The 55,068-nt window shown below is 72.5% G+C and carries 52 protein-coding genes and 1 pseudogene (2 of these 53 cut by a window edge); 23 read left to right on the top strand and 30 right to left on the bottom strand.

The annotated features are described in order from the left end of the window. A protein-coding gene (locus VMR06_RS14280; protein WP_325377439.1) for a S41 family peptidase crosses the window boundary here: on the bottom strand, window positions 1–834 show its 5' portion. 2,466 nt of this gene lie to the left of the window's left edge; 834 of the gene's 3,300 nt are visible here — the first part of the coding sequence; the start codon lies at window positions 832–834; its stop codon lies off the left edge, out of view. Between the two features lie 112 nt (window positions 835–946). On the opposite strand from VMR06_RS14280, the gene nudE reads away from it, so the two are divergent. From nudE to VMR06_RS14255, 5 genes are all read left to right on the top strand, one after another. Next, window positions 947–1,507 (top strand): ADP compounds hydrolase NudE, encoded by a 561-nt coding sequence (nudE, locus tag VMR06_RS14275; RefSeq protein WP_325377436.1) that lies wholly within the window; start codon window positions 947–949, stop codon window positions 1,505–1,507. Continuing rightward, window positions 1,504–2,310, top strand: a complete 807-nt coding sequence (cysQ, locus tag VMR06_RS14270; protein ID WP_325377434.1) for a 3'(2'),5'-bisphosphate nucleotidase CysQ — start codon at window positions 1,504–1,506, stop codon at window positions 2,308–2,310. Before nudE ends, cysQ begins: the two co-directional genes overlap by 4 nt. Then, window positions 2,307–3,119 carry a nucleoside triphosphate pyrophosphohydrolase gene (gene mazG, locus VMR06_RS14265; protein WP_325377432.1) on the top strand — a complete coding sequence of 271 codons (813 nt, stop codon included), beginning with the start codon at window positions 2,307–2,309 and terminating at the stop codon, window positions 3,117–3,119. Before cysQ ends, mazG begins: the two co-directional genes overlap by 4 nt. 4 nt (window positions 3,120–3,123) lie before the next feature. Further along, the gene (locus VMR06_RS14260; RefSeq protein WP_325377430.1) at window positions 3,124–4,758 is read left to right on the top strand and encodes a Na+/H+ antiporter; all 1,635 of its coding nucleotides are present in this window, start codon (window positions 3,124–3,126) and stop codon (window positions 4,756–4,758) included. A gap of 254 nt (window positions 4,759–5,012) precedes the next feature. Further along, window positions 5,013–5,834, top strand: coding sequence for a GIN domain-containing protein (locus VMR06_RS14255; protein ID WP_325377428.1), 822 nt, complete (start codon window positions 5,013–5,015; stop codon window positions 5,832–5,834). Window positions 5,835–5,915: 81 nt separating this feature from the next. Here the strand turns inward: VMR06_RS14255 and nth are convergent, their stop codons facing one another. The 3 genes from nth to metG all read right to left on the bottom strand — a co-directional run bounded on the left by nth (window position 5,916) and on the right by metG (window position 9,480). Next, window positions 5,916–6,551: an endonuclease III gene (gene nth / locus VMR06_RS14250; protein ID WP_325377426.1), complete on the bottom strand. Its 636-nt coding sequence runs from the start codon at window positions 6,549–6,551 to the stop codon at window positions 5,916–5,918. Then, window positions 6,548–7,216 (bottom strand): RnfABCDGE type electron transport complex subunit B, encoded by a 669-nt coding sequence (locus VMR06_RS14245; RefSeq protein ID WP_325377421.1) that lies wholly within the window; start codon window positions 7,214–7,216, stop codon window positions 6,548–6,550. The genes nth and VMR06_RS14245 overlap by 4 nt, the downstream gene beginning before the upstream one ends. Window positions 7,217–7,323: 107 nt before the next feature. Beyond that, window positions 7,324–9,480 (bottom strand): methionine--tRNA ligase, encoded by a 2,157-nt coding sequence (gene metG, locus VMR06_RS14240; protein WP_325377419.1) that lies wholly within the window; start codon window positions 9,478–9,480, stop codon window positions 7,324–7,326. A gap of 110 nt (window positions 9,481–9,590) precedes the next feature. Here metG and apbC point away from each other — a divergent pair, with 110 nt between their 5' ends. Next, window positions 9,591–10,682, top strand: coding sequence for an iron-sulfur cluster carrier protein ApbC (gene apbC / locus VMR06_RS14235; protein ID WP_325377417.1), 1,092 nt, complete (start codon window positions 9,591–9,593; stop codon window positions 10,680–10,682). Between the two features lie 9 nt (window positions 10,683–10,691). Here apbC and VMR06_RS14230 read toward each other — a convergent pair whose 3' ends face one another. From VMR06_RS14230 to VMR06_RS14220, 3 genes and pseudogenes are all read right to left on the bottom strand, one after another. Continuing rightward, window positions 10,692–11,543 (bottom strand): sulfurtransferase, encoded by an 852-nt coding sequence (locus tag VMR06_RS14230; RefSeq protein WP_325377415.1) that lies wholly within the window; start codon window positions 11,541–11,543, stop codon window positions 10,692–10,694. Beyond that, window positions 11,540–12,354 (bottom strand): annotated as a pseudogene (locus VMR06_RS14225) (CoA pyrophosphatase). The gene VMR06_RS14230 and the pseudogene VMR06_RS14225 overlap by 4 nt, the downstream one beginning before the upstream one ends. 107 nt (window positions 12,355–12,461) lie before the next feature. Beyond that, complete coding sequence (locus tag VMR06_RS14220; RefSeq protein ID WP_325377413.1) at window positions 12,462–13,115, bottom strand: FKBP-type peptidyl-prolyl cis-trans isomerase N-terminal domain-containing protein; 654 nt, start codon at window positions 13,113–13,115, stop codon at window positions 12,462–12,464. Window positions 13,116–13,298: 183 nt separating this feature from the next. On the opposite strand from VMR06_RS14220, the gene VMR06_RS14215 reads away from it, so the two are divergent. Next, window positions 13,299–14,081 carry an enoyl-CoA hydratase-related protein gene (locus VMR06_RS14215; RefSeq protein WP_325377411.1) on the top strand — a complete coding sequence of 261 codons (783 nt, stop codon included), beginning with the start codon at window positions 13,299–13,301 and terminating at the stop codon, window positions 14,079–14,081. Here VMR06_RS14215 and VMR06_RS14210 read toward each other — a convergent pair. The 3 genes from VMR06_RS14210 to VMR06_RS14200 are packed head-to-tail and all read right to left on the bottom strand — an operon-like array spanning window position 14,068 to window position 17,914. Continuing rightward, window positions 14,068–15,408: a HAMP domain-containing sensor histidine kinase gene (locus tag VMR06_RS14210; protein WP_325377409.1), complete on the bottom strand. Its 1,341-nt coding sequence runs from the start codon at window positions 15,406–15,408 to the stop codon at window positions 14,068–14,070. The two genes, VMR06_RS14215 and VMR06_RS14210, sit on opposite strands and share 14 nt — an antisense overlap. A gap of 59 nt (window positions 15,409–15,467) precedes the next feature. Further along, window positions 15,468–17,147, bottom strand: a complete 1,680-nt coding sequence (locus VMR06_RS14205) for a phosphoethanolamine--lipid A transferase (RefSeq protein ID WP_325377407.1) — start codon at window positions 17,145–17,147, stop codon at window positions 15,468–15,470. Beyond that, on the bottom strand, window positions 17,144–17,914 hold the full coding sequence (locus tag VMR06_RS14200) for a phosphatase PAP2 family protein (protein WP_414648146.1): 771 nt from the start codon (window positions 17,912–17,914) through the stop codon (window positions 17,144–17,146). The genes VMR06_RS14205 and VMR06_RS14200 overlap by 4 nt, the downstream gene beginning before the upstream one ends. Before the next feature lie 207 nt (window positions 17,915–18,121). Between VMR06_RS14200 and VMR06_RS14195 the strand changes: the two genes are divergently transcribed. Then, on the top strand, window positions 18,122–18,832 hold the full coding sequence (locus VMR06_RS14195; protein WP_325377403.1) for a response regulator transcription factor: 711 nt from the start codon (window positions 18,122–18,124) through the stop codon (window positions 18,830–18,832). A 15-nt stretch (window positions 18,833–18,847) separates the two neighbouring features. On the opposite strand, the gene gspK is transcribed toward VMR06_RS14195, so the two are convergent. The 5 genes from gspK to gspG are packed head-to-tail and all read right to left on the bottom strand — an operon-like array spanning window position 18,848 to window position 21,849. Next, window positions 18,848–19,837 (bottom strand): type II secretion system minor pseudopilin GspK, encoded by a 990-nt coding sequence (gene gspK / locus VMR06_RS14190; protein WP_325377401.1) that lies wholly within the window; start codon window positions 19,835–19,837, stop codon window positions 18,848–18,850. After that, on the bottom strand, window positions 19,834–20,481 hold the full coding sequence (gene gspJ / locus VMR06_RS14185) for a type II secretion system minor pseudopilin GspJ (RefSeq protein WP_325377399.1): 648 nt from the start codon (window positions 20,479–20,481) through the stop codon (window positions 19,834–19,836). The genes gspK and gspJ overlap by 4 nt, the downstream gene beginning before the upstream one ends. Continuing rightward, entirely contained in the window at window positions 20,478–20,870 is a 393-nt protein-coding gene (gspI, locus tag VMR06_RS14180; RefSeq protein ID WP_325377397.1) for a type II secretion system minor pseudopilin GspI, read from the bottom strand. The genes gspJ and gspI overlap by 4 nt, the downstream gene beginning before the upstream one ends. Continuing rightward, window positions 20,867–21,397 (bottom strand): type II secretion system minor pseudopilin GspH, encoded by a 531-nt coding sequence (gene gspH / locus VMR06_RS14175; RefSeq protein WP_325377395.1) that lies wholly within the window; start codon window positions 21,395–21,397, stop codon window positions 20,867–20,869. The genes gspI and gspH overlap by 4 nt, the downstream gene beginning before the upstream one ends. A gap of 8 nt (window positions 21,398–21,405) precedes the next feature. After that, window positions 21,406–21,849 carry a type II secretion system major pseudopilin GspG gene (gene gspG, locus VMR06_RS14170; protein WP_325377393.1) on the bottom strand — a complete coding sequence of 148 codons (444 nt, stop codon included), beginning with the start codon at window positions 21,847–21,849 and terminating at the stop codon, window positions 21,406–21,408. Window positions 21,850–21,896: 47 nt separating this feature from the next. Between gspG and VMR06_RS14165 the strand changes: the two genes are divergently transcribed. Further along, a complete protein-coding gene (locus VMR06_RS14165) occupies window positions 21,897–23,249 on the top strand; it encodes an adenosylmethionine--8-amino-7-oxononanoate transaminase (protein WP_325377391.1) in 1,353 nt (450 codons plus the stop codon). Window positions 23,250–23,514: 265 nt separating this feature from the next. Here the strand turns inward: VMR06_RS14165 and VMR06_RS14160 are convergent, their stop codons facing one another. Next, entirely contained in the window at window positions 23,515–24,072 is a 558-nt protein-coding gene (locus tag VMR06_RS14160) for a GNAT family N-acetyltransferase (protein WP_325377389.1), read from the bottom strand. 171 nt (window positions 24,073–24,243) lie between these two features. Here VMR06_RS14160 and VMR06_RS14155 point away from each other — a divergent pair, with 171 nt between their 5' ends. The 5 genes from VMR06_RS14155 (at window position 24,244) to VMR06_RS14135 (ending at window position 29,218) form a co-directional block, all read left to right on the top strand. After that, window positions 24,244–24,783 carry a sigma-70 family RNA polymerase sigma factor gene (locus tag VMR06_RS14155; protein ID WP_325377387.1) on the top strand — a complete coding sequence of 180 codons (540 nt, stop codon included), beginning with the start codon at window positions 24,244–24,246 and terminating at the stop codon, window positions 24,781–24,783. Next, window positions 24,780–25,406, top strand: a complete 627-nt coding sequence (locus tag VMR06_RS14150; protein WP_325377386.1) for a hypothetical protein — start codon at window positions 24,780–24,782, stop codon at window positions 25,404–25,406. The genes VMR06_RS14155 and VMR06_RS14150 overlap by 4 nt, the downstream gene beginning before the upstream one ends. A gap of 46 nt (window positions 25,407–25,452) precedes the next feature. Beyond that, window positions 25,453–26,187, top strand: a complete 735-nt coding sequence (locus VMR06_RS14145) for a 16S rRNA (uracil(1498)-N(3))-methyltransferase (RefSeq protein ID WP_325377384.1) — start codon at window positions 25,453–25,455, stop codon at window positions 26,185–26,187. A gap of 236 nt (window positions 26,188–26,423) precedes the next feature. After that, complete coding sequence (locus VMR06_RS14140) at window positions 26,424–26,960, top strand: (2Fe-2S)-binding protein (protein ID WP_325377382.1); 537 nt, start codon at window positions 26,424–26,426, stop codon at window positions 26,958–26,960. After that, window positions 26,957–29,218, top strand: coding sequence for a xanthine dehydrogenase family protein molybdopterin-binding subunit (locus VMR06_RS14135; protein ID WP_325377380.1), 2,262 nt, complete (start codon window positions 26,957–26,959; stop codon window positions 29,216–29,218). Before VMR06_RS14140 ends, VMR06_RS14135 begins: the two co-directional genes overlap by 4 nt. Before the next feature lie 52 nt (window positions 29,219–29,270). Here the strand turns inward: VMR06_RS14135 and VMR06_RS14130 are convergent, their stop codons facing one another. The 4 genes from VMR06_RS14130 to VMR06_RS14115 form a co-directional block, all read right to left on the bottom strand. Then, entirely contained in the window at window positions 29,271–30,152 is an 882-nt protein-coding gene (locus tag VMR06_RS14130) for a DUF2167 domain-containing protein (protein WP_325377378.1), read from the bottom strand. A 91-nt stretch (window positions 30,153–30,243) separates the two neighbouring features. Continuing rightward, window positions 30,244–31,086: a hypothetical protein gene (locus tag VMR06_RS14125; protein ID WP_325377376.1), complete on the bottom strand. Its 843-nt coding sequence runs from the start codon at window positions 31,084–31,086 to the stop codon at window positions 30,244–30,246. Between the two features lie 70 nt (window positions 31,087–31,156). After that, window positions 31,157–31,825 carry a hypothetical protein gene (locus VMR06_RS14120; protein ID WP_325377374.1) on the bottom strand — a complete coding sequence of 223 codons (669 nt, stop codon included), beginning with the start codon at window positions 31,823–31,825 and terminating at the stop codon, window positions 31,157–31,159. A 180-nt stretch (window positions 31,826–32,005) separates the two neighbouring features. Beyond that, a complete protein-coding gene (locus VMR06_RS14115) occupies window positions 32,006–32,383 on the bottom strand; it encodes a helix-turn-helix transcriptional regulator (RefSeq protein WP_325377372.1) in 378 nt (125 codons plus the stop codon). 154 nt (window positions 32,384–32,537) lie between these two features. Between VMR06_RS14115 and VMR06_RS14110 the strand changes: the two genes are divergently transcribed. Beyond that, window positions 32,538–33,410 carry a GGDEF domain-containing protein gene (locus VMR06_RS14110; protein WP_325377370.1) on the top strand — a complete coding sequence of 291 codons (873 nt, stop codon included), beginning with the start codon at window positions 32,538–32,540 and terminating at the stop codon, window positions 33,408–33,410. Between the two features lie 30 nt (window positions 33,411–33,440). Here the strand turns inward: VMR06_RS14110 and VMR06_RS14105 are convergent, their stop codons facing one another. After that, the gene (locus VMR06_RS14105; RefSeq protein ID WP_325377368.1) at window positions 33,441–34,181 is read right to left on the bottom strand and encodes an alpha/beta fold hydrolase; all 741 of its coding nucleotides are present in this window, start codon (window positions 34,179–34,181) and stop codon (window positions 33,441–33,443) included. 353 nt (window positions 34,182–34,534) lie between these two features. On the opposite strand from VMR06_RS14105, the gene fusA reads away from it, so the two are divergent. The 3 genes from fusA (at window position 34,535) to VMR06_RS14090 (ending at window position 38,598) form a co-directional block, all read left to right on the top strand. Beyond that, entirely contained in the window at window positions 34,535–36,586 is a 2,052-nt protein-coding gene (gene fusA, locus VMR06_RS14100; protein ID WP_325377366.1) for an elongation factor G, read from the top strand. Between the two features lie 112 nt (window positions 36,587–36,698). Then, window positions 36,699–37,607: an endonuclease/exonuclease/phosphatase family protein gene (locus VMR06_RS14095; protein WP_325377364.1), complete on the top strand. Its 909-nt coding sequence runs from the start codon at window positions 36,699–36,701 to the stop codon at window positions 37,605–37,607. A 271-nt stretch (window positions 37,608–37,878) separates the two neighbouring features. After that, the gene (locus VMR06_RS14090; protein WP_325377360.1) at window positions 37,879–38,598 is read left to right on the top strand and encodes a YebC/PmpR family DNA-binding transcriptional regulator; all 720 of its coding nucleotides are present in this window, start codon (window positions 37,879–37,881) and stop codon (window positions 38,596–38,598) included. Window positions 38,599–38,616: 18 nt separating this feature from the next. On the opposite strand, the gene VMR06_RS14085 is transcribed toward VMR06_RS14090, so the two are convergent. The 3 genes from VMR06_RS14085 to VMR06_RS14075 are packed head-to-tail and all read right to left on the bottom strand — an operon-like array spanning window position 38,617 to window position 40,955. Beyond that, on the bottom strand, window positions 38,617–39,795 hold the full coding sequence (locus tag VMR06_RS14085) for a PDZ domain-containing protein (protein ID WP_325377358.1): 1,179 nt from the start codon (window positions 39,793–39,795) through the stop codon (window positions 38,617–38,619). 30 nt (window positions 39,796–39,825) lie between these two features. After that, a complete protein-coding gene (locus tag VMR06_RS14080) occupies window positions 39,826–40,398 on the bottom strand; it encodes a hypothetical protein (protein WP_325377356.1) in 573 nt (190 codons plus the stop codon). Next, the gene (locus VMR06_RS14075) at window positions 40,377–40,955 is read right to left on the bottom strand and encodes a sigma-70 family RNA polymerase sigma factor (RefSeq protein WP_325377354.1); all 579 of its coding nucleotides are present in this window, start codon (window positions 40,953–40,955) and stop codon (window positions 40,377–40,379) included. The genes VMR06_RS14080 and VMR06_RS14075 overlap by 22 nt, the downstream gene beginning before the upstream one ends. Window positions 40,956–41,190: 235 nt before the next feature. Here VMR06_RS14075 and VMR06_RS14070 point away from each other — a divergent pair, with 235 nt between their 5' ends. The 5 genes from VMR06_RS14070 to VMR06_RS14050 all read left to right on the top strand — a co-directional run bounded on the left by VMR06_RS14070 (window position 41,191) and on the right by VMR06_RS14050 (window position 47,264). Beyond that, window positions 41,191–42,462 (top strand): efflux RND transporter periplasmic adaptor subunit, encoded by a 1,272-nt coding sequence (locus VMR06_RS14070; protein WP_325377352.1) that lies wholly within the window; start codon window positions 41,191–41,193, stop codon window positions 42,460–42,462. 100 nt (window positions 42,463–42,562) lie between these two features. Beyond that, window positions 42,563–43,288 carry an ABC transporter ATP-binding protein gene (locus VMR06_RS14065; RefSeq protein WP_325377350.1) on the top strand — a complete coding sequence of 242 codons (726 nt, stop codon included), beginning with the start codon at window positions 42,563–42,565 and terminating at the stop codon, window positions 43,286–43,288. Between the two features lie 13 nt (window positions 43,289–43,301). Then, the gene (locus tag VMR06_RS14060; RefSeq protein WP_325377348.1) at window positions 43,302–44,606 is read left to right on the top strand and encodes an ABC transporter permease; all 1,305 of its coding nucleotides are present in this window, start codon (window positions 43,302–43,304) and stop codon (window positions 44,604–44,606) included. A gap of 11 nt (window positions 44,607–44,617) precedes the next feature. Beyond that, window positions 44,618–45,838: an ABC transporter permease gene (locus VMR06_RS14055; protein ID WP_325377346.1), complete on the top strand. Its 1,221-nt coding sequence runs from the start codon at window positions 44,618–44,620 to the stop codon at window positions 45,836–45,838. Window positions 45,839–45,908: 70 nt separating this feature from the next. After that, a complete protein-coding gene (locus tag VMR06_RS14050; protein ID WP_325377344.1) occupies window positions 45,909–47,264 on the top strand; it encodes a sigma-54 dependent transcriptional regulator in 1,356 nt (451 codons plus the stop codon). A gap of 6 nt (window positions 47,265–47,270) precedes the next feature. Here the strand turns inward: VMR06_RS14050 and ppx are convergent, their stop codons facing one another. From ppx to VMR06_RS14020, 6 genes are all read right to left on the bottom strand, one after another. Next, window positions 47,271–48,782 carry an exopolyphosphatase gene (gene ppx / locus VMR06_RS14045; protein ID WP_325377342.1) on the bottom strand — a complete coding sequence of 504 codons (1,512 nt, stop codon included), beginning with the start codon at window positions 48,780–48,782 and terminating at the stop codon, window positions 47,271–47,273. A 109-nt stretch (window positions 48,783–48,891) separates the two neighbouring features. Then, on the bottom strand, window positions 48,892–50,970 hold the full coding sequence (gene ppk1, locus VMR06_RS14040) for a polyphosphate kinase 1 (protein ID WP_414648144.1): 2,079 nt from the start codon (window positions 50,968–50,970) through the stop codon (window positions 48,892–48,894). Window positions 50,971–50,972: 2 nt separating this feature from the next. After that, window positions 50,973–51,884 carry a phosphate ABC transporter substrate-binding protein gene (locus tag VMR06_RS14035; RefSeq protein WP_325377339.1) on the bottom strand — a complete coding sequence of 304 codons (912 nt, stop codon included), beginning with the start codon at window positions 51,882–51,884 and terminating at the stop codon, window positions 50,973–50,975. Beyond that, complete coding sequence (phoR, locus tag VMR06_RS14030) at window positions 51,884–53,185, bottom strand: phosphate regulon sensor histidine kinase PhoR (RefSeq protein ID WP_325377338.1); 1,302 nt, start codon at window positions 53,183–53,185, stop codon at window positions 51,884–51,886. The genes VMR06_RS14035 and phoR overlap by 1 nt, the downstream gene beginning before the upstream one ends. 121 nt (window positions 53,186–53,306) lie before the next feature. Beyond that, entirely contained in the window at window positions 53,307–53,996 is a 690-nt protein-coding gene (gene phoB, locus VMR06_RS14025; RefSeq protein WP_325377337.1) for a phosphate regulon transcriptional regulator PhoB, read from the bottom strand. A gap of 42 nt (window positions 53,997–54,038) precedes the next feature. Then, window positions 54,039–55,068, bottom strand: partial view of a M48 family metalloprotease gene (locus VMR06_RS14020; protein ID WP_325377335.1) — the 3' portion only. It continues 728 nt past the right edge of the window; 1,030 of the gene's 1,758 nt are visible here — the last part of the coding sequence; its start codon lies beyond the right edge, outside the window — the gene reads right to left on this strand; the stop codon is at window positions 54,039–54,041.

The following is a 55,068-nucleotide window of genomic DNA, read 5'->3' as shown; positions in this document are numbered from 1 at the left end:
CTCGTAGGCGATCAGGCCGCCGCTGCCGCCGCTGGCCCAGCGCGCGTCGACGCCCTGGTACCGGGTCAGCTGGCGCGTCTCCCGGCTCGGCACGTCGTAGCGGTAGAGATTCATGTAGCCGCTGCGGTCGGCCAGGAAATAGATCGCCTCGCCGATCCAGACCGGATCGCGGTCGGTGTTGGTGTCTTCGGTGATGTTGACCGCGGTCTTGCCGGCGAAGTCGTAGACGAACAGGTCCTGCGCCCAGCCGCCGACGTAGCGGTTCCAGGTGCGGAAGTCGCGGAACTTCGGCGAGTAGACGATGCGCGTGCCGTCCGGTGAATAGCGGCCGACGCCGGCGCTCGGCATCGGCAGCGCGGTCGGCAGGCCGCCGCCGGCCGGCACCGTGTAGAGCTGCGGGTGCGAGGTGTTGATCGAGTCGCGCCAGGAGCGGAACAGCACCGACTGGCCGTCCGGCGTCCAGCCGTAGACCTGGTGGTCGAAGCCCCAGCGCTGCGGCAGCGGGCCGATCGTCGGGTAGTAGGTCAGCTGGACCGGCTCGCCGCCGGCCGCGTCGACCACGTAGACCTGGTCGTCGCCGCCGTACTGGCCGGTGAAGGCGATGCGCGAGCAGTCCGGCGAGTAGCGCGCGGACTGCTCGAGTCCGGGCGATGCGGTCAGGCGCACCGCGCTGCCGCCCTGCGTCGAGACCGTCCACAGATCGCCGGCGTAGGTGAACACCACGCGCTCGCCGCAGACGTCCGGGAAGCGCAGCAGCCGGGTCGGTTCGGCCGCGTAGGAAGGGCTGGCGGCGAGGCCGGCGAGGATCAGCGACAGCAGGCGAAGCGATGACATGGCCGTTCCGGTGCTTGGGGAACGTCATCGATACCCCTGCCGCCGTGCCGCGGCCAGCCCCGGAAGTCATGGCGCCGGTGCCGCGCCGGCGCACGATGCGTACAATGCGGCCATGCGAAAACCGCCCGTCGTCCTCGCCCGCCGTCCCGTCGAGAGCAGCCGCTTCCTGCGCGCCGAACAGCTCGATCTGGAGTTCTCCAACGGCGAGCGGCGCACCTTCGAGCGTCTGCGCGGCGGCGGCCTCGGCGCCGTGATCATCGTGCCGATGCAGGACGCGGACACCGTGCTGCTGGTGCGCGAATACGCCGCCGGCCTGGACCGCTACGAGATCGGCGTGCCCAAGGGCCGGCTCGATCAGGACGAGACCGTCGAGCAGGGCGCCGACCGCGAGCTCAAGGAGGAGATCGGCTTCGGTGCGCGCGACCTGCACATCCTGACCACGCTGTCGCTGTCGCCCTCGTACATGACCGCGATGACCCACGTCGTCCTCGCGCGCGACCTCTACCCCGAGCGTCTGCCCGGCGACGAGCCCGAGCCGCTCGACGTCGTGCCGTGGAAGCTCTCCGAGCTGCACGAGCTGATCGCGCATCCGGAGGTCAGCGACGGCCGCTCGATCGCCGCGCTGTTCATCGCGCGCGAGTACCTGGCCGGGCGCTATCGGCCGTGTCCGTGAATCTGGAGGCACTGACCGGCGCGGTCCGCGCGCTGGCCGACCGTGCGGCGGCGGCGATCCTCGAGGTCTACCGCGGCGATTTCGCGGTCCGCCACAAGGACGACCACACGCCGCTGACCGCGGCCGACCTGGCTGCGCATCGCATCATCGTGGCCGGCCTGCAGGCGCTGACGCCGGACTGGCCGGTGCTGTCGGAGGAGGCCGCCGAGATTCCGTGGCAGCAGCGCCGCGACTGGGGCTGCTACTGGCTGGTCGACCCGCTCGACGGCACGCGCGAGTTCGTCAAGCGCAATGACGAGTTCACCGTCAACATCGCGCTGATCGAGGCCGGCCGGCCGATCCTCGGCGTGATCCAGGTGCCGGTCGGCGGCGAAACCGGTTATGCCTGGCGCGGCGGCGGTGCCTGGCTTGCGACCGGCGCCGGCACGCCGCGGCGGATCGCGACGCGCCGGCCGGCATCGCCGCTGATCGTCGCCGGCAGCCGCTCGCACGCCAGCGAGCGCATGGCGGCGATGCTGGCGCGGCTCGGCGAGGTCGACCTGATCCCGCTCGGCTCGTCGCTGAAGTTCCTGCGCGTGGCCGACGGCAGCGCCGATCTGTACGTGCGGCTCGGCCCCACGTCCGAATGGGATACCGCGGCCGGCCAGATCCTGCTCGAGGAGGCCGGCGGCGCGCTGACCGCGTTCGATGGCCGGCCCTTCACCTACAACGCGCGGCCGACCCTGCTCAACGGCGACTTCATCGCCTGCGGCGATCGTTCGGTCGACTGGCCGCGCCGCCTGCTCGAGGATGCCGCCCGATGACGTTCCGCCCGCGCCCGATGCGATCGACCGACGACCTGCTCGCGATCATGGCGCGCCTGCGCGATCCGGACGGCGGCTGTCCCTGGGATCTGCAACAGGACTTCGCGACGATCGCGCCGTACACGATCGAGGAGGCCTACGAGGTCGCCGACGCGATCGACCGCGCCGACTTCGACGACCTGCGCGGCGAGCTCGGCGACCTGCTGCTGCAGGTGGTGTTCCATGCGCGCATGGCCGAGGAGGCCGGGCACTTCGCGTTCGGCGACGTCGTCGAGGCGATCTGCGAGAAGATGATCAGCCGCCATCCGCACGTCTTCGCGGCCGCCGAGGCCGACGACGCGCAAGCCGTCGCCGACAGCTGGGAGGCGATCAAGCGCCGCGAGCGCGCGGCCGCCGGCGATGCCGACACCAGCGCGCTGGCCGGCATCGCGCGCGGCCTTCCGGAGTGGCAGCGCGCCGCCAAGCTGCAGAAGCGCGCCGCGGCCACCGGCTTCGAATGGCCCGGACTCGCGCCGGTGCTCGACAAGCTCGCCGAGGAACTGGCCGAGGTCCGCGCCGAGGTCGATGCGCAGTCCGGCCCGGAGCGGCTGACCGACGAGATCGGCGACGTGCTGTTCGTCTGCGTCAACCTCGCGCGCCACGCCGGCGTCGACGTCTCCACCGCGCTGCGCCGCGCCAACGCCAAGTTCGAGCGGCGCTTCCGCCGCATGGAGGCGCTCGCCGCCGAAGCCGGCGGCAGCCTGGCGGGCCTGCCGCTGGACGCGCAGGAGCGGCTCTGGGACCGCGCCAAGGCCGAAGAGCGCGGGTAGCGCGATGGAATCGATCGCGGTCGTGCTGGCGATGCTGCTGGCGGTGGTCGCCAGCGGCCTGCTGGTGCGCATGGTGCCGGTGCCGATCCCGCTGCCGCTGCTGCAGATCGCGCTCGGTGCGGCGATCGCCCTGGTCGCCCACCGCGGCGTGACGCTGGACCCGGAGATCTTCTTCCTGCTGTTCCTGCCGCCGCTGCTGTTCCTGGACGGCTGGCGGATCCCGAAGGAGGGCCTGTTCCGCGACAAGGGCACGATCCTCGAGCTTGCGCTCGGCCTGGTCGTGTTCACGGTCGTCGGCATGGGCCTGCTGATCCACGCGATGATCCCGGCGATGCCGTTGGCGGTCGCGTTCGCGCTGGCCGCGATCGTCTCGCCGACCGATCCGGTCGCGGTCTCGGCGATCGCCGCGCGCGTGCCGATCCCCAAGCGCATCATGCACGTGCTCGAAGGCGAGTCGCTGCTCAACGACGCCTCGGGCCTGGTCTGCTTCCGCTTCGCGGTCGCCGCGGCGCTGACCGGCAGCTTCTCGCTGCCGGCGGCGGCGCTGACGTTCCTGTGGCTGGCGATCGGCGGCATCGCGATCGGCGTCGGCGTCACGCTGGCGGTGACCCATGCCAAGAACGCGCTGAGCCGCCGCTACGGCGAGGAGGCCGGCTCGCAGATCCTGGTCAGCCTGCTGATCCCGTTCGGCGCGTACCTGCTGGCCGAACACGCCGGCTGCTCGGGCATCCTCGCGGCGGTCGCGGCCGGCGTGACGATGAGCTACGCCGAGCTGAGCGGCCGCGCGCTCGCGGCCACGCGCATGCAGCGCACCGCGGTCTGGGACACCGTGCAGTTCGCGCTGAACGGCGTGATCTTCGTGCTGCTCGGCGAGCAGCTGCCGCGGATCTTCTCCGGCGCGGTCGCCTCGGTGCAGGAAGCCGGACACCACTCGCCGTGGTGGCTGGTCGTCTACGTGCTGGCGATCAACGTCGGCCTGGCGCTGCTGCGCTTCTTCTGGGTCTGGCTGTCGCTGAAGTTCACGCTGTTCCGCGCGACGCGGCGTGGCGAGGCCGTGCGCCGGCCGGGCTGGCGCCTGATCCTGGCGATGTCGCTGGCCGGCGTGCGCGGCGCGATCACGCTGGCCGGTGTGCTGACGCTGCCGCTGGCGCTCGACGACGGCTCGCCGTTTCCGGCGCGGGATCTGGCGATCTTCCTGGCGACTGCGGTGATCATCCTGTCGCTGCTGGTCGCCAGCATCGGCCTGCCGTGGCTGTTGCGCGACCTGGAGCTGCCGGCCGAGCCCGAGCACGAGGCCGACGAGGACCGTGCGCGCGTCGTCGCTTCGCAGGCGGCGATCCACGCGGTCGAGGAGACCGGCCACCGGCTCGCGCAGGGCCAGGCCGATGCCGACCTGCACGCCGACGCCTCGGCGCGCGTGATGGACCTGTACCGCCGCCGCATCGACGGCCAGGCGCCGACCGGCGAGGCGGCCGGGCGGATCCGCAAGAGCGACGCGATCGAGCGCGAGCTGCGCCTGGCCGGCCTGCGTGCCGAGCGCGATGCGGTCTACCGGCTCGCGCGCGAGCGTGCCTTGTCCGACGAGAGTGCGCGCAAGCTGGTGCGCGAGATCGACCTGCTCGAGGAGCGCTATCGCTGAGCGAGCGTGACCGCGTGCGCGCGGCGCGCTCGCCGGAGCGCCTGTGCCGCATCGCGGTGCGCCCAACCGCCCGGCGCCCGGATGCGGAAGGTCCGGCCTGCATCGGCGCCCGAACCCAGGGCGCACGACCCATGGCCGCAGCCCCGCCGCCGCGGTGCCGCCGGCGAGGCAGCCGGCGATTCTCGCGGCCGCTGTAAACCCTGGCGCGCCCCGCGGTATCCAAGGCCGTATTGTCCCCGTCGAGGAGTGATCCGATGCGTCTCCTGCTTCCGCTGCTGCTGGCTGCCGCCTCGTCGAGTGCGCTGGCCGATTCGTGCGCGTTCAGCGCCACGCGCAACGTCGAGGTCGACGCCGCCGGCCTCAAGACCGCGCTGTTCCGGCTCGGGTCCAACGATCTGGAGCTCGAGGGCGTGCCGGGGCTGGCCCGCATCGAAGTGCGCGGCCGCGCCTGCGCGTCCGATCAGGCCTCGCTCGATGGCCTCAGCGTGTCGCAGGCGCGCGCCGGCGACCGCCTGACGATCGGCGTCGAGGATGCCGCGCGGCCGGGCGGCTGGTTCGGCTCGCGCTACGCCTATATCGACCTGACCGCGCGCGTGCCGGCCGAGCTGCTGGCCGAGATCGTCGCCGGCTCCGGCGACGCCGACGTGCGCCGCGTCGCCGCGCTGACGTTCACGTCCGGCTCGGGCGATCTCGAAGCGCACGAGGTGGCTGGCCAGGTCGGCGTCGAAGTCGGCTCCGGCGACGTCGAGCTCGACACGATCGGCGCGCTGACGCTGCACTCGGCCGGTTCCGGCGACGTGCGCGCCAAGCGCGTGCGCGGCGGCGTCGAGGTCGGCCGCGTCGGTTCGGGCGATCTGACGTTCGAGGACGTGACCGGCGACGTGCGCATCGAGCGCGTCGGTTCCGGCGACGTCGAGGTGCGCGGCATCGGCGGCAGCGTCTCGGTCGGCGCGATCGGTTCGGGCGACGTGATCGCGCGCGGCGTCCGCGGCGATCTGACGGTAGAGTCGCAGCGCAGCGGATCGGTCCAGCACAGCGACGTCTCCGGCCGCGTCAGCATTCCCGAGAGCCGCTGACCGGTCCGCCGTCCGGCGTCGGCCACCTCCGCGGACGCATGAAGCCGGCGGCCACGTGCCGTCGGCTTTCGTCGCCTCGTCTCAGTCCTCGGTCTTGTGCGGCCAGCGGCACAGGTCGCGGATCACGCAGCGCGGGCAGTCGGGCTTGCGCGCCTTGCAGACGTAGCGGCCGTGCAGGATCAGCCAGTGATGCGCGTCCTGACGGAACTCGGCCGGCACCACCTTGATCAGCTTGTCCTCGACGGCGCGCACGTCCTTGCCGGGCGCCAGGCCGGTACGGTTGGCGACGCGGAAGATGTGGGTGTCGACCGCGATCGTCGGCTCGCCGAACGCCGTGTTGAGCACCACGTTGGCGGTCTTGCGGCCGACGCCCGGCAGCGCCTCGAGCGCTTCGCGCGAGCGCGGCACCTCGCCGCCGTAGCGGTCGACCAGAATCGCGCAGGTCGCGATGATGTTCTTGGCCTTGGCGTTGTAGAGCCCGATCGTCGCGATGTAGCGCTTGAGGCCGTCCTCGCCGAGATCGAGGATCGCCTGCGGCGTGGCGGCGACCGGGTAGAGCCGCCGCGTCGCCTTGTTGACGCCGACGTCGGTGGCCTGCGCCGAGAGGATCACCGCGATCAGCAGTTCGAACGGCGTGCGGTATTCCAGCTCGGTGGTCGGATGCGGATCGAGTTCGCGCAGGCGGCTGAACAGCTCGACGACGTCGGCGCGCTTCACGTGCCGCCTCCGTTGCGCCGCGCGCGGCCGCGCGCGATCGCATCGAGCACCGCGCTGCGCGTGATCGGCGGCAAAGTCGGTGCGGTGGGTGCGGATGCCGCTTCGGCCGGCGCCTCGGCCTGCGCCGGTCCGCGGCGGCGCCGCTCGGCGGCGTCACGCTCGCGCGCGAGCCGCGCATTGCGCGCCTCGTAGCGCATCCGCGCGTGCGCGGCTCGCGCCAGCACCTCGCCGCGCGTCAGCGGCTGTGGCACGGCCGCGACCAGATCGATGCAGTCGACCGGACACGGCGGCAGGCACAGCTCGCAGCCGGTGCATTCGGCCGTGATGACCGTGTGCATGCGTTTTGACGCACCGACGATCGCATCGACCGGACAGGCCTGGATGCACTTGGTGCAGCCGATGCAGACCGCCTCGTCGATCAGCGCCAGCAGCGGCGGCGCTTCGCGGCCGTAGTGCGGATCGAGCGGCAGCACCGGCCGTCCGGTCAGCGCAGCGAGTGCATGTACGCCGTCCTCGCCGCCGGGCGGACATTGATTGATCGCCGCTTCGCCGCGCGCGACGGCCTCGGCATACGGCCGGCAGGCCGGATAGCCGCAACGCGTGCACTGCGTCTGTGGCAGGGCGGCGTCGATGCGCTCGGCGAGCGATGGGTCGAGGGCGGTCATCGCTCAGGCGCCGGCCGCTTCGGCGGCTTCGCGCAGGCGCGCGAAGACGATCCTTCCGCGCCGATACTCCGCCGTCCAGTCGACGCAGCGCATCGCCGGCGCGGCGCTCAGCGCACCGTGGCGCCGGGGACGGCGCCGCTGTCGACGTCGAGCAGGAACAGGTCACTGCCGCCGCTGCCGGCCGACAGGATCATGCCCTCGGACACGCCGAAGCGCATCTTGCGCGGCGCCAGGTTGGCGACGAAGACGACATGACGGCCGACCAGGGCTTCCGGATCGCCGTAGGCGGCGCGGATGCCCGAGAAGATCTGGCGCTCGCCGAGCTCGCCGGCGTCGAGGCGGAAGCGCAGCAGCTTGTCGGACCCTTCCACGAAGCCGCACTCGAGCACCTTGCCGATGCGCAGATCGACGCGCGCGAAATCCTCGATGCCGATCGTCGCCGGTGCGGCGGCGTCGCTGGCGGCTGCGGTGGACGAGGCCGCGGGCGACGCCTGCGGCTCGGTCTTCGCTTTGGCCGGTGCGGCGGCGCCCTGCGTCGGTGCCAGCGATTCGGTCGACGCGGCGACCATCGCCTGCACCTGCTTGGGATCGACGCGCGTCAGCAGCGGCGCGTACGGCTGCAGCAGATGGTCGCCGAGGTGGGCGGCGAGGTCGCCGAAGCCGGTGAATCCATCGGGCAGTCCCAGGAAGCGCTCGGCGTCGGCCGCGATGCGCGGCAGCACCGGCTTGAGCGCGCAGGCCAGCGCGCGGAACAGGTTCAGGCCGGCCGACAGCACGACGTGCAGCTCGTGCCGGCGCGCCGGATCCTTGGCCAGCGCCCACGGCGCGGCTTCGGCGATGTACTCGTTGGCGCGGTCGGCCACCTGCATGATCGCGGCGAGCGCCTTGTTGAACTCGTCGCGGTCGTACAGCGCGACCGCACGGCGCAGCTGGTCGGTCGCCCAGGCCAGGGCCTCGATCGCTTTCAGCTCGTGGCTTTGCGGCGGCTGCGGTGCACCGGGCGCGGCGTTCCAGAACGGCGCGATCAGCCGGTTCTCGAAATGCGTCTCGAGCAGCTTCGCGCAGCGGCTGGCGATGTTGACGAACTTGCCGACCAGGTCGGCGTTGACGCGCTGCACGAAGTCCTCGAGGTTGAGGTCGATGTCGACCACGCCGCCGGAGGACTTGACCGCCAGGTAGTAGCGCAACGCATCCGGATCCAGCCCGCTGTCCAGATAGGTGCGCGCCTGGATGAAGGTACCGCGCGACTTGGACATCTTCGCGCCGTTGACGGTCAGGTAGCCGTTGACGTGCAGCGCGGTCGGCACGCGCAGCGAGGCGCCGTGCAGCATCGCCGGCCAGAACAGGCCGTGGAAGTTGACGATGTCCTTGCCGATGAAATGATGCAGCTCGGTCGCGCCGTCGGGCTGCAGCCAGTCCTCGAACGACAGCCCGGCGCGCGCGCAGTAGGCCTTGAAGCTGGCCAGATAGCCGATCGGCGCGTCGAGCCAGACGTAGAAGTACTTGCCGGGCGCGTCGGGAATCGGAAAGCCGAAGTACGGCTCGTCGCGCGAGATGTCCCAGTCGCGCAGGCCGCCGTCGGCGTCGAGCCACTCGCGCAGCTTGGCGATCACGCCCGGGTGCGCGACCGGCGTGCCGCCGCTCAGCGCGCCGCCGAGCCATTCGCGCAGGAAGGTCTCGAACTTCGGCAGCTCGAAGAAATAGTGCTCGGACTCGCGCAGCACCGGCGTCGCGCCGGACATCACCGAGCGCGGATGGCGCAGGTCGGTCGGCGCGTAGGTGGCGCCGCAATGCTCGCAGTTGTCGCCGTACTGGTCGGGCGTGCCGCAATTGGGGCATTCGCCCTGGATGTAGCGGTCCGGCAGGAACATGCCCTTGACCGGATCGTACAGCTGCTCGATCGCGCGGCTGGCGATGTAGCCGCCGTTGCGCAGACGGCCGTAGATCGCCTCGGCCAGCTCGCGGTTCTCGGCGCTGTGCGTGGAGTGGTAGTGGTCGAACGCGACGCCGAAATCGGCGAAGTCGCGCTCGTGCGAGGCCTGGATCGGCCGGATGAAGTCCTCCGGCGCCAGGCCCGCCTTCTCGGCGGCCAGCATGATCGGCGTGCCGTGCGCGTCGTCGGCGCAGACGTAGTGGGCGACGTGCCCGGCCATGCGCTGCGCGCGCACCCAGATGTCGCCCTGGACGTAGCCGACCAGGTGACCGAGGTGCAGGTGGCCGTTGGCGTAGGGCAGGGCGGCGGTGACGAGGAGCTGACGACTCATGCGGATGCGATGCCGGGCGGGCCGTCGATTATGTCACGGCGGGCCCGCCGCTCCGGCGCCGCGCGGGGCGCTTCGCTACAATCGGCGTTTCCGCTTCGAGCCGCCGCCCGATGAACGCCGCCACTGCCGATACCGTCAAGACGCTGCTGTCCACGATCGTCGATCCGCACGATGGGCGCGATCTGATCGCCTCGGGTGCGCTGCGCGGCGTCGGCGTCGACGGCGATCGCGTCTCGGTCGACCTGCAGCTGGCCTATCCGGCGGCGAGCTGGCATGCCGAGCTGGCCGACCGCGTGCGCGCGCGCCTGCTCGCCGATCCGGCGATCGCCGCGGCGACGGTCGGCATCGGCACGCGCGTGCACGCGCATCAGGTGCAGGAAGGCCTCAAGCCGCTGTCCGGCGTCAAGAACGTCATCGCGGTCGCGTCCGGCAAGGGCGGCGTCGGCAAGTCGACCGTGGCGGCCAATCTCGCGCTCGCGCTGAAGGCCGAGGGCGCCGCGGTCGGCATCCTCGATGCGGACATCTACGGCCCGAGCCAGCCGCGCATGATGGGCGTCTCCGGCCGCCCCGACTCGCCCGACGGCAAGACGATCGAGCCGCCGCTCGGACACGGCGTGCCGACGATGTCGATCGGCCTGCTGGTCGACGAGGAGACGCCGATGATCTGGCGCGGACCGATGGTGACCCAGGCCCTGCAGCAGCTGCTCGGCGATACGCGCTGGGGCGAGCTGGACTACCTGATCGTCGACCTGCCGCCCGGCACCGGCGACATCCAGCTGACCTTGAGCCAGCGCGTGCCGGTGGCCGGCGTGGTGATCGTGACCACGCCGCAGGACATCGCCCTGCTCGACGCGCGCAAGGCGCTGAAGATGTTCGACAAGGTCAAGGTGCCGGTGCTCGGCATCGTCGAGAACATGGCCACCCACGTGTGCTCGGCCTGCGGCCACGAGGAGCACGTGTTCGGCGACGGCGGCGGCGCGCGCATGGCCGAGCAGTACGGCATACCGCTGCTCGGCAGCCTGCCGCTGGACATCCGCATCCGCGAGCAGGCCGACGGCGGCACGCCGACGGTCGCGGCGATGCCGGACTCGGACCTCGCCGCGCGCTATCGCGCGATCGCGCGCAACGCCGCCGCGCAGCTGTCGCTGCGGCCGCGCAACAAGTCGATCGCGTTCCCGAAGATCGTCGTGCAGAACGGCTGAGGCGGCCGCTCAGGCACCGGTCGCGACCGGCCGCGAGCGGTCGGCGATCCAGCCGCTCCACGACGGCGCGAACAGGCGCGAGCCGGGCAGGCCGGCATGCGTCATCGCCAGCACGTTGTGGCAGGCGGTCACGCCCGATCCGCACATGTGGACCACCTCGTGCGGCGCACGGCCGCCGGTCAGCGCGGCGAACTCGGCCGCCAGCACGGACGGCGGCTTGAAACGGCCGGCCGCGTCGAGATTCTCGGTGTACGGGCGATTGCGCGCGCCGGGCACGTGGCCGGCGACCGGGTCGATCGGCTCGACCTCGCCGCGGTAGCGCGGCGCCGCGCGCGCGTCGAGCAGCACGACCGCGCCAGCGCCGAGCGCCGCGGCCAGTGCATCGGCATCCAGGTGCAGCGCGGGATCGAAGTCGACCTCGACCGAGCTCGGGCTGCGCGGCGGCGCGGCGCCCGATTCGAGCGGCAGGCCGGCCGCGCGCCAGGCGCCGAAGCCGCCGTCGAGCACGGCGACGTCGGCACTGCCGGCCGCGCGCAGCAGCCACCAGGCGCGGGCGGCCGCGAGTGCGCCGGCGGCATCGTCGTAGACCACGACCGGCAGGTCCGGCCGCCAGCCCCAGCGCGACAGCAGCGCCGAGAACGCCGCCCGCGTCGGCAGCGGATGGCGGCCGAGGTTCGCGCGCGACAGGTCCGACAGGTCGCGCTCCAGATCGGCATGGACCGCGCTCGGGACGTGCGCGGCGGCATGCGCGGCCGGGCCTTTGGCCGGATCGGCCAGATCGGCGCGGGCGTCGACCACCAGCACCGGTCCTGCGGCGAGGCGTTCGGCGAGCGTAGGCGGATCGACGATCACGGCGGTCATGGCGCAGCCTCCAGGCGGCGGATCAGGTTCAGGATGATCGCGGCGGTCGCGCCCCAGACGCGATGGCCCTCGTAGTGGAACTCGTGGATATGGCGGCGCTCGCCGCGCCACTGGATCTCGGTCGCCTGCAGCCGGCCCGGTGCGCGCACGTAGTCGAACGGCACCTCGAACACCGCGCTGACCTCGGCCGGATCGGGCGCCAGCTCGAAGCCGGGCTCGACCCAGCCGACGACCGGCGAGACGCAGAAGCCCGAGACCGTGTCGAAGGCGTCGAGATAGCCGAGCGGATCGACGAAGCGCGCGTCGATGCCGGTTTCCTCGAAGGTCTCGCGCAGCGCCGCGCCGACTGCGTCGGCATCGGCGCGCTCGACGCGCCCGCCCGGGAAGCTGACCTGGCCGGCATGCGTACGCAGCGTGTCGGTGCGCCGCGTCAGCAGCAGCGTGAGGCCGTCGTGGCGGTGGACCAGCGGCACCAGCACCGCGGCCGCGCTGGTCGGCGCGGCATCGTCGCCGAGGCGGCGTGCCGGCAGGCACGGCGGCGTGTCGAGCGGATGCAGCACGCGGCGCAGCCGGTCGGCGTCGAGCAGCGTCGAAACGCGCGGTGCCGCGCTCACGGGGCAGCCTTGCGGCGCGCGGGCAGCACCACGTCGATCAGCCGGCGGCGTTCCTCCGGCGACATCGACAGCCAGCCGGCGATCTCGGCGCCGGTACGCAGGCAGCCCAGGCAGCGCCCGGCGGCGTCGAGCCGGCATACGCCGGTGCACGGGCTGGGGATCGTTGCGACAGGTCGGATCGGCGGCGCGGAGGACATCGGGGCGAACGGGGAGCGATGCGTCATTCTAGTCCGGCATTCGCGTCCGCCGGAAACGCGAACGCCGCGGCAGGGCCGCGGCGTCCGGACAGGCGCGTGACGATGCCTTACTTGACGTCGACGATCTTGATTTCCCAGATCACGACGAGGTTGTTGGTGTTCTGGTCCGGCGGCAGGAACACGCGCCAGTAGTCGCCGACCTTCATGCGCTGCACGACCTCGGCGAGGTTGCCGTTGCCCGAGACCTGGGTCAGCTCGGCGGTCTTCAGCGACGGCGGCGGGCCGGCGAACGTGCTGCGCAGCTCCTGGCCGTCGGTCTTGGAGATGCGGAAGTGCATCGTGACCTCGGCATTGGCGGTGACCTGCTTGCCCGAGCCCTCGTCGATGACCTGGTACTGCACGCCCGACGGCAGCGCGAGGATGCCCTTCTTGCTGCGGTTGGAGGCCATGAACGCGTCGCTGGTGCGCTTGTTGGCGGCCAGCTCCTGCTCGGCCTCGCCCTTCTTCTTCTCGGCGTACTTCTCCATCGCGGTGCGCAGCTGGTCTTCCGGCACGGCCGTGGCGCGGCCGGCGAAGCCGTCCTGCAGCGCCTTGACGACGGTGTTGATGTCCAGATCCGTGCCCGACTGCGCCTTCATCTTGGCGCCGAGGTCGTAGCCGACCGCGTACGAGACCTTGCCCTTGTCGGTCGAGGTGTCCTGCGCGAAAGCGGCGCCCGCCACGACCAAGCCCGCCAACGCGAGCGACCAACCGAACTTCATGCCTGCCTCCGGAAATGGGGGTGAACGCCCGGACCGATGCGACCGAGCGGTGCGTAAAAGCGGTCCAGTGTACCCGACTACGGGACCCGCTCCAATGCGGAAGGTTCCGCGCGCGGCCGGGCCGCCGGACGCCCCTGCTATGATCCGCGCCCTTCCTGAACATCCCGCTAGGAGAGAGGCACGATGGGCTTTGGCAACCTGCTGACCGCCGATCGCGACGGCGTGCGCACGATCACCGTCAACCGGCCCGACAAGCTGAACGCGCTCGACCGGCAGACCATCGCCGAGCTGCAGATCGCATTCGACCAGGCGCGCCACGACGATGCCGTGCGCGTGGTCGTGCTGACCGGCGCCGGCGAGAAGGCCTTCGTCGCCGGTGCCGACATCGCCGAATTCTCGTCGCTGACGCCGCTGCAGGCGGTGAGCTTCGCGCAGGCCGGCCAGCGCATGACCTGCAGCATCGAGCGGCTCGGCAAGCCGGTGATCGCACGCCTCGGCGGCTACGCGCTCGGCGGCGGGCTGGAACTGGCGATGGCCTGTCACCTGCGCATCGCCTCGACGCGCGCGCGCATCGGCCAGCCGGAGATCAATCTCGGCCTGATCCCGGGCTTCGGCGGCACCCAGCGCCTGGCGCGGCTGGCCGGCCGCGCGGCCGCGCTGGAGCTGTGCCTGCTCGGCGCGCCGATCGATGCGGCGCGTGCGCTCGCGCTGGGTGTGGTCAACCGCGTGGTCGAGCCCGAAGCGCTCGATGCCGAAGTCGAGGCGACCGCCGCCCAGCTCGCGGCTGCCGCGCCGCACGCGCTGGCCGGCATCCTCGACACCGTGCTCGCCGCCGGCGATCTCGGCAGCGACGACGGTCTGGCCTACGAGGCCAAAGCCTTCGGCCTGTGCTTCTCGACCGCCGATGCACGCGAGGGCACCGCGGCCTTCCTCGAGCGCCGCAAGCCCCGTTTCACCGGCGGCTGACCGGGGCGGGCCCGGCAGCACCGGGGCCGCCGCCGGCGGTGACCGGCGACGGCGCCAGCGAGGCGCCCAGGTCGAGCGTGGCCCGGGTTCCGCGGCCGAGCCGCGAATCGAGCCGCAGCGTCCAGCCGAGGTGGTCGCAGATGCGCGCGATCAGCGCCAGACCGATGCCGCCGCCGTCGCGATGGTCGCCGCGCGCGAGGCGCGTATGGATCGCGCTGATCTCCTCGGGCGACATGCCGTGGCCGGGATCGTCGATCGTGACCACGCCGCGTGCGCTCAGGCCGATCGCGATCGTGCCGCGGTCGCTGTTCTCGATCGCATTGCGCAGCAGGTTGCCGATCGCCGCCTGCACGATGTGCAGCGGCGCGACCAGCACGCAGGTCGGCAGCGGCGCCAGCGTCAGTTCCAGATCCTTGTCGCGGCACAGGTGGCGGTGGTCGGCGACGATGACCGGCAGCAGCTGGTCGAGCGCGATGCGGTCGCTGATCTCGGCCAGGCGCGCCGGATCCTTGGCCAGCACCAGCAGCAGGCCGATCAGCCGCTCGACGTCGCGCGCGGTGCCGTGGATGCGCGCCAGCTGGCCGCGCACCGTCGGCGGCAGGTCGGCCGTGGCTGCGGCGATCTCGGCGGCGCCGGCGATCACCGCGACCGGGGTGCGCAGCTCGTGGCTGGCACTGTCGACGAAGGCGCGCTCGCGCGCGACGAACTGCTCGTTGCGCGCGAGGTAGTCGTTCAGCGCATCGGCGATCACGACCAGTTCGGCAGAGGCGCCGGGCGGCAGCTGCAGGCGCTGACCGGTTTCCTGCGGCTGCAGGCGCGCGATGCGCCCGGCCAGCGCGCTGAGCGGATGGGTCAGCGATCCCACGCCCCAGGCGACCAGGCCGGCCATCACCGCGACCATCGCCAGCGCCGAGGCCAGCAGCGCCCAGCCGAGGTCGTATTCGCGGCGTTCCAGATCGCCGATGTCGAGCGCCAGCACCAGGCGCTGGCCGTCGACGTCGCGGACCAGGATCACCCGTTCGCGGCCGTCGAGCACGAACTCGTCGTGCACGCCCGGCGGCAGCGTGTCCAGCGGCGGCGGCACCGGCACGCCGGGCGGGAAGGTCAGCAGCTCCAGCGTGCGCGTATCGGGCCAGCGGTAGTCCGGATCGAGCGCGCGGCGACTCAGGAAGTGGTCCATCTCGGCGCGCAGCAGCGATTCCCAGACCAGGTGCTCGGCATTCTCGTTGACGTAGAAGCCGTGCACGGCGACGCCGATCGACAGCAGCGCTGCATAGGCGATCAGGCCCAGCGTGATGCGGCGGCGCAGTCCCCAGCGCACGCTCATCGTCGGTTTCCGCTCGGACCGGGCATGGCGCCGATCATAGCGGCCCGGATGCCGGCCGGTCAGGGCGCCGCAGCAGCCGCGAGCGCCGGCCGCCGGCAGCCGGCGAACAGATCGAGCCGGGCGTCGTAGACCGACGTGGACACCTCGAGCAGTCCGAGCACGCTGTGGAACAGGTTGTCGTGGCTGGCCGGCTGGTGCGCGCGCTCGCGCAGGCAGGCCAGATCGAGGCCGCCCTGCGCGAGCCAGGCCGGCGACAGCCAGGCGATCATCGGCACATGCGTCTGCGTCCGCGGTGCGATCGCGTACGGCACGCCGTGCAGGTACAGGCCGTTCTCGCCGAGCGACTCGCCGTGGTCGGACACGTAGATCAGCGCGCTCGCCCGGTCCGGACGCGCCGCCAGCACGCCGATCGCGCGCGCCAGCACGTGGTCGGTGTAGAGCAGCGCGTTGTCGTAGGCGTTGACGATCGCCTCGCGGCTGCAGTGGCCGAGCTCGGCGTCGCGGCAGGCCGGCGTGTAGCGTTCGAATCCGGCCGGATAGCGGCGGTAGTAGCTGGGCCCGTGATTGCCGATCGGGTGCAGCACCAGAACCTGATCGCCGGGCCCGTCGAGGCGGTGCTCCAGGCCCTGCAGCAGCACCTCGTCATGGCAGCCCTCGGCGTCGCAGAACGCCGGATCGTCGGCGTGTTCGTAGGACTCGAACGGCAGGCCGTCGCAGACGCCCTTGCAGCCGGTCTGGTTGTCGCGCCAGAGCGTTGCGATGCCGGCATGATCGAGCACGTGCAGCAGCGACTCGGAATGCCTGATGCGGTCCTTGTCGTAGTCGCGGCGTCCGTACGGCGAGAACATGCACGGCAGCGACACCTCGGTGCTCGTCCCGCATGAGGTGACCTCGCCGAAATTGATCGGCGCGATCCGCGCCAGCTCGGGCGTGGTCTGCCGCGCATAGCCGCCGAGCCCCCAGTTCTGCGCGCGCGCGGTCTCGCCGACGACGATCACCAGCAGCCGCGGCTCGCGCTTCGCCGCCGCGACCACGCGCGCGTCGGTGCCGACCGGCTCGCGGCTGCGGTTCTTGGCGGCACCGTCCTCGGCGAGCACGCGCGCCAGCGAGACCAGATAGTTGCCGGGCGTCGCCAGATGGCGGATCTCGCGGTGGTTGCGCAGCAGCGCGGCCACGTCCTGGAACGAGACCAGCGCGGCCACCGCCAGCAGCGCCGGCGCCGCGATCAGGACCGCGGCGCGGATCAGCAGCGCGCGGCCAGGCGGCCGGCGGCGGATGCGCACGCGCCAGAGCGCCAGCGCCGGCAGTACGCCGAACGTCAGCACGCTGGCGAGCATGCCCGGTGCGATCAGCTCGCGCGATTCCTTGGCATCGGTATGCAGGATCGTGCGGACCATGTCCGGGTCCAGATAGACCGTGTAGGTGCGCATGTAGTACGCCGCCATCGCACTGACGATCAGCAGCACGGCCAGCACCGGCTTGGCGGCGCGGCCGCCGCTGAGCAGGCACAGCAGCAGCCAGTTGGCGGCCGTCAGCATCACGAACAGGCTGATCACGGTGATCGCGGCCGCGCCGCCGAGGCTGCCGCTGGCCTCCACCGCGCTCCAGAACGCGCCGTTGCAAGCCAGCGCCAGGTAGGCCGCGACCAGCAGCGCCAGCGTCTCGCTGCCGAGCTGCGGACGCGTCCAGTCCGTGCCGGCCCGGTGGCCGGGCACGGCGCCTTGGACGACCGCGCTCATCGCGCCTCCACCACGGGCGGCGCGTCGCGGCGCCGCGCCGGGTCCAGGGTGAGCGCGTAGCCGGCCAGCGCGACCAGCCAGCAGATCGCCAGCGTCCACAGATCGTGCGAGAGGAAGTGCGCGCCGCGCAGCTGCTGGGCGACGCCGAATGCCAGACCCAGGCCGAGTCCGGCGGCGAGACCGGCCCGGCGCCAGCGCGGCCGCGTCGCGTGCGCGAAGAAGTAGGTCGCGACCCAGGCGTAGCCGGCGCTGGCATGGCCGGCCGGAAAGCACACGCCGCGCGGCACGCCGCCCGGCCGCGCCGCGAACAGGCCGAGCCAGGGCCGCTCGCCGCCGTAGCGCAGCAGATCCCACGGGCAGTCGACGTCGGACCAGGACTTGATCCACGACACCAGCAGCGTCGCGACCAGCGTCGTCAGCGTCAGGTAGGCCAGCGGCCGCCGCCACGGCGACAGCCGCGGCCGGATCGTCGCGGTCAGCCAGGCCGCCGCGACCGCCAGCCACAGCGCGGTGGTCGCGTGCTTGCCGGCGTCGTGCAGCACGGCCGCGGTCAGCGGGTGCGACTTCAGCGTCCAGGCATGGCCTTCCCAGGCGTAGAGCCGGTCGGCCAGCCAGCGGTCGCCGCCGAACGTCCACAACACGACGCTCGCCGCGGCGAGGGCGAGCAGCGGCCGGACCAGCATGCGCCGGTAGAACGCCCGATCGAGCGCTGGCGCGGGCCCCGCATCCGGGGCAAGCGGGGTCGCTGGGTGGTCGGCTGGGGGCATGGCGCGAAACGGCGGTCGGCGCGCCATCGGCGGCGCGGCGGCATGTTCGGCGCGGCGGCGTCGGAATATGGTCGGAGCGATGTTGCCGGAGCGTGAACGCGGCGTGCCACAATCGGCCCGCTCCGACCGCGTTCCGACACGGGCATGGCGACGCTGTCGGGACGCGCGGCGGATGGTCCGCCCGATGTCGCGAGGAGTCCGCCGCCGATGCGCGTACTGGTCGTGGAAGACAACCGCAGCCTGGTCGCCAATCTCTTCGAGTATTTCGAGGCGCGCGGCCACACCCTCGATGCCGCGCCGGACGGCCCGACCGGTTTCCATCTGGCGACCACGCAGACCTACGACGCGATCGTGCTCGACTGGATGCTGCCGCGTCTGGACGGCCGCCAGGTGTTGCGCGCGCTGCGCGAGGAGCAGGGTCTGGACACGCCGGTGCTGATGCTGACCGCCCGCGACGAGCTGCCCGACAAGATCGCCGGTTTCCGCGCCGGTGCCGACGACTATCTGACCAAGCCGTTCGCGCTGCCGGAACTGGAGGTGCGGCTCGAGGCGCTGGTCGCGCGTGCGCACGGCCGCGGCCGCAGCCGCGTGCTGCAGATCGCCGATCTGCGGCTGGACCTGGCCACGCTCGAGGTCTCGCGCGGCGGCCGCGCGCTGCATCTGTATCCGGCCTGCCGCAAGCTGCTGGAAGTGCTGATGCAGGCCAGTCCGGCCGCGGTCACGCGCGAACGTCTCGAGCACGCGCTATGGGGCGACATGCCGCCGGACGGCGACATGCTGCGCTCGCACGTCTACGAGCTGCGCCGCAGCGTCGACGGGCCGTTCCCAGTCAAGCTGATCCACACGTTGCCGCGGGTCGGCTACCGGCTGGCGCGGCTGGAAGGCGACGAGCCGGCCGCGCCGGCCGGTCCGGCGTAACCGGTCCCGATGCGCTCAGCGCCGCGCCAGATCGTCGGGCAACGGTGCGGCCAGCGGCAGTTCCCAGGCATCGTCGGCGCCGCGGCTGCGCGCGAGTACGCGGATGCCGCTGCCTTCGCGATACTCGATCAGGCTGGTGAACACGAACGGCAGGTCGTCGAGGAGGATCTGGCCGCGCGCGAGGAAATAGCGGCTGTCGACGCCGAGCAGGCGCAGCGTCGAGGGATCGAGCGTGACGCCGGCTCCCTGCAGGAAGGTCTGGAACGCGGCCACGTCGGTCCAGCGCGCCTGGCCGTTACTCCAGGCGCGCTCGGCGACGCTCTGCGTGACCGTGTCGGCCAGCGCCATCAGCAGCGGTACGCTGGCGGTATTGACGTTGAGCCGGGTGCCGGCCGGCAGCGCGCAGACGTACGGCGCCAGGCGTGCATAGCTGTCGCTTCCGACGCCGCGCACCAGGCGCAGCTCGGAGGCATGTGCGAACGCGCGCCGCGCCGGCCGGTACGGCACCGGCTGGGCGAGGTAGGCGCCTTCGTCGCTGCCGGCGCCGCCGCCGAGCCAGTCGCTCAGCGCCTCGGCCAGCGCCGGATCGGCGCCGCGCACCAGCGCGAGCCGACGGAACACGCGCTGCCAGGCGGCGAGGTCGGGCCGGCCCGGCATCAGATTGTTGAGATTGAAGCAGCCGTTGAGATCGCGCAGGCGGCCGCTGATGACGCCGCCCGGCACCGGCTGCGCCGGCATCGGCGCGTTCCAGGCGCTGCCGTGATGGTCGACGCGCGGGCCTTCGCTGCGCGTGCGCAGCAGCACCTGGGCCGCGTAGGCTTCGAGGCCGCCGGCGTAGGCCTGCGCCTGTTCGCCGCGCAGCACGTTGCGCGCGCGCGCCAGCGCCAGCTCGCCGCGATCGAGCAGAGCGGCCAGCAGGATCACCGCCAGCGCGACGACGAGCAGCGCGACGATCAGCGCGACGCCGCGCGGTGCCGCCGCTACCGGCGCGCGACGCCCGATCACGGCGCCTCCGGCGCGTCGGCCGGGGCCGCGCCGGGCGCGAGCGGCGGCAGCGACGCCGGCAGCGCCAGCACGCGGCGCAGCTCGCCGAGGTCCGGCAGCGCGAGGCGCAGCTCGACCGCCTGCGGCAGCAGCGCCGGATCGGCGCCGTCCGGCGGCCAGTAGTCGCGCCAGGCGCCGTCGCCGCCGAGATAGCGCAGGCGCAGCGCGTCGACGTCGTGCAGGCGCGTGCGCGTGGCCGGCGCCGTGGTCGGCGCGCGGTCGAGCACCGCGTAGCGGCCCTGCTGCAGGCGGCGATCGTCCAGGCCCCAGACCACGCGCTCCAGATTGCTGCGCGCGAGCGCCAGCGGATTGGCGAAGCCCAGCCGCGTCAGCTCGACGTGATCGGGCGTGCCGACCAGGGCCGGGCGCAGCTCGCCGTAGTTGCCGCGCACCGGCCGTGCGATCGCCTGGCGCAGATCGCGCGCGAGGTCCGACACGCTGCGCACGACGGCGCCGAAGCGGTCCTGCTCGGCGGCGAGCGCGCCGCGCACCTGGACGATGCGGTCGAGCGCGCCGTAGGCGATCGCCGCCAGCGCCGCGAACACCGTCAGCGCGACGAGCAGCTCGACCAGCGTGAAGCCGGTCGCCGCGGCGCGCCGGCTCACGGCTGCGGCTCCTGCGCGGCGAAGCCGGTCAGCGTCGCCGACGCGGCGTCCGCGCCGTCGGCGAACACGGCGACGTCGAGGCGGCGGATCGCCGGGTCGGGCGTGGCCTGCACCTCGAGCGTCCAGCGCCAGTCGCGTGCGGCATAGCGCAGCCGGCCGTCGCGGCGGCCGGTCGGCGGCAGTGCCGTGGTCAGGCGCGTCTCGGTCAGCACGTCGGCGGCGATCCAGCCGGCCAGCGTGCGCTCGCGCAGCGCGTCGAACGCGGCCACCTCGAGCGCCGCGCCGCGCGTCAGCGCGAGCAGCGCGATCGCCACGATCGCCAGCGCGATCATGACCTCGAGCAGCGTGAAGCCGGCCTGCGCGCGCCTCATGTCGTTGCGCGCCTTCATGGTGACGCGACCGCCTCGACAGCGACGGTGCCGTCGCTCTCGCCGCGCACGCGCTGCGCCTCGCCGGCATCGCCGAGCCGCAGCACCAGATCGAACGGCGTCAGCTCGCCGGAGGCGAAGCAGACCAGCTGCGGGCGGTCGCCGGACGCGCTGCGCGCGAGCGGCCGGCCGTCGCGGCCGAGCTCGGCGCGCAGGCCCTCCGGCCAGACGCGCCGGCGCAGCTCGCCGGCGTCCGGCAGCGGCTGCCAGCCTTCGGGCTCGAAGCGGCTGAAGCCGTAGCCGCCGGCGAGCACGGCGACGCCGATATCGCGGCCGCTGAGCTCGGCCTGCGTGCAGGCATGCGCGACCAGGGCCGCGAAGCGCTCGGCCTCGCCGCGCAGGCGGCGCTCGGCCGAGCCGCCGACCGCCAGCGTGACCGCCAGCGCGAGCACGCCGACGATCACGATCACGACCAGCACTTCGATCAGCGTGAAGCCCGCCGCGCGCGAACGCGGCGCCCGATGACGGCCGCTGCGGAGCGCGCGCATCGCGCCGGTCAGGATTCCCAGTTGCCGACGTCGGCCGCCTCGCCCTCGCCGCCGGCGCGACCGTCGGCGCCGAAGCTGTAGACGTCGACGGCGCCGCGCTGACCCGGCATCTGGTACTGGTAAGGACGGCCCCACGGATCCTTCGGCATCTGGTTGAGGTAGGGGCCCTTCCAGTTCGGCGCCTCCGGCTGGCCTGACGGCCGCGTGACCAGCGCCTGCAGCCCCTGCGACGCGCTCGGATAGGCGAAGTTGTCGAGCTTGTAGAGATTGAGCGCGGTGACGATGCCCTGGATGTCCTGACGCGCGCGCGTGATGCGTGCCTCGCCGGGGCGGTCCATGAACTGCGGCACGACGATCGCGGCGAGGATGCCGATGATCACGACGACGACGATGATCTCCAGCAGCGTGAAGCCGCGCGCGCGGCGCGAGGATCGGAACGGAAGCAGGCGCATGGTCGGCTACTTGTGCGGATGCGAGGTGGCGCCGATCATAGCAAGCCATGTCCGCTTCCCGCTCCGCCGCGCTGGCCGCGCGCGACCTCGCCGTGGTCTGGCATCCGTGCACGCAGATGCACGACCACGAAACCCTGCCGATGCTGCCGATCGAGCGTGCCGAGGGCGTCTGGCTGCACGGCTGTGACGGCCGGCGCTGGATCGACGCGGTCAGCTCATGGTGGACCAACGTGCTCGGTCACCGCCATCCGCGCATCGTCGCCGCGCTGAAGGACCAGCTCGACCGCCTCGACCACGTCATGCTGGCCGGCTTCACGCACGAGCCGGCGGTCGCGCTCGCCGAGGCGCTGGTGCGCGTCGCGCCGCCGGGCCTGGCGCGCGTGTTCTACGCCGACAACGGCTCGAGCGCGGTCGAGGTCGCGCTGAAGCTCTCGTTCCACTACTGGCGCAACCTCGGCCGCGGCATGCGCACGCGTTTCGTCGCGCTCAACGGCAGCTACCACGGCGAGACGCTCGGCGCGCTGTCGGTGACCGACGTCGCGCTGTACCGGCGCACCTATGCGCCGCTGCTGCTCGAGCCGTTCCTGGTGCCGCCGCCGGACGGCAGCACGCGCCGGCCCGGCGAGTCGGCCGAGGCCGAGACCGCGCGCTGTCTCGACGCGCTGCGCGAGGTGCTCGAGCGCCACGGCGAGTCGATCTGCGCGCTGATCGTCGAACCGCTGGTGCAATGCGCCGGCGGCATGCGCATGTATCCGCCGGCGTATCTGGCCGGCGCGCGCGCGCTCTGCGATGCGCACGGCGTGCATCTGATCGCCGACGAGATCGCGACCGGATTCGGCCGCACCGGCACGCTGTTCGCGTGCGAGCAGGCCGGCATCGCGCCGGATCTGATGTGCGTGTCCAAGGGCCTGACCGGCGGCACCCTGCCGCTGGCCGCGGTGCTCGCGACCGAGGCGATCTACGCAGCGTTCTACGCCGAGCACGCCAGCGGCAAGGCATTTCTGCATTCGCACAGCTACACCGGCAATCCGCTGGCCTGCCGCGCCGCCTGCGCGACATTGGCGATCTTCGAGGACGAGCCGGTGCTCGAGCGCAATCGCGCGCTGGCCGCGCACCTGGCCGAGCAGCTGGCGGCGCTGGCCGGTCACCGCCACGTCGCCGGCATCCGCCAGACCGGCATGATCGCCGCGCTCGATCTGGTCCGCGCCGACGGCACGCCGTTCGCGCCGGGCGAGCGGCGCGGCCTGCGCGTCTATCGACACGGACTCGACCACGGCGTCGTGCTGCGGCCGCTCGGCGACGTGATCTACTTCATGCCGCCGTACGTGATCACGCCCGAGGAAATCGACCGCGTCGTCGCGGTCGCCGCGGCCGGCATCGAGCGCGCCGCCGCCGATTGAGCCGGCTCGCCGCCGATGGCGGTGTCGGGTCGCCGCCTGGGGACGATGCGGACCTGCGGCGGTTCCGGCGCGCCTCGCCGGCGCGAACACCGTGCGGCCGGTGTGCGGCGTCGATTGGCCCGGCGACGATCGCATCGAGCGTCCGGCACCGACGGAACCGTCCAGCCTCGCGCGATCCTGCCCGGTTCCGGGGCGGCGCCCGGTTCGGGCGTCCGGCGTCCAGGTCACGCCGGCATGCCGCGCTCCGGACCGTGCCCTCGCGCGGTCACAGCGCCCGCGTCAGGAAGCGGCTGTACGGATCGGGCGCGTAGTCGCCGAACGGCGCGCAATCGGTGAAGCCGAAGCGCAGGTACAGCGCATGCGCCGGTGCGAACGCGGGCCCCGAACCGGTCTCGAGGCTGAGCCGTCGACAGCCGCACCCGCGCGCCTCGGCGATCAGATGCTCGAGCAGGCGAGCCGCGACGCCGCGGCGGCGGTAGGCATCGACGGTGCGCATCGACTTGATCTCGCCGTGGCCCGGTTCCAGCGCCTTGAGCGCGCCGCAGCCGGCGAGGTGCTCGCCGTCCCAGACGCTCCAGAACGTGATCGGTGCGGCACGCAGCGCGGCGACGTCGACGTCGAGCGCGTGCACGCTCTCGGGCGGCGAATGCCGGGCCAGATCGGCGCGATGCGCGCGCAGCAGCGCGACGGTGCGCGGATCGGACAGGTCGTCGCGGCGAATGTCCAGGAGCGCTCCATGTGTCGGCGGCGGGCAGGGCGCCCAGCATAGAACGTCGCGCCGCGTACGGGCGAGGCTGCGGCCGCCACGGCGGTCGCACGGCACCTCCGTTCGCGGTTGGGCCCGGTTCGATCCGGTCGATCGCGCGGCCGCCGGGCGGCAGGGCGACGCCGCCGGGCCGCTGTTTCGCTGGTCGGGTTCGGCGCCGGCCGCCCGCGTGTGAGATTTTCCGCCGTGCCGCGAATCACTCCTCGACCCCCAGCCAGCCCATTGCCCGTGCCGATCCCATCCACCCCACGCACCGCGTCGCCCGAGTTCACCGATCGGGTCGAGGCGCACCGCGGCATCCTGTTCAAGGTCGCGGCCAGCTACGGCCGCAGCGCCGAAGACCGTGCCGATCTGATCCAGGACATCACGCTGCAGCTGTGGCGCGCCTGGCCCGGCTACGACCCCGGCCGTCCGTTCGCGACCTGGATGTACCGCATCGCGCTGAACGTCGCGATCACGCAGCAGCGCCGCGAGCGGCCGCTGGCCGCGCACGATCCGCTCGGCGAAGAGCATGCCGATCTGATCGGCCTGGACGATGTCGACGCCGAGGATCGCGAGCGCCTGGCCCTGGTTCAGCGCGCGATGCGCGCGCTCGGCGCGCTCGACCGCGCATTGCTGCTGCTGCACCTGGACGGCTGCAGCCATCGCGAGATCGGCGAGGTGCTCGGCATCCGCGACGGCAACGTCGCGACGCGGCTGGGCCGCATCAAGCAGCACCTGCGCCGGCAGACCGGCGCGGCCACCCGGAACGAAGGAGAGACGCGATGAACTACGACGAACTCGAACAGGCCTGGCGCGGACTCGGCGAGCGGCTCGACCGCTGCCAGCTGTCGATCGACCGGCAGCGCCGCCGCGACGCACTCGGCGCCGCGCGCGCCCGGCTGCGCCTGCTGTCGCTGGGACAGCTCGTGCAGCTGGCGATCGGTGTGCTCATCGTGCTGAGCGCCGGCAGCTACTGGTGGGCGCGGCTCGATCAGCCGCATCTGGCGGTCTACGGCATCGCGATCCATCTCTACGGCCTGGGGCTGCTGGTCGCGGCCGGCACGCAGCTGGCCGCGCTCGTGCGGATCGACTACCGCGCGCCGGTGCTGGCCGTGCAGCGCCAGCTGCTGGCGCTGCGGCGCCTGCGCGTGACCGCCGATCGCTGGCTGCTGATCGCCGGCTTCGTGGTCTGGGTGCCGTTCGTGTTCGCGCTGCTCGCCGCGGCCGGGCTCGATGTCTGGTCCACCCGGCCGGCCGTGGTCGGCTGGAATCTCGCCGCCGGTCTCGCGCTGGCGGCGCTCGTCGGCTGGCTGACGCTGCGTTTCCGCACCGCGTTCGAGCGCGACGCGGCCGGCCGCAGCCTGCGCGACGCACAGGCCGATCTGGCCGAGTTCGAGGGCGCCGACTGATGCGGCGATGCCGGGCGTGCGGCGATTTTCGTACACTGCCCGCGTCATGCGCATTCCCCGTGTCTACGTCGCCGGCGCCCTGGTCAGCGGGCGCGAGATCGATCTGCCGGCCCAGGCCGGCGAACACCTGGTCCGCGTGCTGCGCCTGGAGCGCGGCCATCCGCTGGTGCTGTTCAACGGCGACGGCGGCGAGTACGCCGCGACGATCGCCTCGCTGGCCAAGCGCGGCGTGACCGTGCAGGTCGGAGACGTCCGTGCCGGGACCGACCGCGAGAGTCCGCTGCGGCTGGTGCTGGCGCAGGGCATCGCGCGCGGCGAGAAGATGGACTGGGTGCTGCAGAAGGCGACCGAGCTCGGCGTCGAGCGCATCGTGCCGCTGATCACCGAGCGTACCGAGGTGCGTCTGGACGCCGACCGCGCCGAGCGCCGCCTCGCGCACTGGCAGGCGGTGCTGGCCGGCGCCTGCGAGCAATCCGGACGCAATCGCCTGCCGGAGCTGGCCGCGCCGGTGCGGCTCGCGCACTGGGCCGCGTCGCTCGGCGCCGACGCCGGCCGGCGGCTGGCGCTCGATCCGGCCGGCGATCGGCGCGCGGCCGATCTGCCGCGGCTGGAGGCGGCGACGCTGGTCGTCGGGCCCGAAGGCGGCCTGTCCGACCAGGACCTGGCGATCCTGCGCCAGGCCGGTTTCGACGGTCTGCGGCTCGGGCCGCGGATCCTGCGCACCGAGACCGCCGGCCTGGCCGCGATCGCCGCGCTGCAGGCGCTGCACGGCGACCTGTAGGCATCGTTCGCCCGGCGCCCGGGGGCCGGCTTCCGCATCGCGATGCGGGCTCGTCCGGTTCGCCGCCGCATCCGCGGCATCGATCCGGCGCCCGCGGATGCCGGCTCACGAGGACCGCCGCGGCGGCGACCGGCACGTCGTCTGAACGGCGCAGGCGGCGACGCCCGCCGCGGCTATGGGCCAAATTCGGCGCCGGTGCGACAATCGGGGTTTCGCGCGCACTCCGTGGAACCGGCATGCAGGACACCACCCAACGTCTGGCCACCGCCCGTGATCGGAAGATCCAGCCGATCGACGCCGATGCGATCCCGCTGACGATCAACGGCAAGCCGTATTTCCACGGCGGCGACCCGGACATGCCGCTGCTGTGGTTCCTGCGCGACGTGCTGCGCCTGACCGGCACCAAGACCGGCGGCTGCGGCGACGGTGCCGATTGCGGCGGCGTCTGCACGCTGCTGGTCGAGGGCCGTGCGGCACGCGCCTGCCGCACGCCGATGCGCGAGCTGATCGGCAAGCGCGTGGTGACGATCGAGGGTCTGCACGAGGGCGCGCTGCATCCGGTCCAGCAGGCCTGGATCGAGGAGGACGTCTCGCCGACCGGCTACGTCCAGCCGGCCGTCATCATGGCGGCGGTCGGTCTGCTGATGCGCAACCCCCGGCCGAGCGAGGAGGAGATCGCCGGCCTGGCCGTGCTCTGCCGCGACGGCTCCTATCCGCGCATACGCCGCGCGGTCGCGCGCGCCGCCGAGCTGATGCGGGCGGCCGGCGCATGAGCACGGTCGATCGTGCGCGGCGGCGCTTCCTGACGATCGCGCTCGGTGCCGGCGGCGCTCTGCTGGTCGGCTTCCGCGAGGCGGCCGCCGCGCAGTTCCCCGAGGACTTCCCGACCGAGCTGCTCGGCGACGACCTGACCGCGCTCGGCCCGTTCATCCGGATCGAGCGCGACAACCGCGTCGTGATCGGCGCGCCCGGCTGCGAGGTCGGCCAGGGTGTCATGACCTCGCTGCCGATGCTGATCGCCGAGGAACTCGGCGTCGACTGGCGCCAGGTGCGCGTGCTGCAGCTGCCGTACGGCTACGCCGGCGACGGCGCGGCCGGCAGCGACCGCTACGGCCCGCAGGGTGGCGACCGACCCGGCCGCGTCGACGAGGACCGCGAGGATCTGCGCCGCGCCGGTGCCACCGCGCGTGCCCTGCTGGTCGCGGCCGCCGCGCAGGAGTGGCAGCTGGACGCGGCCGCGCTGCGCACCGAGGCCGGCCAGGTCGTCGCGCCGGACGGGCGGCGCCTGACCTATGCCGCGCTGGCGCGCAGCGCCGCGGCGCAGCCGGCGCCGGCCGAGCCGGTGCCGCTGAAGGATCCGGCGCGCTACACGATCATCGGCCGGCCGACGCGGATCGCCGACGCGCGCGAACTGGTGACCGGCCGCGCGCGTTTCGGCAGCGACGCCTATCGCGCCGACGCGCTGATCGCGGTGGTGCTGCGCTGTCCGTATCGCGACGGCAGCCTCGACGGCCACGACGACGCCGAGGCGCGCAAGGTGCCGGGCGTGCGCGAGATCGTCGTGCTCGAGCCGCCGCCGGCCGGCGCGCCGTGGGACGGCCATCAGGCCGCCGGCGTCGCCGTGCTCGCCGATACGACCTGGGCCGCGCTGCAGGGCCGCGCCCGGCTCGGCGTGACCTGGAAGCCCGGGCCTTGGCAGGAGGAATCGAGTACGGCCCTGATGGCCGCCGCGCACGCCGCGCTCGACAGCGGCGAGGGTACGCTCGAGCTGCGCCGCGACGGCGATCTCGAACGCGCGCGGCGCCAGGCGCTGCGCCTGATCGAGGCGCGCTACGAGATGCCGTTCCTCGCCCACGCGGTCGACGAGCCGCCCGGCGCCCTGGTCGAGCTCAAGCAGGACCGCGCCCTGCTGATCGCCTCGCTCGAGAACCCCGACGAGGCCTCGGCGATCGTCAGCCGCCTGACCGGCCTGCCGCGCAGCGCGGTCGAGATCCGCCTGACCCGCGCCGGCGGCAGCTACGGGCGCCGCCTGCGCAACGATTTCGTCGCCGAGGCGGTGCTGATCGCCAAGGCCGCCGGCAAGCCGGTCAAGCTGGTCTGGACCCGCGAGGACGATCTGCGCCACGACGGGTACCGCCCGCTCGGCGTGCATCAGCTGGCGGCGACGCTGGACCGGCGCGCGCGCATCACCGGCTGGTCGCACCGCTGCGCGGCGACGCCGCGCAACGACGGCGATCCGCGTCTGGCCGGCCAGCCGGCCTGGGCCGGCTGCCTGGAGGCCGACGGCTTCCCGGCCGGCCTGATCGAGCATGTCGAGAAGACCTTCCAGCCGATAGCGGCCGGGGTGCGGCGCGGCGACTTCCCGGGCGGCGCGCACAGCTTCAGCGCGTTCGCCGAGCAGTGCTTCGTCGACGAGATCGCCGTGGCGACGCGGCAGGACGCGGTCAAGCTGCGCCTGGGCCTGCTCGGCGAGCCGCGCGCGCTGCCGTACGGCGGCGCCGGCGGTCCGGTCTTCGACACCGGGCGCATGGCGCACGTACTGCAGACCTGCGCGACGCGGCTGGGCTGGGGCGTGCGGCGCAGCGACGGCCGCGGCCTCGGCATCGCCTGCCACTTCACCGACGGCGGCTACGTCGCCGAAGGCATGGACGTGTCGGTCGAGGGCGACCAGCTGGTGATCCACCGCGCGATCTGCGTGGCCGACATCGGCCGCATGGTCAATCCGCTCAACACCGAGTCGCAGCTGTCGGCGGCGATGCTCGACGGCATCTCCTGCGCGCTCGACCAGGTCGTCACCATTCGCGACGGGCAGGTCCAGGAGCGGGATTTCGGCGATTACCGCCTGCTCGACGGCACGCAGGCGCCGCGTCAGGTCGAGATCGTGATCGTGCCGTCCGACGCGGCGCCGGCACCGGCCTACGATGCCGCGATCACGCCGGCGGCGCCGGCGCTGGCCAACGCGATCCATGCTGCGACGACGGTGCGCATCCGCCGGCTGCCGCTGCGGCCGGAGCTGATGCGGATGCTGTGACCGCGTGGCCGCGTGACCGGGCCCGGCGAACGCGGCCGCGTCGTGTCTGCGCTCAGGTCTTGCGTTTGAACAGCTTCGGCACCGCGCCGGCCAGCGCCACCGCGCCGAGCGCGATCAGCTTCCAGAACTTCAGCAGCACCAGGCCGATCTTCGCGAACAGGCCCGACTTGGCGGCGAGCGTGCCGGCCACGAGAGCGCCGACGCCATAGGCGGCGGCCCGGTCGGTGGTCGCATCGTAATCGGCGTAGCGGTAGCCGGCATCGAAGTCGGCCATCGCCAGCAAGGCCTGCATGTCTCCGCGCACCTGGCCCAGCGCGTCCAGCGGCGCGATCGCGTTGAAGCTCAGGTAGCCGTGGCGGCCGAGCGTGCGGATGTCGTAGTTGAGCGTGTGCGCCGCTCCCTCCCCGCCGAAGACCAGATCCTTGGCCCAGTAGAGCGAGTTGCGGGCGCCGTCGTAGTGAGGCGGTTCGGCCCAGCCGGAGAGCTCCACGGTGTCGTAGCCGTGCTGCCGGCGCTGCTCGTTGGCGTCGCGCGTCGCGGCCTGCATGTCCCGGAGCATCGAGGCGTAGTCGATCGTCGCGGCTTCCGCATCGGAGACGTGGCCGTCGTCCGAATAGGTCACGACGACCGCCCAGCCCGCCTCGTCGAGCAGGCTCTGCCGGCCTTGCGGCAGAATCAGGCCGAGCACGTCCGAATCGGGCGGATTGCCCCAGAGCTGTTCGAGCACGGCCTGGGCATCGGTGGCGCGCAGATAGGCGTACTCGGGCGCCAGCTTGAGCGTCGCATGCGCTTCGGGCAGCGCGATCGTGCCCGATTCAAAGCGCAGGCCGTCGAGGAAGGATTGCAGCTGGGCGTTGCCCGACGCCTCCTCGGCACGCACGGCGGTCGGCAGCAGCAGGGCGATCAGGACGATCGCGCGCAGGATCGATGACATCGGTACGATTCCCCTGATGGTGGTGGCACCGCGCCAGCCCCTGCGGCGCGGCAGCATCGTCCGCAGCGAGATGCGGGCGGCGACCGCCGCATTATCGTCCGCCGGGCGCCGGCGTGGGAACCGCGAGCGGCGGCGGCAGGCTGAGGTCGAGCGGCCGCGCCGGCGCGCGTGGATCGGTCGTCGGCGCCGGCACAGCCGGAACGGCGTCGACGGGGCCGGCCAGGCTGCGCGGCAGCGGCGGATCGGCGCGCATCGCGCGCAGTTCCTCGATCGTTGCCTGCGGTGCCTTGCCCCAGCCGCAGCCGCCGAGGATCAGCATCCACGTGCAGCGCACCTGATAGCCCTGCGGCAGGTCGACCGTGCGCGAGACCGTATGCTCGCGCAGCCACTGCCCGCCGAGCGTCTCGTCGCGCGGCGCCCAGTCCTTCTCGAACCGCGTCGGCGCATATGGCAGCGGGCTGCGATGCGCGAGCGGATCGGGCGCGCCGGCCTCGCGTAGCGGGCGGTTCGAGAACGTGCGCGGCGCCGCGACCGGTGCCGGCAGCCGCGGCGTACCGTCGCGCTCGATCCAGCGCGGCGCCGGATCGGTGCGATCCGGCTCGGGCGTTGCGCCGGTGTCGGCTGCGAGCGGTGCCGCGGCGGTGTCGTCCGCGGCCGCGCGCGGCGCTGCTGGCGCCGATACGTACGGCATCGGCGTTGCACTCGATGGCGGTGGCGCCGGTACCGCCGGTGCCGCGATCGGATCCGGTCCTGCATCGATCAGGCGCAGATGCATCACCTCGTCGGCCGTGCGCGGCGCCGGCGCAGCATCCGGTCGGTGCAGCTGCGCGGCGCGATACGCCGCGATCGCGAACAGCCCATGCAGCACGAGCGCCAACGTCAGCGCGGCCAGGCGGCGCTGCCGCTCGCCGGGTTCGAGGCGCTGCTTGCGCATGCGGGCGGCGGATGCCGCGCGCGGGCCCGGTCGGCCGGCGGAGGGCGTCATCGCGGGCGGCGGGGCGCGTTCAGCGCGCCGGGTCGCAGCCGTCCGCCGCGCGCTCGCCGCGCCGGGTGGCGTTGCGTTCGATCGACTCGGCATTGGCCAGGCCGATCCACGCCAGATACTTGCGCGCGACCTCGTCGCCGGCCGACTCGTCGCGTCGGAACGCCTGGGCGAAGCGCGTGCGCTGGCAGTCGAGCGGATTCTCGCCGCGCCGCTGCAGCTCGGCCCAGCGCTGCTGGCCGGCCTGCTGCGGATTGGCCGGTTCGGGCGTCGGCGCGACCGGGCGATCGGGCAGACGCACCGAGCCGTCCGGATTGAACAGTCCGGCGGCCGCGCCGGCACCGATGCGGCCCTGCGTCGTCGTCGGCGCCTCGGTGCGCAGCGGCGGGGGCGGTGCGACCGGCGCCTTCGGCGGCGCGATCGCGATGCGGCTCGGCCGCGCGACGATCGGCGCAGGCTCCGGCTCGGGCGGCAGCGGCTCGCTCGCGGCGAGGTCGATCACCGTCACCGCGATCGGCCGGTCCGGCGCCGCCCGGCGGACCGAACGCTGCATGCCGACCGCGAAGCCGGCCAGCTCGACCAGGGTCACCAGCACGGCGATCGCGACGCCGAGCGCGATGCCGCGTCCGCTGATCTCGCGGCCGCGGCGGCGCAGGCTGCGCTGCCACGGGCCGCTCGGCGCAGCGGACAACGCGTGCAGATCCGGATCGAGCGGCCGTACCGGCGGAGCGCCGGGCGGCGGGGAGGGCGGAGCGATGGCAGGCCTCGGTGAAGATGAACCGACGCCGAAGCATAAGAGGCTGCGGCTAAAGCCGCGGTTAACTGCGGATACCGGACCGGCGGGGGCGCCGGCGCCGACGTGCCGCGGCGATCAGCCCCGAGTGCCGCCGCGCTTGCCGATGCCGACCAGGTCGAACAGGCCGGCCTGCTGGCGCTTGCCGAGTCCGTCGAACCACTCGATCAGCGCCGCCTGCTGCGGCGTCAGCATCGCGTAGCGGTCGCCGTCCTCGGCGACGAGGTCGATCGGATCGCCGTGGATCTTCGGGCCGCGCCCGGTTGCCAGGTACTCGAACGCCAGCCCGGTGCGGCGCGCCAGCGCGATCAGGTTCTCGACGCTCGGACAGGTGCCGTCGACGCGCTCCCACTGCGCGACCGCGCTGCGCGAGACGCCCAGATCCAGCGCGAGCGCTTCCTGCGAGAGGTTGATCCTCGCGCGTGCGTCGCGAATGCGTCGATACAGAGTGCTCACGCCCTACCTGCCCAGGGTTGGCGCGCCTGTATAGCGCGCTGGCGGAGGGGCTGGCGTTCATATCGCTTGCAAACGATGTTTGGAAAGTAATACTTTCGGATCGCCGGTGGGGCCGGTGAGCGACGCGCAACACCCATCCAAGGAGAGGACCGACATGACCACGACCTGGCGTCTCATCGACCCGATGCCGGTGGCCCTGCTGATCGCCGCGCTCGATACCGGCAGCGCGGCCGGCCCGACGATCGGACGCTGCCGGCGCGTCAACCGCCGCTTCGGCGAGCAGCTCGGCTACGACTGCGAAGACATCGGCCAGGTGCGAAGCTGGCTCGAACGCGCCTGCGCGCACGATCGGCGCGCGCCGGTCGCGCGGCTCGACCGCCTCGTACGTGCGGCCGCGGCGCGTACGCTGCGCGTGCAGCTGCTGCGCAAGGACGGCCGCGCACGCTGGTTCGACATCGACGCCGCGCGCTGCGAGGACGCCGGCACCGCGCATTGCGCGCTCGCGTTCACCGACGTCACCGAGCGCGTGCGGATCGGCCGCCGCCTCCAACGGCTCGGCCGCTGCGATGCGCTGACCGGCGTGCTGACGCGGCAGTCGCTGATCGCGCGCCATGCCGAGGTCTTCGCGGCCGATGCGGTCGGCTACGGCCTGCTGCTGTGCGAGATCGAAGGCCTGCGCCGCCTCAACGAGCGCTGCGGACATGCCGCCGGCGACGCGGCGCTGGCCGATTGTGCGCGGCAGCTGCGCCGGCGCGCCGGCGCCGGCGCGCTGATCGGACGCTGGGACGGCGACCGCTTCGCGGTGCTGGTGCCGGCCTGCACGCCGGTGGCGCTGCGGCAGCGCGCGCAGACGCTGATGCGTGCCGTCGGCGGTACCGCGGCCGACCGGTCCGAGGCGGCCGTGTCGCTGTCGATCGGCGCCGCCTGCGCCGCCGCCGGCACGCCGCTGGGCGCGGCTGCGCGGCGCGCGACCGGCGCACTCGCGTTCGGGCGCAGCGCCGGTCGCGGCCGGATCGAACTGGACTGACGGCAGCGGCGCCGCCGTGTCGCGCCATGCTCAGCGCATGGGGGCCGCCGCGCCGTCGAGCCGCAGCGACAGCCAGGCCGCCACGCGCTCGGCGCAGCCGGCCGCGATGCGTCCGAGCAGCGGATCGACGTGACCGGCAGCGGGCGTACAGACGAAATCGGCGCCGAGCCGCGTCGCCAGGGCGCGACCGACGCTCGGCGGCACCTCCTGGTCGCGTCCGCCGCTGAGCACCAGGATCGGGCAGCGCGGCGGCTCGACGGCGACGCCGTCGCGGGCCTCGGCGAGCACGGTGCCGGACTCGTCGCGCCAGCGCCGGTAGGCATACAGGCAGGCGGCGTCGTCGCAGCCCTCGAGCGCGCGCCGGGTGCCGCCGAGCGAGCGCGAGCGGCCCCACGGCACGATCGCGCCCGGTCGCTCGCGCTGGACGTGGCCGGCTGCGCGCCGCAGCGGCCGCGCCAGCACGCCGGCCGGCGGCAGCGGATTGACCAGCACCAGGGCGGCCGGCCGCAGCTGGGCTGCCGCCGACAAGGCGAGCAGGCCGCCGAGGCTGGCGCCGGCGAGGATCGGCGCGGCGCCGGCCGCGCCGCACCAGTGGACGACCTGGGCGCGGTAGTCGGCGAAATGCGTCGCCGCCAGTCCGGCATCGGCCGGCATCAGATCCGGTGCGATCACCGCGCGGCCGCGCGCGGCGAACACGCGGGCCCAGATCGCCCACTCCCAGCCGCCGGCCCCGGCTCCGTGCACGCACACCAGCGGCGTTCTTTCCTGCATTGCGTCTTGACCCTCGGCGGCGACCGGAGAAGTCTAGGGCCAGCCATCGATGCCGCACCATGGGTGCCGGCCGGACCCCGTCGCGACGGCGGTCGAGCGATGCGCGATCGCCGCCGCGCGCGCCCCGACCGGGGCGGACGGACCGTGACGGATACCGACCGGCGACCTCGATGCGCGGCCCGCGACCGCCGCCAAGCTGCGGCCGCGGCCGTCGATGCCGCTGCGTCCGCGCCGGCCGGTCGGCTGCTGCGGGCCGCGGCGGATGCCGAGGATCGTCCGCCGGCCGGTGGGCGGCCGGCCGCAGCCGGCGCCGCCCCGCGACGATCCGTCTTCTTTCCGGACGAGGATCGATCATGGCCTACAGCACCGCAGACATCCGCAACATCGCCCTGGCAGGACACGCAGGCGCCGGCAAGACCACGTTGTTCGAAGCCCTGCTGCTCGCCGGCGGCACGATCGGAGCGGCAGGCGCGGTCGAGCGCGGCACGACCGTGTCGGATTTCGATCCGATGGAGAAGGAGCGCCACCACTCGATGCAGGCGTCGATCGCCGCGATCGACCGTCCCGGCGGCTGTCACGTCAATCTGATCGACACGCCCGGGCTGCACGACTTCCGCGGGCCGGCGCTGTCGGCGCTGGACGCGGTCGAGACCGTCGCGATCGTCGTCAACGCCGGCGCCGGCATCGAGCATTCGACGCGGCGGCTGATGGAGCACGCGCGGCTGCGCGGCGACGCCCGGCTGCTGGTGATCAACAAGATCGACCAGGACGGCATCGACCTGGCCGGTCTGGTCGAGTCGCTGCGCGAGGCCTTCGGCAGCGAATGCCTGCCGATCAATCTGCCGGCCGACGGCGGCCGCAGCGTCGTCGACTGCTTCTTCCGGCCGTCCGGCGCCGCCGACTTCTCGTCGGTGGCCGAGGCGCATCAGCGCATCATCGATCAGGTGGTCGAGATCAACGAGAACCTGATGGGACGTTATCTGGATGTCGGCGAGGCGGGCCTGGCCGGCGAAGACCTGCACGCGGCATTCGAGCAATGCCTGCGCGAGGGCCACCTGGTGCCGATCTGCTTCTGCTCGGCGCGCAGCGGCGCCGGCGTCGCCGAGCTGCTCGACCTGATCGAGCGCCTGCTGCCGAATCCGGCCGAGGGCAACGCGCCGCCGTTCGTCAAGGGCCAGGGCGCCGACGCGGTGCCGCTGCGCGCCGAGCCCGATCCGGACCGGCACGTGATCGCCGACGTGTTCAAGATCGTCAACGATCCGTTCGTCGGCAAGCTCGGCATCTTCCGCGTCTACCAGGGCACGGTGCGCCGCGACACGCAGCTGTTCGTCGACGACGGCCGCAAGCCGTTCAAGGTCGGGCATCTGTTCCGGATCCACGGCAAGGACCACGTCGAGATCGACTGCGCGATCCCCGGCGACATCGCCGCGGTCGCCAAGATCGAGGACATCCACTTCGACGCGGTGCTGCACGATTCCCACGACGAGGACCACATCCATCTCGCGCCGCTGGCGTTTCCGCAGCCGATGTTCGGCCTCGCGGTCGAGCCGGCGCACAAGGGCCAGGAGGCCAAGCTCGCCAACGCGCTGGCCAAGCTGTCCGAGGAAGACCCGTGCCTGCGCGTCGAGCACGATGCCGAGCTCAACGAGACCGTGGTGCGCGGCCTGTCGGACCTGCACGTCCGGCTGACGCTGGAGCGGATGCGCCAGCGCTACGGCGTCGAGGTCGCGACGCGGCCGCCGCGGATCGCCTATCGCGAGACGATCGCGGCGCCGGCCGAGGGCCACTACCGCCACAAGAAGCAGACCGGCGGCGCCGGCCAGTTCGGCGAGGTCTACCTGCGCGTGGAGCCGCTCGCGCGCGGTGGCGGGTTCGAGTTCGTCGACGAGGTCAAGGGCGGCGCGATCCCGGGCCAGTTCATGCCTGCGGTCGAGAAGGGCGTGCGCCAGGGCCTGGCGGCCGGTGCGGTCGCCGGCTTCGCGATGCAGGACATCCGCGTGTGCGTCTACGACGGCCGCTCGCATCCGGTCGATTCCAAGGAGGTCGCATTCGTCGCGGCCGGCCGCAAGGCCTTCATCGATGCGGTCGCCAAGGCGCAGCCGGTGGTGCTCGAGCCGATCGTCAACCTCGACATCGCCGTGCCCGACGGCCACATGGGCGACGTCACCGGCGGTCTGGCCGGCAAGCGCGCGCGCATTCACGGCACCGACGCCCGGCTCGGCGGCGAGTGCACGATCAAGGCGCAGGTGCCACTGGCCGAGGTGGTCGGCTACCAGACCGAGCTGAAGGCGATGACGGCCGGCCGCGGCCGCTACGCGATGGAGTTCAGCCACTACGAGGCGGTGCCGGCGCAGGTGCAGCGGCAGCTCGCCGGTGCCTGGCGTCCGCACGCCGACGAGGATTGACGCGCGGCGAGGAGGCCACGGTCGGCGGCGCGGCCCGCCGCCGCCGATCGGCACGTCACCCTGGCGCGCGCTTGCGCGATACTGGACGGCCCCCGCCGCACCGATATCGCCGATGCACAAGCCGTCTCGCCCGTGGTCCCACCTGTTCCGCTGCTGGCTCGCCGCCGTCGTGCTGGCGCTCTCCGGCTGCGGCAGCGCGCCGTCGCAGCGCGACGCCGATCTGAAGATCGCCACCTGGAATCTCGAACATCTCGCCGAGGCCGACGGCAGCGGCTGCCGGCCGCGCAGCGAGGCCGACTACGCCGCGCTGCGCCGCTACGCCGACGTGCTCGACGCCGACGTGATCGCGTTCCAGGAAGTCGAGTCGGCGCGCGCGGCGCGCCGCGTGTTCCCGGCCGACCGCTACGACATCGTGTTCTCCGAGCGCCCCGACAGCGGCAATCGCGGCTACTGCCGCCGCGGCGGTCCGGAGGCCGGCTTGCAGATCCGGCGCCAGAGCGTCGGCTTCGCGATCCGCAAGGGCGTGCCGTACACGCGCCACCCGGATCTGCGCGAGATCGCGCTCGGCAATCCGGACCTGCGCTGGGGTGTGGACATAACCGTGCGCGGCCGCCAGCCGCTGCGTCTGCTCGCGCTGCACCTCAAGAGCGGCTGCTCGACCGGCGATCGCAACGAGGCCTGCCCGACCTTGTTCGAGCAGGTGCCGGTGCTCGAGCGCTGGATCGACGCGCGCCGCGCCGAGGGCGCCGACTTCGCGCTGCTCGGCGACTGGAATCGCCGCATGAGCCTGGCCGGCGACGCGGTGTGGACGTCGCTGAGCGACGACCGCGCGCTGGTCGACGCGGCTGGCGGACGCAGTGCGACCTGCAAGCAGCGCTACCGCGATTTCATCGATCACATCGTGCTCGGCCCGGCCGCCGCCGAGCGCCTGCGGCCCGGCTCGTTCGAGGAGTTCACCTACGGCGTCCCCGAGGCCGAGCATCCGTCGGACCACTGCCCGATCGCGGTCAGCCTGCACTGAGCGGCCGCTGCGGCGGCTCGTGCGCGGCGGCTGGACCGATCGCCCGGATGCCGCCGAACGGCCCTTCAAGGTCCGCGCGGCACCGATCGCATCACCGGCCGAGCCGGCGCGCCCGGCGCCGCGGCCAGCGCCGGCAGCGACTGTCGCGGGCCCGCGCAGTAGCCGATCGAGCGCCGATTCGCATACGCTTGCGCAACCAACGGTGCCGCGCGCCGGCACGCGCGTGCGTGCCGCCGGGCGCCCTCAACTCCGTATCGAGGCAGGAATTCCCATGGGCAGAGGCCCCAGTATCGAAGGCCGCAAGAACGCCGAAGACGCGCGCCGCGGCAAGATCTTCACCAAGCTGATCCGCGAGATCACGATCGCCGCGCGCAACGGCGGCGATCCCTCGACCAATGCGCGCCTGCGCATGGGCGTGGACAAGGCCCTGTCGGCCAACATGTCCAAGGACACGATCGAGCGCGCGATCAAGCGCGGCTCCGGCGCCGACGGCGCCGACAACATGCAGGAGCTGCGCTACGAGGGCTACGGCCCGGCCGGCGTCGCCCTCATCATCGACTGCATGACCGACAACCCGGTGCGCACCGTCGCCGACGTGCGCCATGCGCTGTCGAAGAACGGCGGCAACCTCGGCACCAGCGGTTCGGTCGCGTTCCAGTTCGCACGGACCGGCGAGCTGGTCGTCGACACCGGCGCGGACGGCGCCGAGGACCGCGTGCTCGAGGTCGCACTCGAGGCCGGCGCCGACGACGTGCAGAGCGAAGCGGGCAGCAGCACCGTGCTGTGCGCGCCGGACCAGTTCGAGGCGGTCAAGCAAGCGCTGGCGGCGGCCGGCTTCGCGCCGATCCGCGCCGATGTCGTGATGCGGCCGGGAACCCGGGTCGCGGTCAGCGGCGAGGCGGCCGAGACCCTGGTCGATCTGCTCGAATGGCTCGAGGAGCTCGACGACGTGCAGGAGGTCTACCACAACGCCGCGCTGCCGGCCGCCTGAGCGGCCGGCAGCGTTCGCTCAGTACGTCGTGCCGCCGCGGCGTGACGGCGGTGCCGGCGGCGCGGCCGGCGCGCTCGGCGCGGCCGGCGGAGCGGCAGCGGGCGGCGGCGGTGTGGCCGGTGCAGACGGCGGCGCCGGTGGCGCGGGCGGTGCCGGCGGCGCGTTGAAGTCGACGTCGAAGATCGCCTTGTACTCGGGCGCTTTGGTCTTGAGCGCCAGCGTCTTGCGGTCGCGCAGCACGCTGACGTCGACGTCGCTGCCGGCCGGCTGGTCGCGCAGCGCGCGCAGCGCGTCCTCGGGCCGGACCACCTTCCTGCCGGCGACCGACTGGATCACGTCGCCGGGCTTGAGGCCCGGCAGGGCCCGTTCGCCGGTCTGCAGCACCAGTACGCCTTCGTCGGTGCCGAAGTAGCGGCCGAGATCCGGATTCAGCGAGGCCAGGTTGATGTTCCACCACGGCATCGCATCGCGGACGATGTCCAGACGCGCCAGATCGGCGCGCTTGCCGGCGTCGATCGCGACCACGCGCGCGCGCTCGGCGTGCCGGCCGGCGTCCACCGCCGCCAGGCGCGCATGCGCGGTCGCGCGGCGCACCTTCGCGTCGAGGTCCGGCGGCAGGCCGCCGTCCTCGATGCGCAGGCGCGTGCCGTCCGGGCCTTCGCTGCGGTCGACGAACAGGCGCGACCACTGCGCGGCCTCGCGCCGCTCGGCGGCGAGCTTGAGTTCCGACTGCGCCTTGCCGTCGCGGCGCCAGCCCAGGCGTACCTCCTGGCCGGCCGTGAGGCCGTCGAGCAGGCTGCGGGCCTGTGCGAGCGAGGCGTCCGGATCCTGCTTCGGAATCTTCTGGCCATTGATCGCGGTGATCACGTCGCCGCTGCGCAGGCCGGCGCGCGCGGCCGGTCCGTCCGGCGTGACGCCGGTGACCAGGACGCCGCCGTCGTCGCTGCCGCCGAGCACGACGCCGATGATCGCGCGGTCCGGTTCGTTGAGATAGCGCAGCGCATAGGCGCGCGGCCCGGTGTCGCCGAGCTCGCGCGACAGTTCGGCCATGCGCCGCGACAGATCGCTCATCTGCTGGCGCAGTTCGCCGAGCTCCTTGCGCGTGGCATCCGGATCGGCCGCGGCTGCGGGTGGTTCGGCGGCGCCGGCCTGGGCGCAGGCCAGGGCCAGGACCAGCAGCGGGAGGGGAGTCTTCATCGGGGTGACCTCGAACATCGTGGCGATGGATCAGAGCGACGTGACGTCGCCGGTGGAGGCGTCGGCCAGCGAGCGATCGCCGGTCAGGCCGTAAGGGGTGCTGCGGATGACCGCCAGGTCCTCGAGCAGGGCGACGCGCTGGCGCCACAGCGGCAGCGCTTCCTCGGCGCTGCGTGCCGCGCCGAGCTGCATGTCGACCAGCGCGATCAGGTCTTCGGTCTCGACGGTTGCCATCAGATTGCGGCCGTCCTGCTGCGAGGCGGCCGGCAGCGCGGCCAGCCACTGTTCGATGCGCTGCGAGCGGGCGCGCAGGCGCGCGGTCTCGGCATCGGCCGTGGTCGCGGCCGACGTGCCGCCGGCCACGCCGGCATCGGGGACCGGCGGCCGCGACGGCAGCCACAGCAGCACTGCCGCCAGCAGTGCGGCGGCCGCCGCCAGCGGCACGGCGATGCCGCGCCGCCGCGCCACGGTCCGGCGGTCCGACAGGTCGCCTGCGATCGACGACCACAGATCGGCCGGCGCTTCGGCGGCCGGCAGGCCGCGCAGCGCGGCGCCGAGACTGGCGTCGTCCGGATCGAACTTCATGCGGGCACGGTCAAGCATGGCGCCACCTCGGCGGTCGGTTGCAGCAGCTGGCGCAGGCGTGCGGTGCCGCGCGCCAGCTGCGACTTGGAGAAACTCGTGGTCATGCCGGTCATCTGGGCGATCTCCACATGCGTATAGCCCTCGACGTGATAGAGCCAGATCACGCTGCGCGTCATCGCCGGCAGTCGCGCCAGCGCGCCTTCGAGCAGGCGCGTATCGGCGTGCAGCCACGGCGCCGGCGCATCGCTCGGCAGGGTCTCGTCGTCGGGCACGTCCTCGAACGTCAATGCGCGTCCGCGGCGCAGGCGCATCAGGGCCTCGTTGAGCACGATCTGGCGCAGCCAGCCCCAGAACGGCGCATCGCCGCGGAACTGCCGCACCCGGTCGAACACGCGCAGCATCGCGTCATGGACGACGTCGCGGGCAAGCTCGGCGTCGGCGGTCAGGCGCAGCGCCAGCGTATAGGCCGGGCGCTCGAACGCGCGGTAGATCTGTTCGAACGCGGCGACCTCGCCGCGCCGGGCGCGGGCGATCACGGTGTCGGGGACCTCGATCTGGAACGAGTGCGTGCTCACGTCGATCCCGGATGCGCGGGGATGCCGAACGGTCGCAGCGGGTGCCGCCGCGCCGCGTCCGGCCGGACGCCGGTGCCGGCCGGCGCATTGTCCGCCTGTCCGGGCGGCCGCGGCGGACACCGGCCGTCCGGCCGCGATCCGGACAGAAAACGACGGAAGATCAATGTGTTGAAGGTTGGCATCGGACTTGCTTGAAAGAGGCTTGCGCGGTCCGGCGACCGCAGGAGACCCTCGCATGATTCGTGACACTTCCGCCCAGGACCGCGTGATGACCGCCGCCCCGCGCCGGGGCCGCATGCTGACCTGGATCGGCGTCGGCGTGGCCGCCGTGATCGGCCTGGCGCTGATCGTACCGACCGCCGCCCGTCTGTTCTCGGCCGACTCGGCCGCCAGCATCAGCCGCCTGCGCATCGCCGAGGTCACGCGCGGCACGCTGACGCGGGACGTATCGGTACAGGGCCGCGTCGTCGCCGCGGTCAGTCCGACGCTGTACGCGCGCACCGCCGGCACCGTCGACCTGATCGCGCAGGCCGGCGACCAGGTCAAGAAGGGCGACGTGCTGGCCGAGATCGACAGCCCCGAGCTCAGCAACCGGCTGCAGCAGGAGCAGGCCACGCTGCAGAGTCTGGAACTGGACGTGCAGCGCGCCAGCCTCGACCACCGCAAGCAGGCCCTGGCCGCCAAGAAGCTGCTCGACCAGGCGCGCATCGACCGCCAGACCGCCGCGCGCGACGTCGAGCGTACCGAGAAGGCCTGGAAGGCCGGTGCGATGCCCGAGCTGGACGTGCTGCGCGGCAAGGACGCGCTGGCCAAGGCCGACATCGACGTCGCCAACGCCGAGCAGGACATGAAGCTCGACATCGAGACGCTCGACTTCGACCTCAAATCCAAGCGCCTGGCGCTCGACCGCCAGCGTCTGCTGACCGCCGACCTGCAGCGCCAGGTCGACGAGCTCAAGATGCGCTCGCCGGTCGACGGCCAGGTCGGCCAGCTGATCGTGCAGCAGCGCGCCAACGTCGCCGCCGGCGCCGCGATCCTGACCGTGGTCGACCTGACCGCGCTCGAGGTCGAGGTGCAGGTGCCGGAAGTGTTCGCGCACGATCTGGCGATCGGCATGCCGGCCGAGATCCAGGACGCCAGCGGCAAGTACGGCGCCGAGATCCGCGCGGTCTCGCCCGAGGTCATCGACGGCCAGGTCACCGGCCGCATCCGCTTCGGCGACGCCAAGCCGGCCGGCCTGCGCCAGAACCAGCGCCTGACCACGCGCATCCTGATGGATTCGCGGCCCGACGTGCTGATGGTCGAGCGCGGCCCGTTCCTCGATTCCGGCGCCGGCCGCGTCGCCTACCGCGTCCGCGACGACGTCGCCGAGCGCGTCTCGATCCAGGTCGGCGCGACCAGCCTCAACGCCGTGGAGATCGTCAGCGGCCTCGCCCAGGGCGACCGCATCGTGATCTCCGGCACCGACCAGTTCAACGGCGCCCAGCGCATCGCGCTGTCGCGCTGACTCGCCGCCACCGCCGCGCGGCTTCCGGCCGCGCGGCGCACGATCCTCCGCCCCGATCCATCGCGCCCGAACGCCTCCTTCCGGACCAGGACACCTCGCCATGCTGAAGATGAACCACCTGCAAAAGGTCTACCGTACCCACCTGATCGAGACCCACGCGCTGCGCGACTTCTCGATCCACGTGCGCGCCGGCGAATTCGTCGCGGTGACCGGACCGTCCGGCTCGGGCAAGACCACGTTCCTCAACATCGCCGGCCTGCTCGAGGAATTCACCGGCGGCGAGTACTGGCTCGACGGCGTCGACGTGCGCGGCCTCGACGACAACGCACGCTCGAAGCTGCGCAACGAGAAGATCGGCTTCATCTTCCAGAGCTTCAACCTGATTCCCGATCTCAACCTGTTCGACAACGTCGACGTGCCGCTGCGCTACCGCGGCTTCCCGGCGGCCGAGCGCAAGCACCGCATCGAGGAGTCGCTGAGCCGCGTCGGCCTCGCCTCGCGCATCAAGCACTATCCGTCCGAGCTGTCCGGCGGCCAGCAGCAGCGCGTGGCGATCGCGCGCGCCCTGGCCGGCTCGCCGCGCCTGCTGATGGCCGACGAGCCGACCGGCAACCTCGATTCGCTGATGGCGCGCGGCGTCATGGAGCTGCTCGAGGAGATCAACCGCCAGGGCACGACGATCGTCATGGTCACGCACGATCCGGAGCTGGCCGCGCGCGCGCAGCGCAACGTGCACGTCATGGACGGCCAGGTCACCGATCTCGGCGACGAGGTCAGCCTGCGCCGCCAGAAGGCGGCCCATCCCGACCACGCCGCAGCGGTCTGATCGAGGACGCCCGATGTTCGCCTACTACCTGCAACTGGGCCTGCGCAGCCTGCGCCGCAACCCGATCCTGACCGCCCTGATGGTGCTCGGCATCGCGCTCGGCATCGGCGCCAGCATGACGACGCTGACCGTGTTCTACCTGATGGGCAGCGATCCGATTCCGTGGAAGAGCAGCAAGCTGCATTACGTGCAGCTGGACAACTGGAGCCCCGACGAGGGCGCCGGGTCGGACGGCCGCCCGCCCGATCAGGTGACCTATCGCGACGCGGTCGCGCTGATGACCGCCGGCAAGGCCGACCGCCAGGCCGCGATGTACAAGATCTCGCTGCCGGTGCAGCCGGAGAATCCGGACGTCAAGCCGTTCATGGCGCTCGGCCGCGCGACCTACTCGGACTTCTTCGCGATGTTCGAGCCGCCGTTCGCGTACGGACAGCCGTGGGGCCGCGATCAGGATGCGCAGCACGCCCGCGTGATCGTGCTGAGCCACGACACCAACGAGACGCTGTTCGGCGGCGTCGACAGCGTCGGCAAGACCGTGCGCATGGACGGCGTGGACTACACCGTGGTCGGCGTGCTCGCCAAGTGGGAGCTGCGCATCAAGTACTACGATCTCACCAACGGCGCGTTCAACAATCCCGAAGAGTTCTTCCTGCCGTTCACGACGGCGATCGAGACTAAGCGCCGCTCGACCGGCAACAACAGCTGCTGGCGTTCGCCGGGTGCCGGCTGGGAGGCTTATCTCGACTCGGACTGCGTGTGGATCCAGATGTGGGTCGAGCTCGACTCGCCGGCGCGCGTCGAGGAGTACATGGCCTATCTCAACAGCTACGTCGAGGAACAGAAGAAGCTCGGCCGCTTCCCGCGTCCGCTCAACAATCGCCTGCCCGACGTCAAGCAGTGGATGGCCGACCAGGAAGTCGTCTCGCGCGACGTCGAGGTGCAGGTCGGTCTTGCGTTCGCGTTCCTGGTCGTGTGCCTGATCAACACGATCGGCCTGCTGCTCGCCAAGTTCACGCGCCGCGCCGGCGAGATCGGCCTGCGCCGCGCGCTCGGCGCCAGCCGGCGCCAGGTGTTCATGCAGTTCCTGATCGAGTCGGGCGTGGTCGGCCTCAGCGGCGGCCTGATCGGCCTGGTGCTGACCGGCCTGGGCCTCGTCGCGGTGCGCAGCCTGTACCGGCAGTACGCGAACGTGACGCATCTGGACTGGGCGATGGTGATGACGACGATCGCGCTGGCGATCCTCGCCGCGATCCTCGCCGGCCTGTATCCGACCTGGCGTGCCTGCCGCGTGCAGCCCGCCGCGCAACTGAAGATGTGAGGGGAACGACCATGGAAATCCGTCCGATTCTGTCCGCACTGATGCGCAGCAAGGTCTCGATGATCCTGATCGGCCTGCAGGTCGCGCTGACGCTGGCGATCGTCTGCAACGCATTGTTCATCATCGGCCAGCGCCTGGACCTGATGAAGCGGCCGAGCGGCATGAACGAGGCCGACACGTTCTCGATCAGCAGCATCGGCTTCGGCCAGGGCTTCGACGTGCAGTCCGCGATCAGCGCCGATCTGAACCTGCTGCGGTCGCTGCCCGGCGTCGCCGCCGCGACCACCACCAATGCGTTCCCGCTCAGCAACAGCGGCTGGAGCAGCGGCCTCAGCCTCGCGCCGGGGCAGCGCACGTCCACGGCCAATACGGCGTTCTACTTCGTCGACGAGAGCGGCGTGTCCGCGTACGGCGCCGAACTGGTCGCCGGACGCGACTTCAAGGCCGAGGAGATCGGCTTTCGCACGCCCAACGACGAGGCGATGCCGCGTGTGGCGATCATGACGCGCGCGCTGGCCAAGCAGATGTTTCCGGACGTGGCCGACCCGGTCGGCCAGACGTTCTACTTCGGCGGCGACGACGAATCGGAGCCGGCGACCGTGATCGGCATCATCGACCGGCTGCAGGCGCCGTGGGTCAGCGCGAGCATGGTCGAGAACACGCTGCTGCTGCCGTCGGTGCTGTCGGGCGGCAGCTCCTCGACCTATCTGGTCCGCGCCGAACCGGGCCGCCGCGACGAGGTCATGAAGGAGGTCGAGGACAAGCTCGCGACCGCCAACCGCAGCCGCATCCTGCGCGGCCTGCGCAGCACCGAGGAGCGGCGCAGCCAGGTCTACGCCGAGGATCGCGCGATGACGATCATCCTCGGCAGCGTGATCGTCGCGCTGCTCGGCATCACCGCGCTCGGCATCGTCGGCATGGCCAGCTTCTGGGTCGCCCAGCGTACGCGCCAGATCGGCACGCGGCGCGCGCTCGGCGCGACGCGCGGCGACATCCTGCGCTACTTCCAGACCGAGAACTTCATCATCACGACGGTCGGCCTGATCGCCGGCGGCATCCTCGCCTACGCGTTCAGTCTGTGGCTGATGGACCGCTACCAGGCGCCGCGGCTGCCGTGGCACTACGTGCCGATCGGCTTCGTCTGCTTGTGGGCGCTCGGCCAGCTCGCGGTGCTCGGTCCGGCGCTGCGCGCCTCGCGCGTGCCGCCGGCCGTCGCGACGCGAAGCGTGTAAGAATGCAACCCTTCGGCGCTGCCCTGCATCCAGGCAGGGTATGCGCCGACCGACCTCTCCCCGAAAGCCGATGCGCACGATCCTGGTCATCGACGACAATCCCTCGGTCGGGACGGCCCTCGACGTCCTGTTCGGGCTGCGCGAGATCCGCACGCTGACCGCCTCCTCGCCGGAGGCCGGCCTCGCGCTGCTCGAGCGCGAGGCGGTCGACCTGGTCGTGCAGGACATGAACTTCACCGCCGACACGACCTCGGGCGAGGAGGGCGTCGCGCTGTTCCGCGCGATCCGCGAGCGCCATCCGGACCTGCCGATCATCCTGCTGACCGCCTGGACGCGGCTGGAGACCGCGGTCGAGCTGGTCAAGGCCGGGGCCGCCGACTACCTCGGCAAGCCCTGGGACGACAACAAGCTGCTGGCGACCGCCGAGAACCTGCTCGAGCTGTCGGAGGCCACGCGCGAGGTCACGCGGCACCGCGACGAGCGCCGCCGCCGCCGCCGCCAACTCGACGACCGCTACGACCTGCGCGGCATCGTCTACGCGTCCACCGCGATGGAGCGCGCGATCGAGCTGGCCTGTCAGGTCGCACGCGCCGACGTGCCGATCCTCATCACCGGCCCGAACGGCGCCGGCAAGGAACGCATCGCCGAGATCGTGCAGGCCAATTCCGCGGTCAAGTCCGGCCCGTTCGTGACCGTCAACTGCGGCGCGCTGCCCTCGGAGCTGATCGAGGCCGAGCTGTTCGGCGCCGATCCGGGCGCCTATACCGGCGCCACCAACCGCGCGCGCGAGGGCCGCTTCGAGGCCGCCGACGGCGGCACGCTGTTCCTCGACGAGATCGGCAATCTGCCGCTGGCCGGCCAGGCCAAGCTGCTGCGCGTGCTCGAGAGCGGCCAGTTCGAGCGGCTCGGCTCCAGCCGCACGCGCCAGGTCAAGGTGCGCGTGGTCAGCGCGACCAATGCCGATCTGCCGGCGATGATCCGCGACGGCAGGTTCCGCGAGGACCTCTACTACCGGCTCAACGTGATCGAGCTGCGCGTGCCGCCGCTGGCCGAGCGCAGCGACGACGTGCTGCCGCTGGCCGAATATTTCCTCGAAGGCCGCGCCGTGCTCGACGAGAGCGCGCGCACCGCGCTGGTCGCGCACGCCTGGCCCGGCAACGTGCGCGAGCTCAAGAACGCGATCCAGCGCGCCAGCCTGCTCTGCAGCAACGGCGTGGTCACCGCGCGCGATCTCGGCCTCGCGTCGGTGCGCGCACCGGCCGGCCGCAGCGGTGCGGACGTCGAGCCCGATCGCGAGGCGATCGAATCGGCATTGCAGCGCGCGCGCGGCGTGATCAGCCAGGCCGCGGCGGAGCTGGGTCTGTCGCGGCAGGCGCTGTACCGGCGCATGGACAAGCTCGGCGTCGCCGCCGGCAGCGAGGCCTGAGCCGCGTCAGCGCGTGCCGATCTCCAGCTTCAGGCCGAGCGGCTTGAAGTAGTCGCCTTCCTGTTCCAGATCGGCCCGCGTCAGCGGATGCTGGTCGAGCCACAGCGCCGGCAGGTCCAGCCGCAGCGCGCGCGCGCCGGCGTGCAGCGACAGCGGCGGCAGCGGCTCGGAGGTGCGGCCGCGATGCAGCAGCACGGCCAGGCGCAGCAGTGCGGTCAGGCGCCGCGCGATCGTGCGCAGACGCTCGGGCAGGGCTTCGAACGCGCTGCGCTGCGGACGCCGCCGGTGCGAGCGCAGGATCGTCTCGAGCAGCTGCTGACCCTGCTGGCTGAAGCCGGCGAGGTCCGAATGCGCGACGATGTAGGCGCCGTGCAGATGATGCTGGCTGTGCGCGATCGCCAGGCCGATCTCGTGGATGTCCGCGCACCAGCCGAGCACGTCGCGATCGATCGGCTCCAGATGCCAGGCCGTGGCGACTTGATCGAACAAGCGCAGGGCGGTCTCGTGGACGCGCCCGGCCTGCGAGCGGTCGACCGCATAGCGCTCGACCAGGGCCGCGATCGCGCCGGCGCGCGGGTCGCGCTGCATCGCGCGGCCGAGCATGTCGTAGAGCAGGCCCTCGCGCATCGAGGTCTCGCACACGCCCATCTGCTCGACGCCGAGCGCCGCGAACACCGCCTCGAGGATCACCACGCCGCCGGCGATCACCTGCGCACGCTCGTCGCTGAGGCCCGGCAGTTCCAGCGCCTGGATGCTGCCGGCCGCGATCAGCGCGTCGCGCAGGCGGTCGATCGAATCGGCGGTGATGCCCGAATCGGACCAGCGGTTGGCATGGACGATGCTGCCGATCGCGCGCACCGTGCCGGAAGAGCCGAACGCCTCGGCCCAGCCGCGGCTGCGGTAGTCGGCCGCAAACTGCTGCAGCTCGACCGCGATCTCGGTCGAGGCCTGGCGCCAGCGCTTGGCCGTCAGCTTGCCGTCCTCGAAGAAGCGCCGCGTGCTGGCGACGCAGCCGATCTGCACGCTCTCGCGCTCGAGCGCCTCGAAATCCTGGCCGATGATGAACTCGGTGCTGCCGCCGCCGATGTCGACGACCAGCCGCCGCTGCGTGCCGCGCGGCAGGCCGTTGGCGACGCCCAGATAGATCAGGCGCGCTTCCTCGCGGCCGGACACGATCTCGATCGGATGGCCGAGCGCGGTCTCGGCCGGCATCAGAAACGCTTGCGGATTGGCCAGCTGGCGCACCGCGTTGGTCGCCACCGCGTGGACGCGGCCATGCGCGAGGCCGCGCAGGCGCTGGCCGAACTGCGCCAGACAGGCCAGGGCGCGCTCGCGCTGCGGCGCCGCCAGGCTGCCGTCGGCGCCCAGCCCCATCGCGAGGCGCACGCTGTCGCGCAGGCGGTCGATCACGCGCAGCTCGCCGTGCTCGTAGCGCGCCACGATCATGTGGAAGCTGTTGGAGCCGATGTCGACGGCTGCCAGCAGTTCGCCGTTGCGGATGTCGTTGGCGTCGGTCACGCGGCGGGCGCAGGCGGGAATGAGGGCCGATTGTGGCAGACCGGCCGATGCCTGTGCATCGGCCGGCACGGCGGCCGGGGAGGTCGGAAGAGGCGCGGGTGCCGGGTCTTCAGCCGCAGATCTTGGCCAGCAGCGACTGCTGGGCCGAGTGCGGCATGTCCTCGCCGGGCGTGATGCGCTCGTAGCTGCCGTCGGGCAGCAGGCGCCAGGCCTGCTGGTTGTCGGCCAGGTAGTTGATCAGTGCCTCCTCGTGGACACGCCGGGCGATGATCGGGTCGAGCAGCGGGAAGCAGGTCTCGACCCGGCGCAGCAGGTTGCGCTCCATCCAGTCGGCGCTGGCGCACCAGATCTCCGGATCCTCGCCGTTCTGGAACCAGTAGACGCGGCTGTGCTCGAGGAAGCGTCCGACGATCGAGCGCACGCGGATGTTCTCGGAGATGCCCGGCAGGCCCGGACGCAGCGTGCAGGCGGCGCGCACGATCAGATCGATCTGCACGCCCGCGCGGGACGCGTGGTACAGCAGCTCGATCACGTCTTCCTCGTTGAGCGCGTTGATCTTGGCGACGATGCGCGCCGGCCGGCCGGCGCGCGCGTGGTCGATCTCGCGCTGGATGCGCGCGATGATGCCGGCGTGCAGCGTGAACGGCGAATGCAGCAGCCGCTTGAGCTTGACGATCGTGCCCAGCCCCGACAGCTGCAGGAACAGCTGGTGGGCGTCCTCGCCGATCTCCGGATGCGCGGTCATCAGGCCGAGGTCGGTGTAGATCCGCGAGGTCATCTGGTGGTAGTTGCCGGTCGCCAGGTGCACGTAGCGGCGCAGCGCGCCGCGCTCGCGGCGGACCACCAGCAGCATCTTGGCGTGGGTCTTGTAGCCGACCACGCCGTAGACGACCTGCACGCCGACCTCCTGCAGGCGATTGGCGAGCTTGAGGTTGGCTTCCTCGTCGAAGCGCGCGCGCAGCTCGACGACGACGGTGACGTCCTTGCCGTTGCGCGCGGCCTCGATCAGGTGGTCGACGATCGGCGAGTTGTTGCCGACCCGGTACAGCGTCTGCTTGATCGCCAGCACGTCCGGATCGACGCTGGCCTGGCGCAGCAGCTCGAGCACGGTCGCGAACGATTCGAACGGATGGTGCAGCAGCACGTCGCGCTCGCGGATCGCCTCGAACAGGCTGCGCTCGTCGGCGACGGCCTTGCTGATGCGCTGCACGAAGGTCGGGAACTTGAGGTCGGGCCGGTCGACCTGGTCGTAGATCGTGTTGATGCGGCTGACGTTGACCGGACCGCCGCAGCGGTAGATGTCCTGCTCGCCGAGCTCGAAGTTCTGCATCAGCATGCGCGCGATCGGCTTGGGGCACTGCTCGGTGATCTCCAGCCGCACCGGCTTGGCGTAGCCGCGCGTGTTGAGCTCGTCGCGCAGCGCCAGGGCCAGGTTCTCGACGTCTTCCTCGTCGACGAACAGCTCGCTGTTGCGCGTCACGCGGAACTGGTACGCGCCGCGGACCTTCATGCCCGGAAACATCTCGTCCATGAACTCGTGGAGGATGCTGGACAGGAACACGAAATCGTACGGCTTGTCGGCGACCTCGGCCGGCAGCCGGATGATGCGCGGCAGCGAGCGCGGCGCACGGACCAGGGCCATGTTGCCGTCGCGGCCGAACGCGTCCTTGCCCTTCAGCACGACCGCCAGATTCAGGCTCTTGTTGAGGATGCGCGGGAACGGATGCGCCGGATCCAGGCCGAGCGGCGAGAGCACCGGCAGGATCTCGTTGCGGAAGTAGCCCTGCAGCCAGCCGCGCTGCTTGGCGCTCCAGGCGTCGCGCGCGACGAAACGGATGCCCTCGGCGTCGAGCGCCGGCAGCAGCACGTCGTTGAAGAAGTCGTACTGGGCCTTGACCAGGGCCAGCGTGCGTTCGCGGATGCGCGTCAGCACGTCGCTGGCCGACATGCCGTCCGGGCCCGGCCGCACGTCGCCGAAGGCGTGGTGGTGCTTGAGGATCGCCACGCGCACCTCGAAGAACTCGTCGAGGTTCGTGCACGAGATGCACAGATAGCGCAGGCGCTCGAGCAGCGGCACGGTCGCGTCCTCGGCCTGCGCCAGCACGCGGAAGTTGAACTCGAGCTGGGCCAGTTCGCGATTGAGATAGAGGCTCGGATCGGCCAGATCCGGCGCGGCGTTCGTCGACATGCTCATTCCAGTTGCAGGCGTTGCGCGGCCGCCGCGTCGGCGTCCAGCGGGATGAACCCTTCCTCGGCCACGATAGCCTGTCCTTCTGACGAAAGCGTGTAAGCCAGGAAGGCACTGCGCAGGACCGGCATGGGGCGTTGGGGGATGCGGTTGTAGTAGACGTACAGCGCGCGCGACAGCGGATACCGCCCCGAGCGCACGCTCTGCGCGTCGATCGGGACCGGCGCTCCGTGCGCCGGCGTCAGCGCCAGCGTGCGGACCTGGGCGTTGACGAGGCCGACCGGCGCGTAGCCGATCGCGGCGCGCTGCGCGCCGACCGCGGCCACGGTCGCGCCGCTGCCGGGCCAGGCGACGACGTCGGCGCGGTACTCGCCGCCGCACAGCACGCGGTCGCGGAAGAACGCGGCCGTGCCCGAGCCGGCGTTGCGGCCGATCGGCAGGATCCGCCGCGCCGCCAGCGGTCCGTCCGCGCCGGCCTCGGCCCAGTGGCGCAGCGGCTCGCCGCCGCACTGCGGCCGGGCCGCGTAGATGCCGTCGAGCTGCGCCAGGTCGAGCGTGTGCAGCGGATTGTCCGGATGCACGAACACCGCGACGGCGTCGTGCGCGATCACGATGCGCGACGGGCGGTGTCCGTGGCGCCGCTCGAACAGCGCTTCCTCCTCGGCGCTCATCGGCCGGCTCATCGGGCCGAGGTCGGCCGCGCCCTCGACCAGGGCGAGCACCGCGCTGGTCGAACCGAGGCCCTGCTCCTGGATCCGCACGCCCGGATGGGCGCGCGCGAAATCGCGCGACCAGTGCGCGAACAGCGCGCTCAGCGTGTCCGAGCCGGCGCTGGTCAGTGTGCCGGCCAGCGGTTCGGCCGCCGCGGCAGTGCCGGTCAGCAGCGCAGCCAGAACCCACGCCGCTGCGCGCATCACGATGCCTGCGGCAGCGCGGCCGGGAGCAGGCGCTCGGGGCCGAACACGCAGACGAAGCGGCTGCCGACGCCGACCTCGCTGTGAATCTCCAGATGTGCCTGATGCAGCATCAGCACGTGCTTGACGATCGAGAGGCCCAGGCCGGTGCCGCCGCTCTCGCGCGAACGGCTGGTCGAGACGCGATAGAAGCGTTCGGTCAGGCGCGGCAGATGCTGGGCCGGGATGCCGGGACCGGTGTCGCTGACCGTCATGCGCCCGCCGCTCTCGTCGCACTCCCAGCGCAGCACGATGCGTCCGCCGTCGGGCGTGTAGCGCACCGCATTGCTGAGCAGGTTCGAGAACGCGCTGTGCAGGTCCTTGGTCGAGCCGGCCAGATCGCGGTCGCCGACGCGCTCGAGCACGATCTGATGGCGTCCCTGGCTCAGGGCGACGCCTTCGCGGCGCAGCGACTCGAGCAGGGCGGCCATGATCACGCGCTCGTCGGGCGTGCTCTGCTGCGCCTCGAGCCGCGACAGCGTCAGCAGATCCTCGACGATCTGCGTCATCCGGCGCGACTGCAGGCGCAGCTCGCGCAGGATCGGCTCGTACTCGGGCAGGCTCTCCGGCTCGATCATGTCGAGATAGCCGTGCACGACGGTCAGCGGCGTGCGCAGCTCGTGCGAGACGTTGGCGACGAAGTCGCGGCGGACCTGTTCGAGCCGCTGCAGCTGGCTGATGTCGCGCGCGACCAGCAGGCTGCGCGCGTCCGCGTACGGAATGCTGCGCAGGCTCAGGCGCACGTGATCGTCGGCCGGCGATGCGACGTCGGTCAGCGGCGCCTCGGCGCCTTCGGCGAACCACTGCACGACGCGCGGCGCGCGCAGCAGGTGGGTGATCTCGGCGCCGCCGTCGTGCCGCGGATCGAGGCCGAGCAGGTCGCGCGCGGCGGCGTTGAACCAGACGATGCGGCGCTCGGCGTCGAGCGCGACGACGCCGTCCGGCAGGGCCGCGGCGGCGTCGCGGAAGCTGCGCAGCTGCTCGATCAGGCGCCGCCGCGTGCGCCGCGAGGCGCGCTGGCGCTGCGCGAGGTTCTGGCCGATGCGGCTCCACAGATCGCGTCCGGACGCCGGCCGCAGCAGCGTGCGCGAGTCGAGCGTGCGGCACAGGCGGTAGAGCCGGTGCAGCATCAGCGCGGTCCAGGCGCCGACGACGATCAGCGCGGCCGCGGCCGGCTGGCCGAACCAGGCGCCGATCGCGATCGCGGCCGCGACCAGGGCGAGCAGGCGCCACACTCCGGCGCGCCAGGCGCCGCTCAGCACGGGCGCGTCCTCCGCCGGTACGGGCCGCTGCGCGAGCGGCGCCCGGTGCCGCCGTCGGCCGGGCAGGCGTGACGGCCGCGGCCGCCGGGCGATCGTAGCGGGACTCGCGCGAAGGCTGCGCTCACACGCTGGTCGAGAAGCGGTAGCCGGCACCGCGCACGGTCTGCACCAGCGCGTCGTGGCCGCTCGGCTCGAGCGTCTTGCGCAGCCGGCGGATGTGCACGTCGACGGTGCGCTCCTCGACATAGACGCCGCCGCCCCAGACGTGGTCGAGCAGCTGGCTGCGCGTATAGACGCGCTCGGCGTGCGTCATGAAGAAGTGCAGCAGGCGGTACTCGGTCGGCCCGATCTGCAGCGGCTGGTCGTTGGCGTAGACGCGGTGCGCGGCGCCGTCGATGCGCAGGCCGCCGAGCTCGATGACGCCTTCCACGTCCTCGCCGTGCGTGCGGCGCATGACCGCGCGGATCCGCGCGACCAGTTCGCGCGTCGAGAACGGCTTGACGACGTAGTCGTCGACGCCGGCGTCCAGGCCGCTGACGCGGTCGGTCTCCTCGCCGCGCGCGGTCAGCATGATGATCGGCACCTCGCGCGTCAGCTCGTCCTTGCGCAGGCGCCGCGCCAGATCCAGGCCGCTGATGCCGGGCAGCATCCAGTCGAGCAGGATCAGGTCCGGCACGCGTTCGCCGATCGCGCTCTGCGCGGTGCGGGCGTCGGTGGCGTGCATCGCGTCCATGCCGGCCTTGCGCAGCGCGAAGGCGACCATGTCGCGGATGGCGGGTTCGTCTTCGACGATCAGGATGTTCTTCTGCACGTTGCGCTGCCGTCGCTGCCGGAATCGGCGTTCATGACGCGATTATTGCAACGGGAAAGTGTTACGGCGCGATGACAGCGGCTCGCGCGGCCGCGACACCGACAGCGCCGGCTCGGTCAGCGAGCCGCCCTGCTGGCCGTCGCCGGGCTTGGTGCCGCGCCGGCGCAGCTCGAGCACCAGCGGCGTCATCGCGGTGATGCGCGCTTCGACGCGGGCGCGCTGGTAGTAGTCGAGCTCTTCCTTGCTGGTCAGCGCCTTGAGCTGGTTCAGCGCATCCTCGGCGCGGCCCTTCAGCCAGGCGGCCTCGGCATAGGCCTCGGCGGCGCGGACCGGATCGCCGGCCAGCTCGCAGGCGCGCGCGTAGCTGGTCTGCAGGTCCGGATCGTCGCTGTAGCTGTCGAGCAGCGGGCGCAGCAGGTTCTGCGCCTGTCGCGCGCTCTTGTCCTGACCGCGCGACAGCAGCGAACCGGCGTAGGCCAGGCTGATCGCGCGATTGCCCGGGTAGTCCTCGTGCAGTTCGGCGTAGCGCTTCTCGGCATCGGCGTGACGGCCGGCGTGGTCCTCGGCATTGGCCAGCGCGAGCTCGAACGTCGCCTGTCCAGGCTGCGCGTCGGCCAGCTTGCGCAGCTCGGCGATCGCCCGCTCGAGCTGGCGCGCGCGCGTCAGCGCCAGGCCGTAGCCGTAGCGGTTGGCCGGCGTATCGAACGCAGGGTCGGCCTTGAGGCTGTCGGCGTAGTAGCCGACCATCGCGGCCGGCGAACGTGCCGACAGCACGCGGACGCGCTCGCGCATCAGCAGGAACGTGTCGCGCGAGCCGCTGCGGTCCAGCCGCGACAGGTTCGGACTGATCGTGACCGGGCCGGCCGAGGCCACCGACGCGGCCGCCGGGCCGAACGGCGTGCGGATCGGTGCGGTCGCCGCTGCCGCGGCGGCGTCCGCGCCGTCGCCGACGCAGCGGTCGAGCACGCCGTTGACGTAGCCGCAGGTGTCCATCTGCCCGGCGCGCGCCTTGGCGTCGGCGATGCGATTGGTGTCGATCGGATGCGTGCGCAGGAACTCCGGCACGTCGATG

It is taken from the genome of Dokdonella sp., assembly GCF_035511235.1.
In the GTDB taxonomy this organism is placed as follows: Bacteria; Pseudomonadota; Gammaproteobacteria; order Xanthomonadales; family Rhodanobacteraceae; genus Dokdonella.
Note: the sequence above shows the minus strand (reverse complement) of the source record. Positions and strands in the feature narration are given on the sequence as shown.

What these genes read in the sequence shown, in the direction of transcription:
- nudE (WP_325377436.1), top strand. Translation starts at nt 947, where the DNA reads ATGCGAAAACCGCCCGTCGTCCTCGCCCGCCGTCCCGTCGAGAGCAGC.
- VMR06_RS14035 (WP_325377339.1), bottom strand. Translation starts at nt 51,884, where the DNA reads ATGCGCGCAGCGGCGTGGGTTCTGGCTGCGCTGCTGACCGGCACTGCC.
- metG (WP_325377419.1), bottom strand. Translation starts at nt 9,480, where the DNA reads ATGAGTCGTCAGCTCCTCGTCACCGCCGCCCTGCCCTACGCCAACGGC.
- VMR06_RS14055 (WP_325377346.1), top strand. Translation starts at nt 44,618, where the DNA reads ATGGAAATCCGTCCGATTCTGTCCGCACTGATGCGCAGCAAGGTCTCG.
- VMR06_RS14145 (WP_325377384.1), top strand. Translation starts at nt 25,453, where the DNA reads ATGCGCATTCCCCGTGTCTACGTCGCCGGCGCCCTGGTCAGCGGGCGC.
- gspI (WP_325377397.1), bottom strand. Translation starts at nt 20,870, where the DNA reads ATGAAGGCGCGCAACGACATGAGGCGCGCGCAGGCCGGCTTCACGCTG.
- VMR06_RS14135 (WP_325377380.1), top strand. Translation starts at nt 26,957, where the DNA reads ATGAGCACGGTCGATCGTGCGCGGCGGCGCTTCCTGACGATCGCGCTC.
- VMR06_RS14070 (WP_325377352.1), top strand. Translation starts at nt 41,191, where the DNA reads ATGATTCGTGACACTTCCGCCCAGGACCGCGTGATGACCGCCGCCCCG.
- fusA (WP_325377366.1), top strand. Translation starts at nt 34,535, where the DNA reads ATGGCCTACAGCACCGCAGACATCCGCAACATCGCCCTGGCAGGACAC.
- gspH (WP_325377395.1), bottom strand. Translation starts at nt 21,397, where the DNA reads ATGCGCGCGCTCCGCAGCGGCCGTCATCGGGCGCCGCGTTCGCGCGCG.
- VMR06_RS14150 (WP_325377386.1), top strand. Translation starts at nt 24,780, where the DNA reads ATGAACTACGACGAACTCGAACAGGCCTGGCGCGGACTCGGCGAGCGG.
- VMR06_RS14195 (WP_325377403.1), top strand. Translation starts at nt 18,122, where the DNA reads ATGCGCGTACTGGTCGTGGAAGACAACCGCAGCCTGGTCGCCAATCTC.
- VMR06_RS14095 (WP_325377364.1), top strand. Translation starts at nt 36,699, where the DNA reads ATGCACAAGCCGTCTCGCCCGTGGTCCCACCTGTTCCGCTGCTGGCTC.
- VMR06_RS14080 (WP_325377356.1), bottom strand. Translation starts at nt 40,398, where the DNA reads ATGCTTGACCGTGCCCGCATGAAGTTCGATCCGGACGACGCCAGTCTC.
- VMR06_RS14255 (WP_325377428.1), top strand. Translation starts at nt 5,013, where the DNA reads ATGCGTCTCCTGCTTCCGCTGCTGCTGGCTGCCGCCTCGTCGAGTGCG.
- VMR06_RS14110 (WP_325377370.1), top strand. Translation starts at nt 32,538, where the DNA reads ATGACCACGACCTGGCGTCTCATCGACCCGATGCCGGTGGCCCTGCTG.
- VMR06_RS14125 (WP_325377376.1), bottom strand. Translation starts at nt 31,086, where the DNA reads ATGCGCAAGCAGCGCCTCGAACCCGGCGAGCGGCAGCGCCGCCTGGCC.
- VMR06_RS14215 (WP_325377411.1), top strand. Translation starts at nt 13,299, where the DNA reads ATGGGCTTTGGCAACCTGCTGACCGCCGATCGCGACGGCGTGCGCACG.
- ppk1 (WP_414648144.1), bottom strand. Translation starts at nt 50,970, where the DNA reads ATGTCGACGAACGCCGCGCCGGATCTGGCCGATCCGAGCCTCTATCTC.
- VMR06_RS14245 (WP_325377421.1), bottom strand. Translation starts at nt 7,216, where the DNA reads ATGACCGCCCTCGACCCATCGCTCGCCGAGCGCATCGACGCCGCCCTG.
- gspG (WP_325377393.1), bottom strand. Translation starts at nt 21,849, where the DNA reads ATGCGCCTGCTTCCGTTCCGATCCTCGCGCCGCGCGCGCGGCTTCACG.
- VMR06_RS14200 (WP_414648146.1), bottom strand. Translation starts at nt 17,914, where the DNA reads ATGCCCCCAGCCGACCACCCAGCGACCCCGCTTGCCCCGGATGCGGGG.
- VMR06_RS14060 (WP_325377348.1), top strand. Translation starts at nt 43,302, where the DNA reads ATGTTCGCCTACTACCTGCAACTGGGCCTGCGCAGCCTGCGCCGCAAC.
- VMR06_RS14105 (WP_325377368.1), bottom strand. Translation starts at nt 34,181, where the DNA reads ATGCAGGAAAGAACGCCGCTGGTGTGCGTGCACGGAGCCGGGGCCGGC.
- VMR06_RS14085 (WP_325377358.1), bottom strand. Translation starts at nt 39,795, where the DNA reads ATGAAGACTCCCCTCCCGCTGCTGGTCCTGGCCCTGGCCTGCGCCCAG.
- VMR06_RS14260 (WP_325377430.1), top strand. Translation starts at nt 3,124, where the DNA reads ATGGAATCGATCGCGGTCGTGCTGGCGATGCTGCTGGCGGTGGTCGCC.
- VMR06_RS14220 (WP_325377413.1), bottom strand. Translation starts at nt 13,115, where the DNA reads ATGAAGTTCGGTTGGTCGCTCGCGTTGGCGGGCTTGGTCGTGGCGGGC.
- VMR06_RS14165 (WP_325377391.1), top strand. Translation starts at nt 21,897, where the DNA reads ATGTCCGCTTCCCGCTCCGCCGCGCTGGCCGCGCGCGACCTCGCCGTG.
- VMR06_RS14140 (WP_325377382.1), top strand. Translation starts at nt 26,424, where the DNA reads ATGCAGGACACCACCCAACGTCTGGCCACCGCCCGTGATCGGAAGATC.
- VMR06_RS14230 (WP_325377415.1), bottom strand. Translation starts at nt 11,543, where the DNA reads ATGACCGCCGTGATCGTCGATCCGCCTACGCTCGCCGAACGCCTCGCC.
- VMR06_RS14205 (WP_325377407.1), bottom strand. Translation starts at nt 17,147, where the DNA reads ATGAGCGCGGTCGTCCAAGGCGCCGTGCCCGGCCACCGGGCCGGCACG.
- VMR06_RS14090 (WP_325377360.1), top strand. Translation starts at nt 37,879, where the DNA reads ATGGGCAGAGGCCCCAGTATCGAAGGCCGCAAGAACGCCGAAGACGCG.
- VMR06_RS14050 (WP_325377344.1), top strand. Translation starts at nt 45,909, where the DNA reads ATGCGCACGATCCTGGTCATCGACGACAATCCCTCGGTCGGGACGGCC.
- VMR06_RS14065 (WP_325377350.1), top strand. Translation starts at nt 42,563, where the DNA reads ATGCTGAAGATGAACCACCTGCAAAAGGTCTACCGTACCCACCTGATC.
- VMR06_RS14130 (WP_325377378.1), bottom strand. Translation starts at nt 30,152, where the DNA reads ATGTCATCGATCCTGCGCGCGATCGTCCTGATCGCCCTGCTGCTGCCG.
- mazG (WP_325377432.1), top strand. Translation starts at nt 2,307, where the DNA reads ATGACGTTCCGCCCGCGCCCGATGCGATCGACCGACGACCTGCTCGCG.
- VMR06_RS14210 (WP_325377409.1), bottom strand. Translation starts at nt 15,408, where the DNA reads ATGAGCGTGCGCTGGGGACTGCGCCGCCGCATCACGCTGGGCCTGATC.
- apbC (WP_325377417.1), top strand. Translation starts at nt 9,591, where the DNA reads ATGAACGCCGCCACTGCCGATACCGTCAAGACGCTGCTGTCCACGATC.